This is a genomic window from Brachybacterium sp. AOP3-A1-3 (genome assembly GCF_052378285.1).
In the GTDB taxonomy this organism is placed as follows: domain Bacteria; phylum Actinomycetota; class Actinomycetes; order Actinomycetales; family Dermabacteraceae; genus Brachybacterium.
Window position 1 is genome coordinate 111,087 of the sequence record NZ_JBQSXM010000004.1, and the last position, 54,677, is coordinate 165,763.

A 54,677-nucleotide genomic window follows, 5' to 3' on the forward strand; every position below is an offset into this window, starting at 1 on the left:
GCCTCGCGACCGTCCAGTGCTGGGAACTCATGAGCCTCGCCCGCGCTGAGCGGCAGCAGGCGCTCGGTCGAGACCGCGGCGCCGTCCTCGCTGCTCTCGGCGAGCTGCGCGGCCGTCTCCGGCTCGGCGATCACGACCGCCTGCGCGCTCGCAGCCAGGACGTGGTCCAGCAGGCCGCGGTCGAGATGATCAGGATGCTGATGCGTGACGGCGACGGCGTCGACGCCCGCGAGCACCTCGGTGCCCAGCGTTCGCATGGCCTCGCCGCTGAAGATGCCGGGGTCCACGAGAACCCTCCGCCCGGCCATCTCGACGAGCAGGCAGGAATGGACGAGGTGACGGATCTTCATGGCTGCCTCCGGGGTCTGCGGAATCGGGTGCCCCCACCGTACGACCACGGGACCACCACGCCAATGCCCTGCAGATCCGGCTCGGTCTCCCTGCGGAACCGGTTCGAGTTTCCTGCGGAACCGGTTCGAACCCCCGGCGGATCCGGTTCGTGTGGGCACTGCCCCGCCGAAGGGCCACGGCTCGGTACGATGGGGGCGTCGGCACCGATCCGTCGGTGAGCCCGGGAGCCATTCCCGCCCCGCCCTGCAGATTCATCCCGTCCGGCCCGCCCCCGAGCGCGGCCGTCGTCCTCCAGGAGAACGCCCATGCCCCGCGTCGTGGTCCATGTCATGCCGAAGCCGGAGATCCTCGACCCCCAGGGCAAGGCCGTCGCCGCAGCCCTGCCCCGCCTGGGCTTCGAGGGCATCAGCTCCGTGCGCCAGGGCAAGCGGTTCGAGCTCGAGGTCGAGGGCGAGGTCACCGACGAGGTGCTCGCCTCCCTCCGCGAAGCCGCCACCACCTTGCTGTCCAACCCCGTGATCGAGGACGTCATCGCCCTCGAAGTCGAGGACCCTGCCGCGGAGGGCCAGGCCTGATGCGCGTCGGTGTGGTGACCTTCCCGGGCACGCTGGATGACCGCGATGCCCTGCGTGCCGTGCGGATCGCCGGCGCCGAGCCGGTCGCGCTGTGGCACGGCGACGACGGCCTCTCCGACGTCCAGGCGGTCGTGCTGCCCGGCGGCTTCTCCTACGGCGACTACCTGCGCGCCGGGGCGATCAGCCGCTTCGCGCCGGTGATGGGGAAGGTCGTCGATGCGGCCAACGGCGGCATGCCGGTGCTCGGCATCTGCAACGGCTTCCAGGTGCTCTGCGAGACGCACCTGCTCCCGGGCGCGATGATCAAGAACGCGCACCGCTCGTTCATCTGCCGCGACCAGCCGCTGCGGGTCGAGAACACGCGCACCGCGTGGACCTCCGACTACCAGCAGGACCAGGCCATCCGGGTCCCGCTGAAGAACCAGGACGGCCAGTACGTGGCCGACGAGCACACGCTCGCCCAGCTCGAGGACGAGGGCCGCGTGGTGTTCCGCTACGCCGCCGGTGCGACTCACGGGCCGGCCGGTTTCGAGTCCAACCCCAACGGTTCCCGCAACGACATCGCCGGCGTCACCAACGCCGCAGGCAATGTCGTGGGCCTCATGCCCCACCCCGAGCACGCCGTCGAGGCAGGCTACGGACCCGACGAACCCGGTGCGGGAACCCGTACCGGCACGGACGGCCTGGGCATGTTCACCTCGGTGCTGCGCAGCCTCGTCGCCTGAGGCGCCGCTCGTCCGGCACCGAGACCGGTCGATGGAGTCAGACGCGGCTGATGAAGTCTGACGCGGTCGGAGGCGTCAGACGCGGTCGGCGGAGAGCACCGTGAAGCGGCGGTCGCGGGCTCGCTGACGCACGGGACCGACGCGACGCTCCACCTCGGTGCGATAGCGCAGGTGGGAGTTGTGCACGAACCACAGCTGCCCGCCGGGTCGCAGCACCCGCGACGCGGCGTCGAGCAGACCGTCCACGAGCGTCGCATCGATCGCGGTGCCATCGTGGAAGGGCGGGTTCAGCAGCACCAGGTCCAGGCTGCGATCGGGAACCTGGGAGAATGCATCGTCCCAGGCCAGTTCTATGTTCTCGCGCTCGAGAGCATTCGCGGCGAGGGTTGCCCGGGTGGAGGCGACGGCGTCGGCATCCTCATCGCTGCCCAGCACCGAGGCCTCGGGCAGCGCGGCAGCGAGGTACGAGGTCATCAGCCCGTTCCCGCAGCCGAGATCCGCAGCGGATCGCACCGCGGACTCCTCGGTGGCGAGCTCCCCGGCGGCCACGGCCCGGTCCAGCGAGGACAGCAGCAGGAGGCTGCCCGCGTCTGCCCCGGCCCCTCCGAAGACAGTGCCGACACCGCGCAGCGACAGGGGCTGCTGCTGGCCGCGCACCGAGATCCGTGTGGTGCTCTCGGTGGGCGTCGGCCCGGCGGTCTGAGTCCGCAGGCCGGTGCCGATGAGCGCACGGGACTTCCCGATGCCGCAGCTGGCCCGGACCTCGGTGAAGAGCTTCGCGAGCACGTCGTTCTGGGAACGGGTCATGTGCTTGACCCGTCCACCGGCGATGAGCTCGAGGCCCCCGCCTCCCTGGCCCCGTGCCGCCTCGGCCAGCCGACGGGCCCGGTCCTCCAGGGCGTGCAGGGACTTCGGCAGCCGCATCAGCACCATCTGGTGCCCCTCGACCATCGCTGCGGCCTCGCCGAGCTCGACGGGCTCGGGTCCCGCCGGGAGCAGCAGGCGGCCAGCCTCGAGCTGCGCCGCGAAGCGCTCCTGCAGGGCCGCGGCCAGCACCCTCGACGAGGTCCAGCTGAGCACCTTCGCCTCCTCGTGCTCGGCGACGGCGGCGAGCGCGAACGCGGTCAGCTCGCCGGTCGCGTCGTCCACCACGATGATGTCGCAGGGGCGGCCGATGCCGGACTCCTCGGCCGCGGCGATGATCACGCGGTCGGTCTGGTCCGCGCCCCGAGGGGTCTGCGGTACATCCTGGCTCGTCGTGTCCAGGGACATCGCGTTCGGAGACATCCCGTTCGGGGACGTCGCGTTCGAGGACGACTTCGCGGGCTTCGTCGGCGTTGAGGGCGTCGCGGCGCTGTCGTCGGTGGCGGGGGTGTGGGGCACGGGATCAGTCCTTCGAGAGGCCGACGCGGCCGCGGGAGCGCAGCCGGCCGTTGGGGAGCATGGGGGCGGGCAGAGCCGCAGGAGTATGGGGAGCGAAGGGGCCGAACTGCTCGGCATCGGCCGCGAGGCCGCCTCTGTCGCGGGCCGCCGGGTGGATCGGGGCCTCGTCGAGCGTACCCTCCACCCCGATCTCCGCCTGGTAGCGGGCGCGGAACTGCGCGATCTCCTCATGGGTGCGACCCACGAAGTTCCACCACATGAGGATGTCCTCGCCCAGCGGCTCCCCGCCCAGGAGCATCACCCGCAGGTCCTCGCCGTCCTCGGCGTGCAGCTCGAGGTGGTCGGCGCCGTCGGGCAGCACGGCCAGCTCGGCACGACCCACCGGGCTCTCGAGGTCCGCGACGACAAGATGCGCCGCGCCTCGGTCCACCAGCACCCCGTGCTCGTGCGCCGGGTCCAGATCGATGCGCATCCGGCGCCCGGCCCGCAGCTCGATCTGCACCATGGTCAGCTCGGTGTCGGCGACCAGGGGGCTGGTGTCCTCGAGCACGGTCCCGTCCTCGTCGGCCGCCCGGAAGGTTCCCATCCCCACCCGCACGCGCAGCGTCGAGGTGGTCTGCTCGACCGGGGTGTGCACCGCGAACTCCTGCTCGCGGAAGCGCGCGCGGTCCGGCAGGGCGTACCAGAGCTGCACGCCGTGCAGCACGGTGGTGTCGAGGGTGGAGAACTCCGAATGGGAGATGCCGGAGCCGGCCACCATGAGGTCCACGTCGCCGGGTCGCACGAGGGCGTGGCTGCCGATCGAGTCGCGGTGCGTGATCGCGCCCTCAAACAGCCAGGAGACGGTGGCCAGGCCGGTATGGGGATGGCGTGCGACCTGCATGCCGTCGCTCGCGGAGACGTCGTCGGGGCCGAAATGGTCCACGAAGCACCAGGCGCCGATCAGCGAGGTCCGGCGGGCCGGCAGCGTGCGGTGCACCGTCATCCCGCGCGGTCCTCCGAGCGGCACCTCACGGGGCTCGAGCAGGGCGAAGTCCTCGAAGACGCTCATGGCTCGAGTCTAGATCGGGCCCTGGCCGGAGCCTGGCCCGTCGGAACCTGTCCGGAGCCGGGCCTGTCCGCATCACGGCCCACGGACTTACCCTGGCCGCATGTCGACGCCGACCCCAGGACCCGCCCGCCTGCTCGACCGCTTCGTCGCGGACGGCACGATCCCCGGCGGCGTGATCGCGCTCGGGCACGATCCCCAGCCCTACGCGACGGGAGCGATGGCGGTGGGCGGCCCGCCGCTGCGGGCCGACGCGATCTTCCGCATCCAGTCGATGACGAAGCTGATCACCGCCGTCGCCGCGCTGCGCCTCGTCGAGCAGGGCGAGCTCACACTCGAGTCCCCGGTGGCGACCTGGCTGCCCGAGCTCGCCGAGCCCGTGGTCCTCTCCCGACCCGACGCGGAGCTCACCGACACGGTGCCCGCCCGCACCCCGATCACGCTGCGACACCTGCTGACCAACACCTCCGGCTGCGGGATGATCCTCGACGACACACCGCTGCAGCGGGCCATGGCCGCCAACGGCACCGAGGCCGGTCCCCTGCCGCCGACGCTCGGGGCCGACGACTGGCTCGCGGCGCTCTCCTCCCTGCCCCTGGTCGGGCAGCCCGGGGAGGTCTGGCGATACCACCACTCCTTCGGCCTGCTCGGGATCCTACTGTCGAGGATCAGCGGCACGAGCACGGGAGAGCACCTCGAGAGCACCGTCCTCGCCCCGCTCGGGATGAGCGACACGGGATGCTCCGTCCCCCGGGAGAAGGCCCACCGGCTCCCGGCGGCCTACGGGGTCGAGGGCGACGAACTCGTCGAGCGCGAGCCCGCGGCGGGCGGGTTCCACGTCGGCCCGCCTCCCTACGACATGAGCCACAGCGAGCTGCTCTCGACGGCGCCGGACTATCTGCGGTTCCTGCGGGCGCTGCGTGACGGCGAGCTGATCGATGCGGAGCATCTGGCGATGCTGAGCCGGGACCAGGTGCCTGACGGCGCGAAGGATCCGAGCTCGTTCTTCCCGGGATTCTGGGAGCACACCGGCTGGGGCTTCGGCGTCTGCGTGGTGGCCGACGGGCCCCACCGAGGTCGCTTCGGCTGGTCCGGTGGGGCCGGCACCGACTTCTTCGTCGACCCCGACGGCACGATGGGCATCGTGCTCACGCAGGTGGAGATGGGCGGGCGGATCGCCCCGCTGCTCGAGGAGTACGGCGAGCTCACCGCGCCCGCGCAGGAGCCGCCCGTGGCACGATAGCGATCTGCAGTGATGCGCGTCACCGAGGTGACCGCTCCGCCCAGGAGCGACGGAGATCGGATCCCGTGGTCGCGGCCGCCATCTCCCCGAGGAGCCTCCTGATGCCGTCCCGTCCCTCCGCACGATCCGCCCTCGCCTCCGCCGTCGGTCTCGCCGGTGCCGCGCTCGGCGGCCTCGCCGCCTACGACCTCACGCAGAAACGTCACACCATCCTGCGCAACTACCCGGTGATCGGGCACATGCGCTACCTGCTCGAAGGCCTGCGGCCGGAGCTGCAGCAGTACTTCATCGAGCGCAACTGGGACGGCCGGCCGTACGACCGGGACATCCGCAGCATCATCTACGAGCGCTCCAAGGGCATCCACGGCGAGCAGCCCTTCGGCACGGAGCGCGACGTGAACGCCTCCGGCTACGAGTACCTCGTCCATTCCATCGCTCCGGTCCCCGAGCCCGCGAAGATGCCGCGCGTCCGGATCGGCGGGCCCGACTGCACCCAGCCGTACTCGATGGCGCTGATGAACGTCTCGGCGATGAGCTTCGGTGCACTGTCCGCCAATGCGATCCGCGCCCTGAACAAGGGGGCGCAGCTCGGGGGGTTCGCCCATGACACCGGGGAGGGCTCCCTGTCTCCGTACCACGAGGAGATGGGCGGCGACCTGGTCTGGGAGCTGGGCACGGGCTACTTCGGCTCCCGCACGGCGACCGGTCTGCTCGATGAGGACATCTTCCGCGAGAAATCCGCGAAGCACCAGGTCAAGTGCATCTCCGTCAAGCTCAGCCAAGGCGCGAAGCCGGGGATCGGCGGCGTGCTGCCCGGACCCAAGGTGACCGCGGAGATCGCCGACATCCGGGGCGTCCCCGAGGGCGAGAAGTGCGTCTCCCCGCCCTCGCACGCGATGTTCTCCACCCCGACGGAGCTGATCGAGTTCCTCGCCCGCCTGCGCGAGCTCTCCGGCGGGAAGCCCGTCGGGATGAAGCTGTGCGTGGGCAGCCGCGTCGAGGTCCTCTCGCTGTGCAAGGCGATGCTCGAGGTCGGCACCACCCCGGACTTCGTCATCGTCGACGGCTCCGAGGGTGGGACCGGGGCCGCCCCGCTCGAGTTCGAGGACCACATGGGCATGCCGCTCACCCAGGGCCTGATGACCGTGAACAATGCGCTGGTCGGGACGGGCCTGCGGCACCGGATCCGCATCGGCGCCTCCGGGAAGGTGGCCGCGGGGAACGACATCGTCAAGCGCATGATCCAGGGCGCCGACTACACCAATTCCGCCCGCGCAATGATGATGGCCATCGGATGCATCCAGGCGCAGCGCTGCCACACCGGCCGCTGCCCCACCGGGGTGACCACCCAGGATCCGCGTCGTCAGCGAGGACTCGTCGTCGAGGACAAGAGCGTGCGGGTCAAGCAGTACCAGGAGGGCACGGTGGCCGAAGCGGTGAAGCTGATGGCGGCGATGGGGGTCTCCGATCCGTCCGAGCTGCGGCCGTGGATGCTGCGCCGGAATCTCTCGGAGACCTCGAACATCTCCTACGCCACGCTCTACGAGTGGCTCGAGCCCGGCCAGCTGCTCGCCGAGCCGCCGGAGACCTGGGCCGAGGCCTGGAGCTCCGCGACCCCCGACGCCTTCGGCACGCACGTCTGACCGTGCCGGAAGCGCCGGAGCCCCACCGAGAACGACTCCTCCCGTTGAGAGCGGTCACTGCCAGACGGCGGTCTCCGGATCGACGCCGTGGCATCGGGCGTTCTCCTCGATCGCCCGGCGCAGCCAGACGGCGAGCCCCTCGGCGCGCTCGTCGTAGTGCGCGGCGAACCGCGGGTCCTCCGTGTACATCCGCGACAGGACCACCTGCATGGAGTGCGTGCAGTCGTAGTGGCGGGCGATCGTGTCTCGGTGGCGCTCGGCCAGCATGTTCGCCTCCTCGCTCCCCGGCGCGACGCCGCGGCCCAGCGCCTCGGCGAGCGCGGCTTCGACCTCGTCGGTCTCGTCCTTGACCCTCTGCCACTGCTCGGCGCCCCAGCCCTCGGTCCGGGCGGCGGACTGCTTCCAGGCGTCGGAGCCGCCCCACCGCTCGCGCGCCTCGTCCTCATAGGCGGGATCCCAGTCGGTGCCGAAGATGCGGGCCTGCTCCTCGGGACTCAGGCTCGTGCCCGTCGTGCCCGTCGTGCCCGTCGTGCCCGTCGCGTTCGTCGTGCTCTTCTCGTGCGTCATGTCGGTTCTCTCGATCATCTCGTCGACGGCGCGTGCCGTCTTCTCGAGCCGGCGTATCCGCTCCTGGAGCAGAGTCCGCTGGCGATGGAGGTGCTCGCGCGGATCGACGCTCGGATCATCGAGGATCCGGCCGATCTCCGCGAGCGCCAGACCGAGCTCCCGGTACACGAGGACACGGTGGATCCGTGCCACGTCGTCGGCGCCGTACAGGCGATACCCCGACCAGCTGCGTCCACCCGGACGCACCAGGCCCACACCGTCCCAGTGGTGCAGAGTGCGAACGCTGACGCCGACCAGGTCGGCGACGCGCCCCACGGTGAGGTCCTCGTGCTGTGTCGTCTCGGTCATGGGAACCACCTTCCAGGCTGACGTCGCGTGAGGGTCAAGCGCCCACGCCGAGCTCCTGCCCGGGCACGCCGGACCGGCATGATCATGACGCCGGGTCGTCGAGCTGCGCGATCAGGCGCCGCGGGGCCACCGTGCGGTAGGACTCCTCGATCAGCTCGGCGAGCTCGGACGCGTCGGTCCGCTCGTCCAGATCGAGGCCGATCCAGCCCGCGGGCGCGAGGTAGGCGGGCTCGAAGGACCGGGGGTCCTCACGGAGGGCGGCGGTCTCCGAAGGCGGCAGATGCAGGATCACCGCGTGCGGATGCTGCTCCCACTGCCCGTCGATCTTCCGCGCCCCGCCGTAGTAGCAGTGCACCTTCTGCGTGTGGAAGGCGGGACGGCCGTGGCTGACCTTCTCCAGCGCCCCGGGCAGGGCGAGGGCGGTCGACCGCACCCGCTCCAGCATCGGGTCGTCATCGTCGAACATCTGCGCGTGGGCCATGGAGAGATCCTGCCGTGATCGGCGGTCCCCCGCCATCCCTCCGGGAGGGGCTCTACGCTGACTCGATGACCCTTCCCGTGCTGATCGACTGCGACACCGGCATCGACGACGCGATCGCCCTGACCTATCTCGCCTGCCGGCCCGAGGTCGAGATCGTCGGCATCGTCTCCACCGGCGGCAACGTCCCGGCCCCCACCGTGCACCACAACAACCTCGCCCTGTCCGAGATGCTGGGCCTGCGTGCCCCGGTCTCGCTCGGTGCGGCGCGCCCGCTCGTGCAGGAGCCGATGTACGCCGACGACACCCACGGGCCGCAGGGCATCGGGTACGCCGTGCTCCCGCAGACCGAGCGCGCCGAGGATCCCCGCTCGGGAGCCCAGCTCTGGGTCGATGCGGCCCGTGCGCATCCCGGGGAGCTCATCGGTCTGGTGCTCGGCCCGCACACGAACCTCGCGCTCGCCCTGGAGATCGACGCCGAGCTGCCACGGCTGCTGAAGCGCCTGCACATCATGGGCGGGGCCATCAACCACCGCGGGAACACCGGCCCGACCAGCGAATGGAACATCGCCGTGGACCCCGAGGCCGCCCAGCAGGTGCTCACTGCGTTCACCGGCGCGCCCACCCGGCCCGTGCTCGGATCGCTCGAGGCCACCGAGACGGTGCGGTTCACCCAGGACACCCTGAGCCGCGTCGAGCGGCTCGGCGCGAGCACCGGGCATCCGGTCGCGACGGTCCTCGCCGACGCCCTGCGCTTCTACTTCGAGTTCCATGAGGCCGACGGCTTCGGCTGGATGGCGCACGTGCACGACCCTCTGGTCGCCGCCCATGCGGTGACCGGCGACTTCGCCGGGATGCGACCGCTCGCCGTGGAGGTGGAGCTCTCCGGCACCCTGACCCGCGGCCAGACCGTCGGCGACGAGCTGGGCCGCTGGGGCCGCGAGCCGAACGTCGACGTGCTCACCGACGTGCGGGCCGAGGCGTTCGTCGACCATCTGCTGGAGACCCTCGAGGTCGGGCTGGCGCGCCCGTCGGCCTCGGACCTCCCTCGAGAGAACCTCCCTCGATGGTCAACGGCGCGGGGTCACCCATCGAGTGGTGGGTGACCCCGTGCCGTCCCTGCTGATCCGTGCTCAGCCCAGGGTCGTGACCTCGACCTCGAAGCAGCGGCGCGGCCCCTTCTCCCCGGAGCCGGCCCGCCAGCCCACGCAGTGCACGCCGCCGGCCCGCGGATCGTCGTCGTACGCGACCAGGACCGTGCCCGGCAGCGACACCGGGGCGTCGAAGCTGACGTCCCAGCGAAGCGGGCGCGCGAGGTCCACCCCGGACTCCGTGAAGGCCCGTGAGGCCGTGTACATCCCATGGGCGATCGCCCGCGGGAAGCCGAAGACCTTCGCGCTCAGCGCGGAGAGATGGATCGGGTTCACGTCACCGGAGACCGCGGCATAGCGACGGCCGGTGTCGGCCGGAAGCTTCCAGCGGCCCGTCGGGCGCGGAGCCACGAAGTCCCGACGCCCTGCCCGCTCCGAACCGTCCGCATCTCCCTTGGCCAGGTAGGTCGAGACGTCGGTCGCGATGATCTCGCCGTCCTGGCCGAGGATCGTGGAGACCGCCTCGAAGGTGCGGCCCTTGCGGTGGGGCTGCAGATCCCGCACCCTGCACTCGACGTCCACGAGCTCCCCGACCCTCACGGGGCGATGCTGAAGGATCTGGTTGCGCAGATGCACCAGGCCCAGCAGGGCGAAGGGGACGTCGCGCCGGGCCAGGAGAGCGAGCGAGACCGGGAAGGCGAGCACGTGCAGCACGCCGGGATGGACGAGATCGGTGGCCGGGCCGCCCATCAGGTGATCGAAGTCGCGGGCACGCTCGGCGTCGACCCGCACCTTCCGCACCCGGTAGGCGATGCTCGGCAGCGTCGGCTCCCCCCGCGCGCCCCTGCGGGCCGAGCGCGGGTCCAGCGCCGCCGCATAGATGGCCGGGAACGACGGGACCTCGGAGAGGTCCTTGATCCGCTCGCCGATCTGAGGGGTCCCGGTGCCGGTCACGGCGCTCACCTCCCCACCATGTTCTGCCCGCACACGCGCACCGTCTCGCCGCGCAGGCCGCCGGCCTCGTCGGAGGCGAGGAAGGCGATCGTCTCGGCGACGTCCACCGGCAGGCCACCCTGCTGCAGGGAGTTCAGCCGCCGGGCGACCTCCCGGGTCAGGGCCGGCATCCTCGCGGTCATCTCGGTCTCGATGAACCCGGGCGCGACCGCGTTCGCCGTGCCCCCGATCGACTCCAGACGGGCGGCGAGCGCCTGCACGAAGGCCATCACGCCCGCCTTGGAGGCGGCGTAGTTCGTCTGCCCGCGGTTGCCGGCGATGCCGCTGGTGGAGGCCAGGGAGACGACACGGGGCTGGTCGCCGAGCACGTCCCCGGCCTCGATCAGTGCCTGCGTGAGGGTGATCTGGCTGGTGATGTTCACGGCGAGCACCGGGTCCCAGCGCTCCGGGGTCATATTGGCGAACAGCTTGTCGCGCGTGATGCCGGCGTTGAGCACGGCGATGTCCAGGCTCAGCCCCCGCTCGCGCAGGAAGGCCACCAGGCGGTCCCCCGCCCCGTCGGAGGTGACATCGAGCTGCACCGGTGCCGCGCGCAGGTCGTTGGCCAGGCGGGAGAGCTCGGTGCCCGCGCCGGGCACGTCGAGGACCACGAGGTGGGCGCCGTCGGCCGCGAGGGTGCGGGCGATCGCTGCGCCGATCCCCCGGGCGGCGCCGGTGACCAGGGCGGTGCGCCCCGCGAGCGGCTTCTCGAGGTCCTCGGTGCGCGCCCCGTCGGCGGTGGAGACCGTGAGGAACTGACCGGTGACGAAGGCGCTGCGGGCCGAGAGCAGGAAGCGCAGGGATCCGGTCACGCCGACGGCGTCGAGGTCCACGCCGTCGTGCACGAGGATGCCGTTGGCCGTCGCCCCGCCGCGCATCTCATGGGCGAGCGAGCGCAGGAATCCCTCGACGCCGCCCCGGGCCGCATCGCGTGCGGGATCCTCGCCGCGGGCGGGACGGGAGATCGTGACGACCCGGGCGCCGGGGGCCAGGGAGCGCATCGCTCCGGACAGCGGCAGCAGGATCCGTCCGAGATCCGCCGGGGTGCCGATCTCGTCGAGCACGGCGACGACCGAGCCGACGGAGCGCAGCTCCTCGAAGCGCCGGCGCACGTCGACGCCCTGACCGAGGAGGTCACGGGTGATCTGTTCAGCGCCCGCGGAGTCCCCGAGCACGACCACCGGCCCGAGCACCGGCTCGGGACGGTCCCCGCGCCGCGGAAGCTTCGAGGGACGGGGCAGGCCCACCTGCTTGGCGATGAGCTTGCCGGGGGCGGAGCGGACGAACTTCGTGTAGGTGTCTGTTCGTGCAGCGGTGTCGGTCATGGGGCTCTCCTTCACACGAGGGTGCGGCGTCGACGACGCGGAGTCTGGTCTGGACGGATCTGAAGTGGCCTGGACGGTGCCGAGCGGGTCAGTCGGTGACCGACTCGAGCAGCACGACGGCGCCCTGGCCGGCGGCGGCGCACACCGAGATCAGGCCGCGCTGGACACGACCGGTCTCGACCGCGCGCTGATGCAGCAGCTTGGACAGGGTCGCGACCAGGCGTCCGCCGGTCGCGGCGAAGGGGTGCCCCGCCGCGAGGGAGGAGCCGGTGACGTTGAGCTTGCTGCGGTCGATCGTGCCGAGCGGGCCGCCGCGTCCCAGCTTCTCCCGGCAGAACTCCTCGGACTCCCAGGCGGCGAGGGTCGACAGCACGGTGGAGGCGAACGCCTCGTGGATCTCGTAGAGGTCGAGGTCCTGCAGGGTCAGGTCGTTGTCGTCCAGCATCTCGGGCACGGCGTAGGCCGGCGCCATGAGCAGCCCTTCCTCGCCGTGCGCGAAGTCGACCGCGGCGCTGCGGGCGTCGACCACCCGGGCCAGCGGGGTGAGGCCGTGCTCATCGGCCCACTCCTGGCTGCCCATGAGCACCGCGGAGGCACCGTCACTGAGCGGCGTGGAGTTGCCTGCCGTCATCGTAGGTTCGCTGACCTGCGGCGACTTCACGCCGAACACGGGCTTGAGAGAGCTGAGCTTCTCGAGCGTGGAGTCCGCACGCAGGTTCTGGTCACGGGCGAGGCCCCGATAGCCGGTGACCAGGTCGTCGAAGAAGCCGGAGTCGTAGGCCGCCGCGAGCTTCTGGTGCGAGGCCAGCGCCAGCTCGTCCTGGGCCTGGCGGGTGATGCCCCACTGGGCGCCGGTGAGCGCCTGGTGCTCGCCCATGGACAGGCCCGTGCGCGGCTCGCCGTTGCGGGGCGGGACCGGGGTGAGATCCGCCGGACGGATCGCGCTGAGCGCCTTCACCCGCTGCATCGCGGTCTTCGCCGCGAAGGCCCGGTGCAGGATCCGACGCAGCCGCGGGGTGACCTCGATCGGGGAGTCGGAGGCGGAGTCCACGCCGCAGGCGATGCCGGAGTCGATCTGTCCGAGCTGGATCCGGTTGGACAGGTGGACCATGGTCTCCAGGCTCGTCGCGCAGGCCCGGGACATGTCCAGCGCCGGGGTGCGCGGGTCCAGCGGAGTGCTCAGGGCGCTCTCGCGGGTGAGGTTGAGGTCGCCGGCGAGCTTGAGGACGGCGCCACCGGCGATCTCGCCGAGCTTCTCTCCCTGCAGTCCGAAGCGGGCGACCAGTCCGTCCAACGCTGCGGTCAGCAGGTCCTGGTTGGAGATCCCGGCGTACGGGCCTCCGGAGCGGGCGAACGGGATGCGGTTGCCGCCGAGGATCAGGGCGTCGCGCGGGAAGTCAGTCACTGGGTGCACCTCTTCGTGGTCACTGCGTACGGGGGTCGGGTCGACCGGTCCGGAAGAGTCATGCCGTGGGATGGACTCTCGTGGGGTCCGCACGACGGCCGACGCGATCCGACGTCGATCGGATGATCGTCGTCGGAGCCGACTTTACATAGAACCGGCGGTACTTGATACCCTAGGTTCTGTGAACGCGACGACGCAAGCCCCCGTGGACGGCCGATCAGCCCGCTGGGCCCGCCACCGGGAGGAGAGGCGGGCCGAGCTGCTCGACATCGCCCGGCACCTCATCCACGAGAACGGTCCCGACGTGACGATGGAGGACATCGCCGCGGCCTCAGGGACCTCGAAATCGATCGTCTACCGGTACTTCGAGGACAAGGCGGCGCTGCAGCAGGCCCTCGGGCGCAGCATCCTGGCGGCTATGCACGCCAAGCTCCTGGAGGAGATGCGCGAGCTCGAGACGGCCGTCGGCCGTCAGCCGGATGCCGATGAGCGCATCCACGCCATGATCCGCGCCTACGTCGAGACCGCCCAGCGCTCCCCCGGCGTCTACCGCTTCGTCACCCGGCCCAGCGACGGGCTGAACCACTTCCTGCACTCCGTCTCCCGACTGGTCGCCACCTTCCTCCCGAGCGCCGTCCCCTCGCCCCAGATCTGGGCGCACGGGGCCGTCGGCTTCGTCGAGGGCGCGGTGGACACCTGGATGAACGAGATCGAGTCGCCGGACGATCCCGACCACCCCCCGCTCACCTCCGACCAGCTCGTCCTCCACCTCGTCACCTGGCTCATGAAGGGAATGCACGCATGACTGTCAACGCCGACCGCTCCACCGATCCCACCGGGACCACCCCCGAGGTCTCCGTCCCGCCCAGCCCTGCCTCACCCAGCTCCGCCTCACCCAGCCCCGCCTCGCCCAGCCCCACCCCGACCGGACCGATCCCGGTCCCCCCGGCCGGGACCGACCGGCTCGATGTGGGGGCGGTCTCCGAAGCCCTGATGGGCAAGTGGGCCGATGCGCGCCGCACAGCCCGGGACCGGGCCGCTCGCCCCGAGCTGCACCGACCGCTCGATGCCACCGTCGCCGAGCATCGAGAAGGCACCTTCGCGCAGATGGAGATCCTCGCGGAGGAGAACGTCTCGTGGCTGATGCTGCCCGAGCACCTCGGCGGTCCCAACGACAACGGGGGCAACGTCGCGAGCTTCGAGGAGCTCGTGGTCGCCGACCCCTCGCTGCAGATCAAGGCCGGCGTGCAGTGGGGCCTGTTCACCTCGGCCATCGTGCAGCTCGGCAGCGAGGAGCAGCAGAAGGCGTGGGTGCCCGACGCGATGAGCCTGGCCACCCCCGGCGCCTTCGCGATGACCGAGATCGGCCATGGCTCCGACGTCCAGTCGCTCGCGACCACCGCGACCTACGACCCGTCCACCGAGGAGTGGGTCCTGCACACGCCGTTCCGCGCCGCCTGGAAGGAGTTCCTCGGCAATGCCGCGCTCCATGCCAAGGCCGCGACGGTCTTCGCCCGGCTGATCACCCGCGGCGTGGACCACGGAGTGCACTGCTTCTACGTGCCCGTGCGCGACGCCGAGGGAGAGATGCTGCCGGGCGTGCTCAGCGAGGACGACGGCCCCAAGGGCGGGCTGAACGGCATCGACAACGGACGGCTCGCCTTCGAGCACGTCCGCGTGCCCCGCACCAACCTGCTCAACCGCTACGGGGACGTCGCCGCGGACGGCACGTACACCTCGCCCATCGAGTCCCCCGGGCGCCGCTTCTTCACCATGCTCGGCACCCTCGTGCAGGGACGCGTCTCGCTGGACGGCTCCGCGAACAGGGCGAGCCAGCTCGCCCTGCACATCGCGATCACCTATGCGACGCAGCGCCGACAGTTCACGGCGGCGGATCCCACCCGGGAGACGGTCCTGATGGACTACCAGGCGCACCTGCATCGCCTGCTGCCCAAGCTCGCCGCCACCTACGCCGGCACCTTCGCCCACGAGCAGCTGCTGCAGGCCTTCGATGACGTGTTCTCCGGTCGGTCCGACGACCCCGAGGCCCGCGAGGACCTCGAGACCCTCGCCGCCGCGCTCAAGCCCACCTCGACGAGGCTCGCCCTGGACACCATCCAGGAATGCCGCGAGGCCTGCGGAGGCGCAGGGTTCATCGCTGAGAACCAGCTCGTCGGCCTCCACCAGGACCTCGACGTGTACGCCACCTTCGAGGGCGACAACACCGTGCTGCTGCAGCTGGTGGCCAAGCGCCTGCTGAGCGACTACACCTCCGAGCTCAAGAGCGTGGACCGGGCCGGCATCGGTCGCTTCATCGCCCAGCGCGCGGAGGTGCTCGCCAAGCGCCACACCCCGTGGGCACGGCTCGCGCAGGATCTCAGCGACCGGGGCAACTCCCGTCGCGCCTTCGACTCGATGCGGCAGAGCGACTTCCAGGAGGAGATGCTCACGGCCCGCGCCCGGGTGAGAGTCGAGGAGGTCGCCCTCTCGCTGCGGTCCGCGGCCAAGATGAGCCCGGCCGACGCCGCTGCGGAGGTCAACAAGCATCAGGTCGAGATGCTGGAGGCCGCCCGCGCCCACGCGGACCTCGTGCGCTGGCGGGCCTTCACCACCGCGATCGAGAAGCTCGAGGACGAGGGCAGCCGCGCAGTCCTGACCGATGTGCGCGATCTGTTCGGGCTCACCGTCATCCAGGACGACCTGGCGTGGTTCCTGCTGGGCGGCATGATCTCCTCGCAGCGCGGACGCCAGATCGGCTCGGACGTGCGTCGCCTGCTGTGGCGTCTGCGTCCCCATGTCCTGGACCTCGTCGCCGCCTTCGACATCCGCCCGGGCCACGTGCGGGCGCCGATCGCCCTCGGCGGCGAGCAGGAGCGTCAGGACGAGGCCGCTGCCTACTTCCGAGCCCAGCGCGCCAGCTCGGACGCACCGATCAGCGAGAAGGTCCTGCGCGACGCGGAGAAGAAGGCCCGCCGCGCCGCGAAGAAGGGCTGACCGGGCCCTCCGGTCCGCCGGCCCCCCCCTGACCCGCCGGTCCTCTGATCCGCAGGGCCCTGACCCAGGGGTCTGCGGATCAGAGGACCGGCGAGTGGAGGGCACCCTGCGATCGTCACGGCGAGCGCAGGGTGCCCTCCACGTGGGCGCTCGCTCCCTCTGGTGCCCGGCGATCGTAGACTGTGGGGGCCGAGGCGGCTCGCCCGCTCTCCGGCGCCGGCAACCGCCGGTGCTCCTGTGCCCTCGTGATGAACGGACCCGATCCCGCGATGACCGCTGACGCCCTCCACCCTGAGACCGCCGCACCGGACAGCCGGTCCGGGGACGTCGACACCGTCGAGAATGCCGCCTCGACCCCTGATCAGGCTCAGCCGTTCGCCGAGCTCGGCCTCAAGGACGACGAGTACGCGAGCATCCGCGACATCCTGGGCCGCCGCCCCACCAACGCGGAGCTGGCCATGTACTCGGTGATGTGGTCGGAGCACTGCTCGTACAAGTCCTCCAAGAAGCACCTGAGCACCTTCGGCAAGCACACCACGGAGAAGATGCGCGAGAAGCTCCTGGTGGGGATGGGCGAGAACGCGGGCGTCGTCGACATCGGCGACGGCTGGGCGGTGACCTTCAAGGTCGAGTCCCACAACCACCCCTCCTATGTGGAGCCCTACCAGGGTGCCGCGACCGGAGTGGGCGGCATCGTGCGCGACATCATCGCTATGGGCGCCCGCCCCGTCGCCGTCATGGATCAGCTGCGCTTCGGCGCGATCGACCACCCCGACACCGCGCGCGTGGTCCATGGCGTGGTCTCCGGCGTGGGCGGCTACGGCAACTCCCTCGGCCTGCCCAATATCGGCGGCGAGACGGTCTTCGACGCCGCCTACCAGACCAATCCCCTGGTCAACGCCCTCGCCATCGGCGTCCTGCGTCACGAGGACATCCACCTCGCCTCCGCCACCGGCGCCGGGAACAAGGTGATCCTGTTCGGTGCGCGCACCGGCGGGGACGGCATCGGCGGCGCCTCGATCCTCGCCTCGGAGACGTTCGACGAGGACGGCCCCGTCAAGCGCCCCAGCGTCCAGGTGGGCGACCCCTTCATGGAGAAGGTCCTCATCGAGTGCTGCCTCGAGCTGTACGCGGCGCACACCGTCGAGGGCATCCAGGATCTCGGCGCGGCAGGCATCTCCTGCGCCACCAGCGAGCTGGCCGCCAACGGCAATTCCGGAATGCACATCCACCTCGAGAACGTGCTGCTGCGCGACCCCACCCTGAACGCCGGCGAGATCCTCATGAGCGAGTCGCAGGAGCGCATGATGGCCGTGGTCAGCCCCGAGAAGCTCGCCGAGTTCGAGGCGATCGTGGACAAGTGGGACGTCGAGGCCTCCGTGATCGGCGAGGTCACCGGGGACGGCCGCCTCACCATCGACCACGACGGGCACCGCATCGTCGACGTCGACCCCTCGACCGTCGCGATCGACGGCCCGGTCTACGACCGTCCCTACGCCCGGCCCGACTGGCAGGACGCCCTGCAGGCCGACCGCGCCGAGGCGCTCCCCCGGCCCGAGGGCGCCGAGGATCTCGCGCGCGCCCTGCGTGAGCTCATCGCCTCCCCGAACCTGGCCTCGAAGGGGTGGATCACCGACCAGTTCGACCGATACGTCGGCGGGAACACCGCGCTCGCGATGCCCGACGACGCCGGCGTGCTGCGGGTGGACGAGGAGACCGGCCGCGGGGTCGCCCTCGCGACGGACGCCAACGGCCGATACACCAAGCTCGACCCCCGCACCGGCGCCCAGCTCGCCCTGGCCGAGGCCTACCGCAACGTGGCCACCTCTGGCGCCGTGCCGCTGGCGATCTCCGACTGCCTGAACTTCGGCTCCCCGGAGGATCCGGGCCCGATGTGGCAGCTGGTCGAGGCGATCGGCGGTCTCGCCGAGGCCTGCGAGACCCTCGGGGTACCCGTCACCGGCGGCAACGTCTCCCTGTACAACTCCACCGGCGAGCCCGGGAAGATCGATTCGGCGATCCACCCCACCCCCGTGGTCGGCGTGCTGGGCGTCTTCGACGACGTCGCCTGCCGCGTCCCCTCGGGCTGGCAGGGCGAAGGCCTCTCGGTGGTCCTGCTGGGCACCACCCGCGAGGAGCTCTCCGGCTCCGCCTGGGCCGACGTGATCCACCGCCACCTCGGCGGAATGCCGCCCCAGGTGGACCTCGAGGCCGAGCGCTCCCTCGCCCGGGTGCTCATCGCCGCTGCCCAGGAGGGCGTGGCCGCGGCCGCGCACGACCTGTCCGAGGGCGGCCTCGCCCAGGCACTCGTCGAGTCGACCACCCGCTTCGGCACCGGCGCACAGGTCGACCTCGACCCGCTGCTCGAGCGCGACGGCGTGGACCTCGCCTCCGCCCTGTTCTCGGAGTCCCAGGCCCGAGCGCTCGTCGCCGTCCCGGCCGAGCAGGCCGCGCGCCTGGAGGCGCTGTGCACCGAGCACGGCGTGCCGCACCTGGTGATCGGCACCAGCGGCGCGGACACCCTGGACATCCAGGGAGTCGGCGCGTTCGCCGTCTCCGAGCTGCGCACGCTGCGCGAGGGCACCCTGCCCCGCTACTTCGCCTGAGCCCCTGCTCGGGCCGGCCCACAGCGGACCGGCCCGAGCCGTCCGGCTTCCGGCTTCCGGGTTCCGGGTTCCGGGTTCCGGGTTCCGGGTTCCGGGTTCCGGGTTCCGGGTTCCGGGTTCCGGGTTCCGGGTTCCGGGTTCCGGGTTCCGGGTTCCGGGTTCCGGGTTCCGAGGGAAGGATCCTCCGATGGCGCGCGACCGCTACGGGCTGACCCCGCGCGACCGCCTGTCCCTGGACGCCGCCAAGCTCTACCACGCCGGCGGCCTCTCCCAGCAGGAGATCGCGCAGACCCTCCACGTCTCCCGGCCGACGGTCTCCAAGCTCGTCGCCACGGCTCGAGAGCGCGGCTTCGTGCGCACCCACGTCGCCGATCCCCGGGAGTCCGACGCCCCGCTGATCTCCGAGCTGCAGGAGCATTTCCGCCTCGCGGAGCTGCGCCTGGTGGTCCCCGTGGGCCGCGGCCCGATGGACAACCGCTATGCGCTCGGTTCCGGAGCCGCCGAGATGCTCGGCGCCCATCTCGCCTCGGGCGAGGACGTGCTGGGGTTCTGGTGGTCGGATGCGATCCACGCCGTCACCGAGGCGATGAGCCGCCAGCGCCTGCGGCCTCGTGCGCTGGTGCAGCTCAACGGCACGGATCCCGGGGTCGAGGTGGAGGCGGCGCTGGCGGCCTTCGCCGCTCGCTCCACGGTCCCGGTGCACTCCTATCCGTTCCCGATCCTGCACGACAGCGTCGCCTCGCGGCTCGAGGCCGAGAACGACCCGGCCACGCGCCAGGTGCTCACGCTCCGCGCCGAGTGCGCCGCCGTCGTGTTCGGCGCGGAGACTCCCGCCGCGGCGGCGATGCACAGGTCGCCGCTGCTCTCCGAGGAGGATCGCCGACACATCGAGGACCACGCCGTGGGGCAGATCTGCGGCCGGTTCATCGATGCCGAGGGGCGGATCGTCGCCCCGTCGCTGAGCCAGCGCACGCTCGGCCCCACTCTCTCCGATCTCCGGCGCCTGCGACGCACGGTCCTCGTCACCAGCGGCCTCGAGATGCTGCCGCTGATCCGGGCAGCCCTGGAGAACCGGTACGCGAACCATCTGGTGACGGACCTCGAGACGGCGACCGCCCTCGCTGACGCCCTCTGAGCCATCGCTGCCGGTCTCGGGCCGTCGCCCGCGCCCACTCCCCCGTCGGTCCCACGCCTCGGCCGCCGTCGTCGGACTCTTCGCCCGCCGCGCCTCACCTCACCTCGCCCTCGATCAGTATCGGCACATATGTGCCATCTTGCCGTTGCGCCCCTTCCGCTCCGGGACCTTCACTAGGGGTATCCGAACAAAGGAGTTGGAATGGATATCGCATCGTTGATCGACCACACGCTGCTCGCCCCCGACGCGACGGCGCAGCAGGTCAGCACCCTGTGCCAGGAGGCCACCGAGAACGGTTTCCTCACCGTGTGCGTCAGCCCCACCCGCGTGGCGCAGGCCGCCCAGGAGCTCTCGGGCCACACCACCCTGGTGTGCACCGTGGTCGGGTTCCCCTCCGGGGCGCAGCTGCCCTCCGTGAAGGCCGCCGAGACTGCCGCCGCCGTGGCGGACGGCGCCGACGAGATCGACATGGTGATCTCCCTCGGCGCGGTGAAGGACGGGGACTGGGATCGTGTGCGCGAAGACATCGCCGCCGTCGTCGCGGCCAGCGGCGATGCCCTGGTCAAGGTCATCCTCGAGACCGCGCTGCTGAGCGACGCCGAGATCACGGCGGCGTGCGAGGTCTCCGAGCAGGCAGGGGCCGACTTCGTGAAGACCTCGACCGGGTTCGCCTCCGGTGGCGCGAGCGTCGAGGCGGTCGCCGTCATGCGCGCCGCCGTCGGCGACCGCCTCGGGGTGAAGGCCTCCGGCGGCATCCGCGATGCAGAGACCCTCCGCGCGATGGTCGACGCCGGTGCCTCCCGCATCGGGGCCTCCGCCGGCTCCGCTCTGCTGGGACGGTGACCGCCATGAACACGATGCGCGACAACTCCGGCACCACCGCCGCCACCACCGCCACGCCCGACGGGGAGGTCGGCCTCCCGAACACCTCCTGGGGCGTGATCAAGGACCGCTCCCGCCAGCTGCGCGACGGGTACCTCGACCGCACCCCGACGTTCCAGTTCATCCTGCTGTCGATCTGCTTCCCCATGTGGGGCATGGCCGCCAGCATGAACGACATCCTCATCACCCAGTTCAAGGCCGTCTTCGAGCTCTCTGACTTCGCCTCCGCCTTCGTGCAGTCCGCCTTCTACGGCGGCTACTTCCTGATCGCGATCCCGGCCAGCCGGGTCATCCGGCGCACCAGCTACAAGACGGGCCTGCTGATCGGGCTGAGCGTCTACGTGCTGGGCTGCGTGCTGTTCTTCCCCGCCTCGCAGGTCGCCACCTATGCGGTGTTCCTCGGATCGCTGTTCTCGATCGCGATCGGCCTGTCCTTCCTGGAGACGTCCGCGAACACGTACTCCTCGATGATCGGCGAGCGCAGGAAGGCCACGCTGCGCCTGAACATCTCGCAGACCTTCACCGCCGTCGGCTTCCTGGGCGGCGCCGTGCTCGGCAAGTACCTGGTCTTCACGGACGGCGACGCGCTGCACGCACAGATCGCGAACGCCGCGACCGAGGCGGAGCGCGCCGCGATCACCTCGGAGGCCCTGGGGCGAACCTTGGATCCGTACAAAGTGATCCTGGTGCTGCTGCTGGTGCTCGTGGTGCTCATCGCGATCACCCAGTACCCGCATGCGAAGCCGTTGCGGGAGGACGCCTCCGAGGCCAAGGCTTCGCTCGGGGAGACCCTCGCCCACCTGCTGAAGAACCGCATGTTCTGCGCGGGCATCCTCACCCAGTTCCTGTACGTCGGGATGCAGACCGCCCTGTGGTCCTTCACCATCCGCCTGGCCATGGACCTGGACCCCTCGATCAACGAGCGCTCCGCCGCCTCGTACCTGATCGCCGGATTCATCGCCTTCTTCGCGGGCAAGTTCATCGCGAACTTCCTCATGACGAAGATCGACGAGGACCTCGTGCTCATCGGCTACGCGGCCCTGGGCATGCTCACCATCGTGTACATCGTCGCGGTTCCGAACTTCACCTCCGTGTACGCGGCGATCGTCGCCTCAGCGCTGCTCGGGCCCTGCTGGGCCACGATCTTCGCCCGCAATCTCGACGTCATCGAGGACAAGCGGTTCACCGAGACCGGCGGCGCGATCATCGTCATGTCGATCATCGGCGGTGCCTTCATCCCCGCCGTGCAGGGCCTGCTCTCCGACTCGCTGGGCTCGATGCGGGTCAGCTTCCTCGTGAACTTCTTCTGCTTCGGCGCGGTGCTGCTGTTCTTCGTCGCCCTGCGTCGGCGCAGCCTCGCACGACGCACCGCTGCGCGGGCCGACGCCACGGCCGGGACCACTGGCGACGCCCGGACCGAGGTGCGCTGAGATGGCGTTCACCCTGGACCTGCCCCGCGAGCTGTTCGGTGAGACCCCGCGCGTGGTGTGCGAGAGCCCGGAATGGACCGTCACCGCACGCCGGTATCGCACCGGCGTGGAGTCGCTGAGCATCCGCAACTCCCGCGGCCACGTGGAGGTGCTGCCCTTCCTGGGACAGATCATCTGGGACGCGGAGTTCGACGGGCAGTCCCTGCGGATGACGAGCATGTTCGAGGAGCCACGGAAGGTGGCGCGGATCGCGGAGACCTACGGGTGCTTCGCCTTCCACTCCGGGCTGCTGGCCGCGGGCTGCCCCTCCCCCGAGGACGACCACGAGCTGCACGGCGAGTTCGCCTGCGCGGACATGGACAGCGCCCACCTGGTGCTCACCGAGGACGCCGTCACGATCCGCTCCGTGCACGAGTACGTCAGGGGCTTCGGCCACCACTACCGCGCGACCCCGTCCGTCACCCTGCGCGCCGGATCCGCGCTGCTGGACATCGACCTGGAGGTCACCAACCTCTCGGCGTATGCGCCGATGCCGCTGCAGTACATGTGTCATCTGAACTACCGCTTCCTCGAGGGGGCGCAGATGTCGCAGTCGTTGCCGGAGGGCACCTTCCGCCTGCGCGAGAGCGTGCCGGCGCATGTCACCCCGACCCCCGTCTGGGAGCAGATCACGCAGAGGATCCGCAGCGGCGAGCTCGACGCGGACAGCCTCGTGGGCGCGGAGCAGTTCGATCCCGAGATCGTCTATTTCGCCGATGACCTCCCGGCCCACGGCGGCCCGCTGCGCTTCTCCCTGGCGAACACCGACGAGTTCGAGTTCGTCACGGAGTTCGACACCTCGCAGTTCCCCACCGCCACCCGCTGGATCCTGTCGAACCCGGACCAGCAGGTCGCCGCCTTCGCCCTGCCCGCGACCAGCAGACCCGAGGGCTTCCTGGCCGCCGAGCGGGCGGGCACACTGGTTCAGCTGCCCGCGGGCCGGAGCACACGATTTTCGGTGACCACCGGGCTGGTGGCCGCCTCCGAGAAAGAGAGCCACTGATATGCCGATCGCCGTCATCGGGTCCAACATGGTCGACCTGATCTCCTACATCCACCGCATGCCTGCCGAAGGGGAGACGGTGGAGGCGCCGGAGTTCCGCATGGGCTGCGGCGGCAAGGGAGCCAATCAGGCTGTCGCCGCCGCCCGCCTGGGTTCCGAGGTCGTGATGGTCTCCCGGGTGGGCAACGACGTCTTCGCCGACACCACGCTGGCGAACTTCGAACACAACGGGATCCGCACGGATCATGTGCTGCGCACCGACGCCACGTCCGGTGTCGCCCCGATCTTCGTGGACCCCGACTCTCACAACTCGATCATCATCGTCAAGGGCGCCAACGCGCTCCTGACCCCGCAGGACGTCGAAGCGGCGCGGGAGGACATCGCCCGCTGCGGGCTGATCGTGCTGCAGCTGGAGATCCCGTTGGAGACGGTGTACGCGGCGGTCGATCTCGGCGAGGAGCTGGGCATCCCGGTGCTGCTGAACCCGGCGCCGGCCTCTCCCGAGCTGGACCTGGCCCGGATCACCGGCGTGGACTTCCTGGTCCCCAACGAGTCCGAGCTCGAGCTGCTCACCGGCATGCCCGTCTCGAGCCTCGAGGACATCACCAAGGCGACCGATGTGCTGCTGACCGCCGGGATCAGCAATGTGATCGTCACCCTCGGGTCCCGTGGCGCCCTGTGGGCCCACGCCGGCGGCCAGGAGATCGTCGAGGCCCCGGCCGTCCGGGCGATCGACACCACCGGGGCGGGCGATGCCTTCATCGGCTGCTTCAGCACCACGTGGGTCCGTTCGGGCGATGTGCTGGACGCGATCCGGGCCGGCAGCGCCTATGCCTCGGACTCGGTCACGCGACCGGGCACCCAGACCTCCTACGCGTGGGCCGACGGCCTCGGGCCCACCGACTCCGCCTCGCAGAACGACTGACAACGCACGGGAACGGTCCCCGCCCCGGGGACAGCACGACATCGCCCGGGCTCGCTCAGACCTCGTCCATCCAGCGGATGAGGAAGGCAGCCATCTCGTCTCGCGGGACCCGGTTCCGCGGACGGAACGTGCTGTTCCCGTAGCCCCGCGAGATGCCGGTCTTCGCGAGCCATCCGATCGCCGTGGCGTAGCCGCTGGTCGATGAGACATCCGTGAACCGAGCGGCGTCCTGGGGAGACGCCGGCGGTGACCCCGCTGCGTGGTAGAGGAGCGAGGCGAGTCCGTCGCGACGGATTCCCTCCGTCGGGCGGAACGTCCCGTCCGTATAGCCGATGGTGATCCCCTTCGCCCGCGCCCAGCACACCTCCTTGTAGTACGAGGACCCGGTGGAGACGTCCGAGAACGGCGATGTCCTCGGGGGCGTGTAGGCGGGGGACCCCATCGCCCGGTAGATGAAGACCACCATATGGTCGCGCCGAGTGAGCTCATCAGGGTGGTACGTGGACCCTCCGTAGCCGTGGACCACCCCCTTGTTCACGAGATCGCCGATCTCCATGAAGAAGGCACGCCCCGGGGGGACGTCGGAGAACTTCGTGGGCAGGAAGCGGACATAGCGACCGTTCAGGGCAGACATCCCGAAGGAGAACGACTGCATGGTCCGGGGACCGTCGGTGAACGTCCCCCCTCGGGGTCGCCCCCAGGAGGCCTCCCACTGCATCGACGTGGGGCACGCATAGGCCGTGGAGCCGCCGCTCTCGTTGATCACGAGCCCCTTCGTCAGCACCGTCACGTTGTACTTTCCCGCGGTGTGGGCACTCTTGGCGACGGTGCCGAGTGCCGAGGAGCCGCCTGCCTTCTCGAAGGCCGTCAGGTGCTTCTTCCATCCGGAGTCCGCATAGCCCTGCGCCTCCTTGCGGACGGTGCCGAACTGCTTGTACAGGTTCAGCCCGGGGCACTCGGTGAAGTTCACGTCGCGGTGCCCCATGATCCGAGGCAGCGAGACCTTCTTGCCAGCGGGGAACCGTGTGCCGGTGCCGGGGGTCCAAGACACCTTCGCGGTCACCGAGCGCTGGAAGGTGCTCAGCAGCTTCCAGCCGGCGACCTTGCCGATGGCCTTGCGCCCGGCAGAGGGCAGCGTGGTCGAGGAGTAGTCCCCCAGCACGGAGATGCCGAACGTCCCGGTGTTGAACCCGTAGGCATGCGCACCGACGATATTCCGGTGCAGGCCCCCTCCGCGGCCCTCGAAGATCTGGCCGTACTTGTCCACGAGCATGTTGTAGCCGATGTCCGCCCAGCCCAACGTGCCCACGTGATACGCCTGGATCCCTCGGATGATCTGGGCGGACTGGCTCTTGGAGTAGGTGTTGGTGCCCGCCGTATGGTGGATGACCACAGCCTTGAGGTGATCGGCGCTGCTCGTGCCGCGCACCGAGGACTCCTTCGAGCCCCACTTCGCGCGCGACACGTACGCCGGCGCGCCCGATCCGAGCTTCGGGGTGACCGGGTTCTTCGCCGCCGCCGTCGCCGTCGCGGACATGGTGCTCAGCTGCGTGTTCTGCGAGATCGTCGCCTCCGGGCCGGAGAGCAGGGCCGTCTCGTCATCGTCCGGTGCCGGCGAGGTCGTGACCGCATGCGCGATCAGAGCCTCTGTGGCATCCGCTCCGTCGACCTCTGCGCGGAGACGCAGGGCCGTGACCGGTCCGATCCATCCGACCTCGGTGCCCGCGGCCCCCTCCCCCGTCTCCGGGTCCTCTGCGGTATCCAGCGGGATCCACTCCGACCACTCCCCGTCCGGGTCCAGACCCTGCACCTGCACCTGCGGGACGTCGGCGTCGACAGGCCAGGTCACTCCGACCATCGTGGCGGGCTGATCGGGAATCTCCCGAGCAGCGGTGCCGTCGAGATCTATCAGATCCGCGTCCGCGAGCGGGATGTCCACCACGCGGGTCTCGCCATCGGCCACGGCGGGATCGGCAACGGCCGGCGCTGCGACCAGCACGGACCCGATCGTGGGGAGGGCGGCCGCGGCGGCGGAGGCTGCGAGCACGGCACGCCGCGACGGCCTTCGAGCGCGTTCGTGCGCCGGGAGACCGGACACGTCGTCCCCCGACGGCACGGTCGTGAGGCTCGGTGAGGTGGACGCGTCGGCGCCCGGTGCGGGATCGACTCTTCGCGTGGACATGGACTGCTCCGGTTCTCCGAGGACGGCTGAGGAGTCCGGGACAGAAGGGACAGCACCTGCCGAGGCACGCACTGCGCGCGAAGGGGCTTCGTCGCCCGATCGCCCGCCAGCGGGCTCCGGGCCCACCGTAACGCGCTCGCCGTGACCGCTTCGTGGGGTTCGGTCACGATCGAGCGACGGTCACGTCGCTGCACATGCCGCAACGCCGAGGGCGGGTTGCCGGGATCTCTCCCGGCAACCCGCCCTCGGCGTGGTGCTCGTGCTGCGGATCAGGTGCGGCAGCATCGTGTGCTGTCCCGGCCCGCGAGCAAGGCGTCGATCAGGCCTCGTCGGCCTCGTCGGCGGACGGCTTCGCATTGACGAAGCCGGCGGTCTCGGCGGCCTCGGCGGTGCGGAACCAGACCTCGGCGACCGTGCGGTCGTACCAGGGCGACTCGGGGGTGTGGAACTTCATCGAGTCCTCGTTGCCCTTGATGTCGAAGCCCTCGGGCGGGGTGTCGCCCTTGTAGGAATCCTCGCCGAAGGGAGCGGTGCTCTCCTCGGTCGCGGTCTCCGCTGCGGCGTCGGACGCCGAAGCACCCTTGGCGGCGCCCTCAGCCTCCTTCACCACGGACTGCTTCGCGGAGAACTCCTCCTGGACGAGCTCGATGACTGCCATGGGGGCGTTGTCGCCCTTGCGGGGAGCCACCTTGGTGATGCGGGTGTAGCCGCCGGGACGCTCCGAGAAGGTCGGGGCGATCTCCTCGAACAGCGAGTAGACGACGCCGCGGTCGCGGACGACGCGCATGACGCGACGACGCGAGGCGAGGTCACCCTTCTTCGCGAACGTGACGAGACGCTCCGCGTAGGGACGCAGGCGCTTGGCCTTGGTCTCCGTGGTGGTGATCGCCTTGTGGCGGAACAGCTCGGTGGCGAGGCCGGCGAGGATCATCCGCTCGTGCGCGGGGGATCCGCCGAGGCGCGCACCCTTGGTGGGGGTAGGCATGGTCGTTCTCCTAGTTAAAGATAAAGGTCAGTACTGGTCGCCGAAGTCGTCGGAGTAGGACTCCAGGGCGGACGGGTCGAACCCGGCCGGGGAATCCTTCAGCGACAGTCCGAGATCGGCGAGCTTCGCCTTGACCTCGTCGATGGACTTCTGCCCGAAGTTGCGGATGTCGAGCAGATCGGCCTCGGAACGGGCGGTCAGCTCACCGACGGTGTGCACACCCTCGCGCATGAGGCAGTTGTACGACCGCACCGTGAGGTTGAGGTCGTTGATCGGCAGCGCCAGATCGGCGGCGAGAGCCTGATCGGTCGGCGACGGGCCGATCTCGATGCCCTCCGCCTCCTGGTTCAGCTCGTGAGCCAGACCGAACAGCTCGACCAGCGTCTTGCCGGCCGACGCCATGGCGTCACGCGGGCTGATGGCCGGCTTGGCCTCGACGTCGACGATGAGCTTGTCGAAGTCGGTGCGCTGCTCGACACGAGTCGCCTCGACCTTGTAGGTCACCTTGAGGACCGGCGAGTAGATCGAGTCGATCGGGACACGACCGATCTCTCCGTCGAGGGCCTTGTTCTGCGAGGCCGAGACGTAGCCACGACCGCGCTCGACGATCAGCTCGATCTCCAGACGGCCCTTCTCGTTCAGGGTCGCGATGTGGAGGTCGGGGTTGTGGATCTCGACGCCGGCCGGCGGGGTGATGTCGGCGGCGGTCACGCGACCGGCTTCCTCACGGCGCAGGTACATCACGACGGGCTCGTCGTTCTCCGAGGAGACGACGAGGTTCTTGATGTTGAGGATGACCTCGGTGATGTCCTCCTTGACGCCGGGGACGGTGCTGAACTCGTGCAGCACGCCGTCGATGCGGATCGAGGTGACCGCAGCTCCGGGGATCGAGGACAGCAGGGTGCGACGCAGGGAGTTGCCGAGGGTGTAGCCGAAGCCCGGCTCGAGCGGCTCGATGACGAACCGGGAGCGGTTGTCCGACACGACCTCTTCGGTCAGCGTGGGGCGCTGTGCAATGAGCACTGTGGATCCTTTCTGCGAGCGTCCGCCATATGACGCTCAGAAGGGGGCGGTGGGCCTAGAGGATGGGTGATGTCCAGGGGCGCCGGGCACGGCCTGAGCCGGCCCGGCACCTGGGTCGGCCGTCCGGAGCAGGATCCGAGATCCCGAGACGGCCGACGACGATCAGACGCGGCGGCGCTTGGCCGGGCGGGTGCCGTTGTGCGGCTGCGGGGTGACGTCCTGGATCGAGCCGACCTCGAGGCCGGTCGCGGTCAGCGAGCGGATCGCGGTCTCGCGACCGGAGCCCGGGCCCTTGACGAAGACGTCGACCTTCTTCATGCCGTGCTCCTGCGCCTGACGCGCGGCCGACTCAGCGGCCATCTGCGCGGCGTACGGGGTCGACTTGCGCGAGCCCTTGAAGCCGACCTGCCCGGCCGAAGCCCAGGAGATGACGGCGCCGGTCGGGTCCGTGATGGACACGATCGTGTTGTTGAACGTGCTCTTGATGTGAGCCTGACCGTTGACGATGTTCTTCTTGTCCTTGCGGCGCGGCTTGCGCGCAGCGGCCTGACGGGTCTTGGTTGCCATACGGCGGAACTCCTCTGGTGGGTATCGGGTGCGCCGGATCCCTCAACGGCGCGAAGTGACTGCGGCCTCGGAAGGGCTCGCGGTCCGACGGCGGATGCCGTGGGTCAGCGAGTCTTCTTCTTGCCGGCGACGGTGCGCTTGGGGCCCTTACGGGTACGCGCGTTGGTCTTCGTGCGCTGTCCGTGGACCGGCAGGCCGCGGCGGTGACGCAGGCCCTGGTAGCTGCCGATCTCGACCTTGCGGCGGATGTCAGCGGCGACCTCACGACGCAGATCACCCTCGATCCGGTAGTTCTCCTCGATGTGGTCGCGGAGCTTGACGAGCTCGTCGTCCGTCAGCTCGCGCACGCGCGTGTCGCCGGAGACGCCGGTCGCAGCCAGCGTCTCGAGGGCGCGGGTGCGTCCCATGCCGAAGATGTACGTCAGGGCGACTTCGAGGCGCTTTTCGCGCGGAAGGTCTACTCCCACCAGACGTGCCATGTGCAGATTCTCCTACTGTCTCGGAGGCCTGATCCGATACCTCGTCCGGTTCTGTTGCCAGGACGCCGCAGCCTCCGCGCTGCGGGTGGCCGGCCCGAGGGCCGGTGGTGTCGGTTCTTCTGTTGTCTGTCCGAATGATCGGACGGTGCCCCAGTGGGGCTGCCACCTCGAGGGTGGCCGTCACGGCTGTTGCCGGGATGGGCGGAGTGCTCCGCTCAGCCCTGGCGCTGCTTGTGACGCGGGTTCGAGCAGATGACCATGACACGCGAGTGGCGACGAATCACCTTGCAGTTGTCACAGATCGGCTTGACGCTCGGCTTGACCTTCATAGCTTTCCTTCTCCCGGGACGATCACTTGTAGCGGTACACGATGCGGCCGCGGTCGAGGTCGTAGGGGCTCAGCTCGACGACCACTCGGTCCTCGGGAAGGATACGGATGTAGTGCTGGCGCATCTTCCCGGAGATGTGCGCGAGCACCTTGTGCCCGTTGTCGAGCTCCACGCGGAAACGCGCATTCGCGAGCGCCTCCGTGATGACGCCCTCGACTTCGATCACGCCGTCCTTCTTCGCCATGCCTCCCCAATCTCTCGCCTCCGGCGAGCCGGTGGCCGAGTTCCGCATTCGATGAATACTCAGTCCATGCACACCGACCGTCGGGTGACGGTACGGTGGTCGACGTGGGTGACGCCGGAGCGCGTCGTCCGCGCGACAGGACGGACCGGCGAAACCGGCCGACGCACTGCACGACGGGACTGCAGACTGCACACGACGAAGACGTCGCGCACGGAGCACACCCAGTCGTCGAGCTTACACGGACTCCCCGGGAACGGCCACGCTCCCCGGGATGACGCCGATCACGTCACCTGCACAGGGACGGCTGACCCTCCCGATCCGGCGCGACGGACTCAGCGGCCCGCGGCGTCCAGGGGATCCGGAGCGGCGGTGACCCCGCGCAGCGCGAGCTCGGCGGCGCCGCCGTCCCCCGCGGTCAGCACCAGCAGCCCGGCATCGGTCACGGCGACCGAGTGCTCGCTGTGGGCTGCCCTGCCGCCGGCCGTGGCGCGCACGGTCCAGTCGTCGTCCTCGAGCTCCCAGGCCCCGGGGCCCTGGATGAGCATCGGCTCGATCGCGAGGCACATGCCCGTACGGACCTTCGGCCCGCGGGAGCGCGTGCGGTAGTTCATGACGTCCGGGGCCTGGTGCATCGCGGTGCCGATGCCATGGCCCCCGAAGCCCTCGAGGTGCGAGAGGGACTCCCCCGCCGCTTCGGAGACGTAGTCCTCGATCGCCGCACCGACCTCGCCGACCCGCTGCGCGGTCGCGAGGGCGGCGATGCCGGCCCACATCGCCTCGCGCGTGGTGCGCACGAGGTCCTCGTCCGCCACGGAGCGCGGCGTTCCCACGATGTGGGTGCGCGCCGCGTCGGAGTGCCTTCCGTCGATGATCAGACCGCCGTCGATGGAGACGATGTCGCCCTCATGGAGCGGCTGGTCATCAGGGATGCCGTGGACCACGACGTCGTTGACGCTGATGCACACCGTGGCCGGGTACCCCTGGTAGCCCAGGAAGTTCGGCGTCGCGCCCTCGTCACGGATCATCTCGTGGGCGAGCCGATCCAGCTCGTTCGTGGTGATGCCGGGACGGATGCTCTGCTCGAGCAGGTCGTGCACGCGGTGCAGCAGGTACCCGCTGCGCCGCATCACCAGGATCTGCTCGGGCGTCTTCAGCTCCACCCGCTCCGAGAGGATGCTCATCGTGCTGCGAGCGCCTCCTGCAGCGCAGCGGTCACCTCGTCGATGGAGGCCATGCCGTCCACGCGGCGCACGAGGCCGCGGCCGTCGTAGACATCGATCAGCGGGGCGGTCTGCTCGGCGTAGACGTCGAGGCGGCGACGGATGGTCTCCTCGGTGTCGTCGCTGCGGCCCTGCTCCTCACCACGGGCGACGAGCCGTGCCACGACGGCCTCGGTCTCGACCTCGAGCAGGAGCACGGCGTCGAGCGTGGTCCCCAGCTCGGTCAGCACGCCGTCGAGAGCGTCCACCTGGTCCAGGGTGCGGGGGTAGCCATCCAGCAGGAAGCCGGCCTGGGCGTCGTCCTCGGCCAGGCGCGAGCGCACCATGTCGTTGGTGACCGAGTCGGGGACGTACTCCCCCTTGTCCATGTAGGACTTCGCGAGCACACCGAGCTCGGTCTCCTGGGACACGTTCGCGCGGAAGATGTCACCGGTCGAGATCGCCGGGATCGACAGCGACTCCGCGAGACGCACGGCCTGGGTGCCCTTGCCGGCGCCGGGAGGACCGACGATCAGCAGTCGGCGGGCAGAACCGGCCGGAGCCCGGGTGCTGGCGGAATCGGTCGAGAGGTCGGGGCTGGTCACCGAAGAATCCCTTCATAGTGGTGCTGCTGGAGCTTCGCATCGATCTGCTTCACGGTGTCGAGGCCGACGCCGATGATGATCAGCAGCGACACACCGCCCAACGGGAAGTTCTGCGAGGCGCCGAGGTAGGTCAGGGCGAGCAGGGGCATCAGCGAGATCACCGCGAGGTACATCGCGCCGGGGGTCTGGATCCGGTTGATCACGTAGCGCAGGTAGCGCTCGGTGGGCTTGCCCGCCCGCACGTTGGGCACGAACCCGCCGTACTTCTTCATGTTGTCGGCGATCTCCTCCGCGTTGAAGGTGATCGACACGTAGAAGAACGCGAAGAACACGATCAACGTGACGTAGACCAGGGCGTAGATCCAGGAGAAGGACGCACCGCCCATCACGAGGTGCTGGTTGACCCACTGCACCCACCCGGCCTCGGGGTCCCCGAAGGACGCGGCCATCTGCGGCAGCGAGAGGATCGAGGAGGCGAAGATGACGGGGATGACGCCGGCCTGGTTGACCTTGACCGGGATGTAGGTCGAGGTGCCGCCGTACATGCGGCGACCCACCATGCGCTTCGCGTACTGCACCGGGATCCGGCGCTGCGACTGCTCGACGAAGACGACACCGATCATGACCACGAGGGCCACGAGGATGACGAGGCCGAAGGTCATCCAGCCCTGGAGCTCGAAGACCTGACTCATGGCGCCCGGGAACGAGGCGGCGATCGACGTGAAGATCATCAGCGACATGCCGTTGCCGATGCCGCGTTCGGTGATCATCTCGCCCATGAACATGATCAGCACGGTGCCGACGGTCATGGCGAGCACCATCAGCAGGAGCGCGGGGATCGACTGATCCGGCACCAGCGTGAGGTTGCAGCCCACGAAGAACTGACCCGAGCGCACCAGCGTGATGATCGTGGTCGCCTGGAGCACGCCCAGACCGATCGTCAGGTAGCGCGTGTACTGGGTGAGCTTGGCCGTCCCCGAGGCGCCCTCCTTGTGGAGGGCCTCGAAGCGAGGGATCACGACGCGCAGCAGCTGCACGATGATCGAGGCGGTGATGTAGGGCATGACGCCCAATGAGAAGACGGAGAGCTGCAGCAGTGCGCCGCCGGAGAACATGTTGATCATGCCCATCGCGGAGGCGCCTTGTCCCGACATCGACTGCTCGGAGCACATCATCACGTTGGTGTAGTCGAATCCCGGGGTCGGGATGAAGACGCCAAGTCGATAGATGGCGAGCAGGCCGAGGGTGAAGAAGATCTTCGCCCTCAGCTCGGGGGTGCGCAGCGCGCGCACGAACGAGTTCACCAGTTTCCCTCCTGGAGGTCCGGGGACAGGACCGTAGGACGTCCCGGTCCGTCCGGCTGTCGCGGAAGTCCCGCGACGTGTCGGACCAGCCCCGGTATGACGACGGGGCACCGCAGCACAGATTATTCTGCGCCGCGGTGCCCCGTCAAAAGAGACTCACGCGGTGGTGACGGAACCGCCGGCCGCCGCGATCTTCTTCTCCGCCGAAGCGGAGAACTTCTGTGCAGTGATGTCGAGCTTGACGCTGACCTCACCGGTGCCCAGCACCTTGACGGGCTGGTTCTTGCGCACGGCGCCCTGGGCGACGAGATCCTCGACCGTGACAGTGCCACCCTCGGGGAACAGCTCCTGCAGGGCCGACAGGTTCACGACCTGGTACTCGACGCGGAAGGGATTGGTGAAACCGCGCAGCTTCGGGAGGCGCATATGCATAGGCATCTGCCCACCCTCGAAGCCGAGGCGCACCGTGTTGCGGGCCTTGGTGCCCTTGGTGCCACGTCCGGCGGTCTTGCCCTTGGAGGCCTCACCACGACCGACGCGGGTGCGCGCGGTCTTGGAACCCGGCGCGGGGCGCAGGTCGTGAAGCTTCAGGGGGTTCTGGTTGGAATCAGTCATGAGAGTCAGTCCACCTCTTCGAACGTCACCAGGTGCGTGACGGTGCGGACCATGCCGCGGATCTCAGGGCGATCTTCCTTCACCACCGTGTCACCGATGCGCTTGAGGCCGAGGCCTCGCAGGGTGGCGCGCTGGCTCTGGCTACCGCCGATGTCGGAACGAACCTGGGTCACCTTGATCTGCATCAGGCACCCACCTTCGCGGCCCGGGCAGCTGCGCGGCCCTCGGCCTGTGCCCGGAGCAGTGCCGCCGGGGCGACGTGCTCGACCGAGAGGCCACGACGTGCTGCCACGGCCTCCGGCTCCTCGAGCTGCTTCAGGGCATCGACGGTCGCCCGCACGATGTTGATCTGGTTCGTCGAGCCGAGCGACTTGGAGAGCACATCGTGCACTCCGGCGCACTCGAGCACGGCGCGAACCGGACCGCCGGCGATCACACCGGTACCCGGGGCGGCCGGACGGAGCAGGACGACGCCTGCTGCATCCTCACCCTGGACCGGGTGCACGACGGTGCCCTGGATGCGGGGAACGCGGAAGAAGTTCTTCTTCGCTTCCTCGACACCCTTGGCGATCGCCGCGGGCACCTCCTTGGCCTTGCCGTAGCCGACGCCCACGGTGCCGTCGCCGTCACCCACCACCACAAGGGCGGTGAAGGAGAAACGACGGCCGCCCTTGACGACCTTCGACACGCGGTTGATGCTCACGACGCGCTCGAGGAAGGCCGACTTCTCGGCTTCCTGTCCGCGCCCGCGGCCACCCTGACGGCCACCGCGGTCGTTGCCGCCCTGACGGGCGCCGCGATCGGTGTTGTTGGTGGTGGAATTGTCGTCCCGCCGGCCGGAGGCCGCGGGACCGTTGTTCCGCTGCTGTGCAGCCATATTCAGATCCTCTTCTCGTCCTGTGTCCGGGGGGCGGTCACAGCGCCAGGCCTGCTTCGCGAGCGCCATCTGCGATGGCGGCCACGCGACCGTGGTACTTGTTGCCGCCGCGATCGAACACGACGGAGTCGATCCCGGCCGCCTTGGCGCGCTCGGCGACAAGTGCACCGACGGTGCGAGCCTTGTCCGCCTTGGGCGCCTCGGAGCCGCGCAGGTCGGCCTCCATGGTCGATGCCGACGCGATGGTCTTGCCCAGCGCGTCGTCGACGACCTGGACGAAGACGTGACGCGACGAGCGGGTGACCACCAGGCGCGGACGCAGGGCGGTGCCGACGACGCGACGACGGACACGCAGGTGACGACGGCCGCGCGAGCGCAGCTTGCTGCCGCGGTTGCCCTTGGTGTGCTTGAGTGCGTAACCCATGATCACTTACCAGCCTTTCCGGCCTTGCGCACCACGACTTCGTCCGCGTACCGCACGCCCTTGCCCTTGTAGGGCTCCGGCTTACGGATCTTGCGGATGTTCGCGGCGACCTCGCCCACCTGCTGCTTGTCGATGCCGGCGACCGAGAACTTGGTCGGCGACTCGACGGAGAAGGTGATGCCCTGAGGCGCCTTCACCGAGACGGGGTGGGAGAAGCCGAGGGCGAACTCGAGGTCGGTGCCCTTCGCGGTCACACGGTAGCCCGTGCCCACGATCTCCAGCTTCTTGGTGTAGCCCTCGGTGACACCGAGGACCATGTTGTTGATGAGCGTGCGGGTCAGGCCGTGGAGCGACCTGCTCTCGCGCTCGTCGTCGGGGCGGCTGACCACGATGGAGCCGTCCTCACCGCGCTCGACGGTGATGGGCTCGGGCACGTGGTGCTTGAGCTCGCCCTTGGGACCGGTCACCTTGACGGTGCGATCCTCGATGGTGACGTTCTGGACAGTGGCCGGTACTGCAACCGGCAGGCGTCCGATGCGGGACATAGTAGTTAGTCTCCTCTCCCGCTCACCAGATGTAGGCGAGGACTTCCCCACCCACACCCTTCTTGGCTGCCTGCTTGTCGGTCAGAAGGCCGGAGGACGTGGACAGGATCGCCACGCCCAGTCCGCCGAGGACCTTGGGCAGGTTGGTGGACTTCGCGTACACACGCAGGCCCGGCTTCGAGATGCGACGAATCCCGGAGATGGCACGCTCACGGCTGTCCGCGTACTTGAGCTCGAGGACGAGCTTGCTGCCCACCTCGGCCTCTTCCTCGGTCCAGCCGAGGATGTAGCCCTCTGCCTTCAGGATGTCCGCAATGCGGGCCTTCAACTTCGAGTACGGCATGGACGCGGTCTCGTGGTACGCCCCTGAGGCGTTACGGATCCGCGTCAGCATGTCCGCGATCGGGTCGGTCATGGTCATGTCTGTTGCTTCTTCCTCACCTGGTTTCCCTCGGCATCATTGCTGTGCCTCGGGACCTCTGGCGGTAGTCCTTACCAGCTGCTCTTGGTCACGCCGGGGAGCTCACCGCGGTGAGCCATCTCGCGAAGGCAGACTCGGCAGAGTCCGAACTTGCGATACACGGAGTGCGGACGACCGCAGCGCTGGCACCGGGTGTAGCCGCGCACAGCGAACTTGGGCTTGCGCTCCGACTTCTTGATCAGGGCTGTCTTCGCCATATCAGTTCTCCTTGAAGGGGAAGCCGAGCAGCTTGAGCAGCGCGCGTCCCTCGTCGTCGGTCTTCGCCGTGGTCACGACCGTGATGTCCATACCGCGGACGCGATCGATCTTGTCCTGGTCGATCTCGTGGAACATGACCTGCTCCGTGAGACCGAAGGTGTAGTTGCCGTTGCCGTCGAAGTGCTTCGGCGACAGTCCACGGAAATCGCGGATACGCGGCAGCGCGGTCGACAGCAGACGGTCCAGGAACTCCCACATGCGAGCGTTGCGCAGTGTGACGTGCGCACCGATCGGCATGCCTTCACGCAGCTTGAACTGCGCGATGGACTTGCGAGCCTTGGTGACCTGCGGCTTCTGGCCGGTGATGGCTGCGAGGTCGCGGATGGCGCCGTCGATGACCTTGGAGTCGCGGGCGGCGTCGCCGACACCCATGTTCACGACGATCTTGGTCACTCCGGGCACCAGCATGACGTTCTCGTAACCGAACTGCTCGGTCAGCTCCGTCTTGATGGTGTCGTTGTACTTCGTCTTCAGACGCGGGGTGGGCGTCTGGGTAGCGGTCTCGCTCATCAGATGTCCTTCCCGGAGCGCTTCGCGAAGCGGACACGCACCTGCTTGGAGCGGCCGTTCTCGAGCTCGACGGTCTCGACGCGGTACCCGACCTTGGTCGGCTTGTTGTCCTCAGGATCGACCAGAGCCACGTTCGAGACGTGCAGGGAGGCCTCGCGCTGCTCGATGCCGCCCGCGCCCCCCGCCTGGTTCGGCTTGAGGTGGTGCGTGCGCCGGTTGATGCCCTCGACGAGGACGCGCCCCGTGTCGGGGAACACCTGGAGCACACGACCCTGCTTGCCCTTGTCGCCGGCCTCGAGCCCGCGCGCGGCGAGCTTGTCGCCGTCGCTCGAGCGACCGGTGATGACCTGGACGAGATCGCCCTTCTTGATCTTCATCTTTGCCATATCACAGCACCTCCGGTGCCAGCGAGATGATCTTCATGAAGCGCTTGTCGCGCAGCTCGCGACCGACAGGGCCGAAGATGCGCGTACCGCGCGGCTCGCCGTCGGCCTTGAGGATCACCGCTGCGTTCTCGTCGAAGCGGATGTAGGACCCGTCGGCACGCCGACGCTCCTTGGACGTGCGGACGACGACCGCCTTGATGACGTCGCCCTTCTTGACGTTGCCACCGGGGATGGCGTCCTTGACGGTCGCCACGATGGTGTCCCCGATGCTGGCGTAACGGCGACCGGAGCCACCGAGAACGCGGATGCACAGAATCTCCTTGGCACCCGTGTTGTCGGCGACCTTCAGTCGCGACTCCTGCTGAATCACTCGTTCTCCTATCGTCTCACCGGTTCTCTTCCGCCCCGCGGGAGCGGGACGACCGAGCCTTGCGGAACGGAATGTGGACCATGCCCGGCATCGTCCCTGGTCACAGCATGGACCGGGGGCGTCACCGACGACGGGCCCCGGGCACCAAAAAGCCCTCAGCCGGACTCACGCACTAGCATGGGGAACGCAGAACGTTCGCTTCTCGTGCAAGGTCTCCGACGAGGAGGGATCTGGTGGTACCGGATCCTGTCACGGACTCCAGCTCCCGGGCACCCAGGGGCGCTCAGGGACAGTCGTCCGGCAACTGCTCAAGACTACGCGCTACCACGTGGCGGTGTCACCCTGCGAGGGGCATCAACCTGGTGTGTGCTTGCTCTCGTGACGGCCGAGATGACACAGGAGGAGCGCCTTAGACTCTGTCCATGATCGACATCGACGTCGCACGGCGACTCAAGGACGCAGGCCTCCCCTGGGAGCCCGCGGACGGGGACCTCTTCATGATCGACACCGAGCAGATGCGCGACAAGGCGTTCATGCTCTCCTCCATGGTGATCGAGCGCGGGCCAGGACTGGCCGGCGGACAGGTGTTCCGGTTCAACGGCACCACGGAATGGGCGCTGGACTCGATCGAGCAGCACGAGGCGCTGTGGATTCCGCGGGAGGACCAACTGCGCGCAGCACTGGGCACCGCGTTCCGCGGGCTCCGGCGGGAGGAGGACGGGGTCTTCACCGTCGTCCTCTCCCCCGCTGGTGGCGCAGCGCTCCGTGAGATCCGTGCCCCGCAGGCGGAGGATGCCTACGCCAGGGCGCTGCTCGTGCACCTGACGCACCCCAGCTGAATCGTCCCGGTTCACGCACCTGCTGAGTCGTCCCGCCTCGCGCACCGTGGGCGAGAGATGCTCCGGGACGACCGAAGGGCCGGTCCTCCCCGTGGGGAGAACCGGCCCTTCGGACGATCCTGATGCGGTCACGAGGACCGCGGGATCACTTGGCTCGCTCGGTGACCTCGACCAGACGCCACCGCTTGGAGGCGGACATCGGGCGGGTCTCCATGAGGACGACACGGTCGCCGATACCGGCGGTGTTCTCCTCGTCGTGGGCCTTGAACTTGCTGGTCTTGGTCGTGACCTTGCCGTACCGAGCGTGCTTCACACGCTCCTCGACCTCGACGACGATCGTCTTCTCCATCTTGTCGGAGACCACGAAGCCGCGAACGGTCTTGCGGTAGGGACGCTCGCTGGAGGACGCGTGCGCGCCTTCCTTGTCGAGCTCCTCGACGGCCGGGGTCTCGGCCTGGGTGTTCTCAGTCATCTCTGTTCCTCGCTTCGCGGTCACTCGGCGCTGCCGGGCGCCTGACGGATGCCCAGCTCGCGCTCGCGCAGGATCGTGTAGATCCGTGCGATGTCCTTCTTGACGGACCGCAGGCGGCCGGAGCTCTCGAGCTGTCCGGTGGCCGACTGGAAACGAAGCTTGAACAGCTCGTCCTTGGCCTTCGCCAGCTCCTCGACCAGCTTCGGATCGTCCAGCTTGTCGATTTCTTCGGCGGTGAGCTTGGTCGCTGCCATCAGATGTCACCACCCTCTCGGCTCAGAATGCGGCACTTCATGGGGAGCTTGTGCATCGCCAGGCGCAGAGCCTCGCGAGCAACCTCCTCTTCGACGCCGGCGATCTCGAACATAACGCGTCCCGGCTTGATATTGGCGATCCACCACTCGACCGAACCCTTACCAGAGCCCATGCGGACCTCGGCAGGCTTCTTGGTGAGAGGACGATCGGGGTAGATGTTGATGAACACCTTGCCGCCACGCTTCATGTAGCGGGTCATGGCGATACGTGCAGCCTCGATCTGGCGGTTGGTGACGTAGGCAGGCGCGAGCGCCTGGATGCCGTAGTCGCCGAACGCGAGATCGGTGCCGCCCTTGGCCATGCCGCTGCGGGTCGGGTGGTGCTGCTTGCGGTGCTTGGTCCTGCGGGGGATCAGCATGTCGCTCAGGCCTCCGTTCCGGACTGCTGGACGGGAGCGGAAGCCGGCTGCTCGGCGGGAGCTGCGGCAGGAGCGGCAGTCTGTGCTGCGCCCTCCGTGCTGCCGTCCCGACGTGCGGTGGCGTTGCGCTCGTTACGACGGCCACGCGGGCGCTCTGCACGCGGGCCGCCCCGTCCGCCGGAGCGGGGACCCTGCGAGGCGGCCTGCTGGGCCGCGAGCTCCTTGGCGGTGACGTCGCCCTTGTAGATCCACACCTTCACGCCGATACGGCCGAAGGCGGTCTTGGCCTCGTAGAAGCCATAATCGATGTTCGCACGGAGGGTGTGCAGCGGCACGCGTCCCTCACGATAGAACTCGCTACGGCTCATCTCGGCGCCACCGAGGCGACCGGAGACGGCCACTCGGATGCCCTTCGCACCGGCGCGCTGCGCGGACTGCATGCCCTTGCGCATCGCACGGCGGAAGGAGACACGGGCGGCGAGCTGCTCGGCGATGCCCTGAGCGACCAGCTGGGAATCGGCCTCGGGGTTCTTGACCTCGAGGATGTTCAGCTGGATCTGCTTACCGGTGAGCTTCTCCAGCGCACCGCGCAGACGCTCGGCCTCCGCGCCACGACGCCCGATGACGATGCCCGGGCGGGCGGTGTGGAGGTCGACGCGCACACGATCACGGGTGCGCTCGATCTCGACCTTCGAGATACCGGCTCGCTCCATGCCCTTGGACATGAGCTCGCGGATCGCGACGTCTTCCTTCACGTAGTCGCGGTAGCGCTGACCCTCCTTGGAGGAATCAGCGAACCACCGGCTGCTGTGCTCCGTCGTGATCCCGAGACGGAACCCATTCGGATTGACCTTCTGGCCCATACGGGACTCCTTACTTCTTCACGGGAGCGACGACCACGGTGACGTGGCTGCTGCGCTTCTTGATCTGGAAGGCTCGACCCTGTGCACGCGGCTGGAACCGCTTCATGGTCGGGCCTTCGTCGACGAATGCGGCAGAGACGGCGAGTTCGCGCTCATCGAAGCGCTCCCCTGCCTGATCTGCCTTCACCCGCGCGTTGGCGATCGCGGACTCGACGAGCTTTCGGACGGGCTCACTGGCGGCCTGCGGGGCGAACCGCAGAATGTCCAGTGCCTCGGCCGTGCTCTTGCCACGAATCAGGTCCACAACGCGGCGAGCCTTCATGGGCGACATGCGGAGATGCCGCACCTGCGCCTTGGCTTCCATTGCTGTCCTGCTTTCTTCTGGGTGTCGGGACGTGCTGTCGTGCTGACCTCAGGTCAGCGGCGACGGCCCTTTCTGTCGTCCTTCTCGTGGCCCTTGAAAGTCCGCGTGGGAGCGAACTCGCCGAGCTTGTGGCCGACCATCGACTCGGTGATGAACACCGTGACGTGCTTGCGACCGTCGTGCACTGCGAAGGTGTGGCCGAGGAAGTCCGGTGTGACCACCGAACGACGCGACCAGGTCTTGATCAGATTCTTGGTGCCCTTCTCGTTCTGGACATCCACCTTCTTCTGAAGGTGGTCGTCCACGAAGGGGCCCTTGGCGATACTGCGAGGCATAGTTCCTGATTCTCCCTATCAGCGCTTCTTGCCGGACCGACGACGGCGCACGATGAGCTTGTCGCTCTCCTTGCCCGGTCGACGGGTACGGCCCTCGGGCTGACCCCAGGGCGACACCGGATGACGACCACCGGAGGTGCGGCCTTCGCCGCCACCATGGGGGTGATCCACGGGGTTCATGACGACGCCACGCACGTGAGGGCGCTTGCCCTTCCAGCGCATGCGGCCGGCCTTGCCCCAGTTGATGTTGGACTGCTCGGCGTTGCCGACCTCGCCGATGGTCGCGCGGCAGCGCGCATCGACGTTGCGGATCTCGCCGGACGGCATGCGCAGCTGCGCATACGGACCTTCCTTGGCGACCAGCTGCACGGAGCTGCCGGCGCTTCGGGCGATCTTCGCGCCGCCACCGGGGCGGAGCTCGATCGCGTGGAGGACGGTACCGAGCGGGATGTTGCGCAGCGGCAGGTTGTTGCCGGGCTTGATGTCCGACCCTGCGCCGTTCTCGATCCAGTCACCCTGACGCAGCTTGGCCGGGGCGAGGATGTACCGCTTCTCGCCGTCGACGTAGTGCAGCAGCGCGATGCGCGCGGTGCGGTTGGGGTCGTACTCGATGTGAGCGACCTTGGCGTTGACGCCGTCCTTGTCGTGGCGACGGAAGTCGATCACGCGGTAGGCACGCTTGTGGCCACCGCCCCGGTGACGGGAGGTGATGCGACCGTTGTTGTTACGGCCGCCTGACTTGGACAGCGGGCGGACCAGCGACTTCTCCGGCGTCGACCGGGTGACCTCGACGAAGTCGGCGCCACTCGAGAAACGACGACCGGGCGTGGTCGGCTTGCTCTTACGAATTGCCATGTGGGATTCCCTCAGACTCTCTTCGGCTCCTCGGATATCGGCCGCCTCAGGCGACCGACCCTCCGAAGATGTCGATGGCTCCGTCAGTCAGGGTGACGATGGCGCGCTTCGTGTCGTTGCGCTTGCCGGTCCCGAAGCGCGTACGGCGCGACTTGCCCTGACGGTTGATCGTGTTCACCGAGGAGACCTTGACGTCGAAAATCGATTCGACGGCGATCTTGATCTCGGTCTTGTTGGCGCGGGCGTCCACCAGGAAGGTGTACTTGCCGTTGTCCATCAGCCCGTAGCTCTTCTCGGAGACAACCGGGGCCAGCAGGACGTCGCGGGGATCCTTGTTCAGTGAGGTCACTTCGAGTCCTCCTCGTCCGTCGAGGACTCCTTGACCGCGTTCGCGAACCCGGCGGCCTTGGCGGCCTCCTCGGTCGCGAACCAGACCTCAGCCTTGGTACGTCCGTACCACGGGGAATCCTCGGTGTGGAACTTCATCGAGTCCTGGTTGCCCTTGATGGTGAAGCCCTCGGGAGCGGAGCCGTCGGCCACGGGGGCCGCCGAACCTGCACCGTAGGGAGCATCGTCCGCCGCAGCGGCCGGAGCGGCAGCAGCGGCCTTCGCCGTGGCGAAGGAGGAGGTGGGACGAGCCAGGGTTGCCTGGGCCACGAAGTCCTCGAGCGCACCGGAGGTGAAGACCACGTCGTCGGAACGCATGACGTCGTAGGTGTTCACCTGGTCCGCGTACAGGACGTGGGTGGCAGGCAGGTTGCGCGAGCTGAGCGCGCCCAGATCGTCGTCACGACGCACGACGACCAGCAGGTGCCGGCGGTCGGAGACGTAGGACAGGGTGACGCGCGCGGCCTTGGTGGACGCGACATCCCCGGTCAGCAGGGACGAGATCACGTGGATACGACCGTTGCGGGCCCGATCCGAGAGGGCTCCGCGCAGGGCGGCGGCCTTCATCTTCTTCGGGGTGCGCTGGCTGTAGTCGCGCGGCACGGGGCCGTGCACGACGCCACCACCGGCGAACTGCGGGGCGCGGAGGGAGCCCTGACGGGCACGACCGGTGCCCTTCTGCTTCCAGGGCTTCTTGCCGCCGCCACGCACCTCGGCGCGGGTCTTGGTCTTGTGGGTGCCCTGACGAGCGGCCGCCTGCTGGGCGACGACCACCTGGTGGATCAGGGGGACGCTGGTCTGCACGTCGAAGATCGACGCGGGCAGCTCGACGGTGCCGGACTTCTTACCGGCCGTATCGAGCACGTCGACAGTCAGATTCGCTGCCATCGGGCTCAGGCCTCCTTCGCGGGGCTCTTGACAGCCGAGCGGACGAGCACGAGGCCGCCCTTGGGGCCGGGAACGGCACCCTTGACGAGCACGAGGCCCTTCTCGACGTCGACCGCGTGAACGGTCAGGTTCTGGACACTGGTGCGGTCGCTGCCCATACGGCCAGCCATGCGCTGGCCCTTGAAGACGCGACCGGGGGTGGAGGCGCCACCGATGGAACCGGGCTTGCGGTGGTTGCGATGCGCACCATGGGAGGCGCCGACACCGGCGAACCCGTGGCGCTTCATGACGCCCGCGGTGCCCTTGCCCTTGGAGGTGCCGACGACGTCGACCTTCTGGCCGGACTCGAAGACCGACGCGTCGATCTCCTGTCCCAGCGAGTAGTCAGCGGCGTTGCCGGTGCGCAGCTCGACGAGGTGACGGCGAGGGGTCACGCCGGCCTTCTCGAAGTGGCCGCGGAGCGGGCCCGACACCTTGCGCGGATCGATCTGCCCGTAGGCGATCTGCACGGCGTCGTAGCCGTCGGTCTCGATGGACCGGATCTGGGTCACGACGTTGGCACCGGTCTGCACGACGGTCACGGGAACGAGCTTTCCGTTCTCGTCCCAGACCTGGGTCATGCCGAGCTTGGTGCCGAGCACGCCGGACACCGGACGGGCCTTCTGGCCGGTCAGTTCGTTGCTCATGTCCACCTGCCTCAGAGCTTGATCTCGATGTTGACATCCGCAGGCAGATCGAGGCGCATGAGCGAGTCCACAGCCTTGGGCGTGGGATCGACGATGTCGATCAGTCGCTTGTGCGTGCGCATCTCGAAATGCTCACGGGAGTCCTTGTACTTGTGGGGAGAACGGATCACACAGAACACGTTCTTCTCCGTCGGCAGCGGCACCGGGCCCACAACAGTCGCGCCCGCGCTGGTGACCGTGTCCACGATCTTGCGCGCAGAGGTGTCGATCACCTCGTGGTCGTACGACTTGAGCCGGATGCGGATCTTCTGTCCCGCCATGGCGTCCTGTCTCTCTTTCGTCTGGCATGGATACAACCGATCCCCGGTACCCGAGGACGGGCGTGTCGGCCTCTGCGGGGCACACGAGCCCAGCTTTCGGCCGCCGAGAATCGGCTGGTTCTGCAACTGTTCCCTCGTATCGATGCGCAATCTCTGCCAGAGGCAGAGTTCGCATCCTCGGGATGGACCTCATCCGGTGATCATTCGCCGCAGGTCGGAGACCTACGGAGAACGGAACCGGGCATGTCGGTCCGCGCAGACAACTCGTCTAGTCTGCCAGACGCCCCAGTACCCCACAAGAGGACCCCGGGTGCACCCGGTCACAGAACACGGTGAGACCGGTTGTCACCACTGCCCTTCCCTGTCCGCGCGGGAGCCCGCCCGGCCGGCCCGTGCGGGTCCGCACCGGCCGGCGCCGACCGGCACTGGCCCGCAGGGCCCAGCGCAGGCCCGCGCCGGCCCCTGGACGCCCCGGATCACTTGTTCGTGCTGGGACCGACCCCGCCCTGCAGCTGGCGCTGGAAGACCACGTACACCACGATCACCGGGATCACGGTGATCACCACCGAGGCGAACATCCCTCCCCAGTCGACCTTGTAGCCCTGCTGCGCCTGCAGGTTCACGAGCCCCTGGGCGAGCACGTAGTTGCGTCGGTCGGTGTTGAGGACCAAAGGCAGCAGGTATTGGTTCCACAAGCCCAGGAAGTTGAAGATGGCGAGCGAGGCGAGGCCCGGCTTCGCCATCGGCAGCATCACCTGGAAGAAGGTGCGGAAGTCGCCGGCGCCGTCGATGGCCGCCGCCTCGCCGATCTCCTCCGGCAGGCTCGCGAAGAACGAGTGCAGGAAGAACACCGTGAACGGCAGCGCGAAGGCGACATAGGACAGGGTCACCCCCACGAGCCCCATACGCCCCTCGAGCAGGCCCATGTTCCGCAGCACGAAGAACAGCGGGACCACCGCGAGGAAGATCGGGAACGTGAGGCCAGCGACCATTCCGAAGTAGATCACCCGGTTCCCGGGGAAGCGGTACCGGGCCAGGATGTACGCGCACATCGCGCCCAGCAGCATCACGATGATCAGCGCGGAGCCGACCACGATCAGCGTATTCGCGAAGTACTGGCCGATCTTGGCCTCGGTCCACGCCCGGGAGTAGTTCTCGAGCTGCGGCTCGGCCGGCAGGCCGAAGGGATCCGTGAGGATCTCCTGCGAGGTCTTGAACGAGGTGTAGACGGTCCACAGCAGGGGCAAGATCACCAGCAGCGCCCAGATGCTGAGGATGATGTGGTGGAGGGCCGAGTATCCCCGTCCCTCGCTGCTGCGGGGGCGGCTCGCGCGGCTCCCGCCGCGTCGTTGACCGGTGGCGGCGGCCTCGGCGGGCTGGTCCGCGTGCCCAGTGCCGGGACGCGTGGTGGTCGGGTTCATCGTTCGTCCTTCCGGGGTCGCCCGACGGTGATGACCAGGACGGCCACCAGCATCGTCACGATCGCCATGATCACGCCCATCGCGCTCGCCTCGCCGAAGCGGCCGTCGCGGAACGCGGTCTGGTACAGGTGCAGGGACACGACCTTCGTGCTGTTGCCGGTCCCTCCGTTGGGTGTCATCACAGAGATGAAGGTGAAGGCGTCCAGAGCGAAGATGCCGATGTAGACGACGGCGGTGGAGATGTTGTCCCGCACCATCGGGGCGACGACCTGGACAGCGGTGCGCAGCCGCCCGGCGCCGTCGATGCGAGCGGCCTCGAGGACCTCGGACGGGATCGACTTGATCGACGCGACGAACAGCACCATGTAGAAGCCGACGAAGGTCCAGATCATCGCGAAGGCCACCGCGGCCAGGGCGAAGCGCTGATCGCCGAGCCAGGCGTTGTGGATCTCAGGGACCGGCCCGAGCCCGAGCAGTCCGATGACCGCGTTGACGGCGCCCACCACGAGGTTGAGGAACCCGTTCAGCAGGCCACCACCGGGGTGGTAGATGAAGTTGAACAGGATGCCCGTGATGACGGCCGGAACGGCATAGGGGAAGAAGCTGATGACCCGATAGAACCCGGCGCCGCGGACACCACGCACTCCGCCCTGGGTGTTCCCGCCGATGGTCACCATGACCGCGAGCGCGAAGGAGAGCGTGATCGTGATCGTGGGCAGGATGACCAGGAGGATCAGGTTGTTGCGCAGCGACTTCCAGAAGACGGCGTCGCCGAAGATACGCTCGTAGTTGTCCAGTCCGATGAAGTCCATCGACGGGCTGAGGCCCGACCAGTTCGTCAGGGAGTAGTAGAACGACTGCAGGAACGGTGAGACGACGAACATCAGGTAGACGACGAGCGGAAGCCCCAGGAACACCAGGAAGAACAGCATCCGCTCCAGGGAGGGCCGACGACGGCGGCGGCGCACGACCGGAGTGGTCGTGGCCGCCGCCTCGTCGTGCCCGACGAAGGTATCGGGAGAGGTCATGAACCAGCCTTGAACTTCGTGATCGAGTCGTCCTCCCGAACGGCGTCGATCATGGCCTGCTGCTCCTCGGAGAGGGTTGCTGAATCGATGTCGCCCTTGAGGAACTTCGTCCAGCTGGTGATCGAGTCGGCGCCCAGGCCGTACCAATCGGAGAAGTTGTAGGTGAAGGTGTTGTCGCCTCCCGCAGTGATCATCGCGTTCACCGAGGCGAGCGCGGTGGAGCCGAAGCCGTCCTCGGGCACGGTGTCCTTGATGACTGAGGGGGCCTTGGTGAGCTCCGCGAAGTTCTTCGCCTGCTCCTTGGAGAGCATCACGCGCAGGAATTCGGCGCCGCCGGTGGGGTTCTCGCCACCGGAGGGGACGAAGTACTGCTCCGCCGCGGTGCCGTGGAAGGCCTCGTACGGCATCGTGCTGTCCGGGAGGGACGGGACCGGCGCGCCGGTCATGGCATAGCCCTCGGGCGTGACGTCGGCCTGCTCGTTCTCGATCCAGGAACCGGAGGGGTAGAACACCGATTTGCCCTGCACCCAGTTGGTCTGCGCATCGGTGTGCTTGATGCCTTCGCCGCCGGGCTCGAAGTAGCCGGCCTCGACGGCCGCGGCCACCGCATCGAACGCCTGGATGACGGCGTCCTGCTCAAACGCGCCCTCCTCGAGGTTGTCGATCTTCGTGAGCACCTCGGGGCCGCCCAGCTTGGCGGCCATGGACAGGGCCATCTCCTGGTAGTAGTTCGAGGCGTTCTGGCCGCCGTAGGAGAACAGGTAGCGTCCCTCCCCCTTGACCTCTTCTCCGAGGGTCATGAGGTCGTCCCAGGTCTCCGGGACCGTCCAGCCCTTCTCCTCGAACTCCTTGGCGGAGTACCAGAGTGCGAAGACCGTGTAGACGTAGTTCATCCCGAGGAACTTGCCGTCGAACATGCCTGGAGAGGTGACGCCGGGCAGCAGGTTCTCCTCGATCGTTCCCTCGCCGTCGACCATCGGGGCGGCGAGGAGATCGCCGAGGTCCGCGAGCTGGTCGATCAGCCCATCGATCGAGAGCTTCTGGGCGCCGGAGTTGTCGAAGACATCCGGCGGGGTGCCCCCGGCGAACTGGGGCTGGAGGTCGGGCTGGATGTTGACGGTCGCGTCGACGGTGACCTTGGACTCCGTGTAGATCTCCTCGTACTTCGTCCCAGCGTCCTCGGCATATTTGGTGCCATAGCCGCCATCGAAGATCACGGCCTTCACAGGCAGGGTCCCGTCCACACCCAGAGGGTTCTCCTCGGAGGTCTCCCCCTCGCCGGTGACGGAACCACCCCCCTCCTTCTCCTCCCCGCCACCGCCGCCACCGGCGCAGGCGGCGAGCATCGAGGCGCCGGCGCCTGCTCCCGCGATCGCCAGGAAGTGGCGGCGTGACGCACCGATCCGCTCGAGCGGAGTCATGTCATCAGCAGAAGTTCCCATCAGATTCCTCTTTCGTCTTCGTCGTCGAAAAGGCGGTGTCAACACTGACGTCGTCCCATCGGACGACTGCGTATTCACCCTACGTGGTGGACACTTCGAGTTCGGACACTTGACTGCCCCTCCCGGTCACGAGTCGATGACGAGTCGTAGGCGCAGAGGAGCCGGTCCGGGCCAGGCGACTCCCACGATTCGTCCGGCAGGCGCCCAGCAGGTTCCGGGTCTGCTGGATTACGGTGGGTCCATGACCCAGCCACGTCACCCCGCCTCGCCTCTGACCGCGCGCCTGTACGACTTGGAGTACCCGCGCTCACTCGGCGTCTACAGCACGTACCAAGAGGTGCAGGCTGTCGTCGACACCCTGGCGGACAACCACTTCCCCGTGCAGAGCACCTTGATCGTCGGCACGGACCTCAAGCTCATGGAGCGCGTCACCGGGCGGAAGACCTGGGGCCGCGTCGTCGGACAGGGCGCGCTCTCGGGCCTGTGGATGGGTTTGTTCCTGGGCCTGCTGCTGATGCTGATCACCCCGAGCAACCTCATGGTCGTGCTCACGAGCGTGCTGATGGGCATCGTGTTCTTCACGGTCTGGGCGCTCATCGGCTACGCCATGACCGGCGGCAAGCGCGACTTCACCTCGATGACCTCGACGATCCCGATGCAGTACGAGCTGCTGGTCGAGCACAAGCATGCCGACGAGGCGCGTCGCCTCCTCGTCGAGACCGGCGCCGCCCCGGCGGTCACGCCGCACTCCCCCAGCACCCAGCTGCCGGGCCACGGGGTCCCGAGCGGATATCCCGGCCCCTCACAGACCGGCCCGTCGCAGCCGAACGCCTCGTACGGGACACCGCCCGCCTACGGAGAGAACCAGTTCTCGCAGCACCGGCCGACGTCCGGCGCCCCCCAGGCTCCGTCCGCGCTGTCGAACTCACAGCGTCCGTCGCGTCCCACCTACGGGAAGCCGGTCGGCTCTGCGCCCCAGCCCGCCGCGAGCGACACGCCCTCCCGCAGCGGACGGCCCACCTTCGGTCGTCCCGCCGACGCAGCGCTCTACGAGGGCTCACCCACCCCGGGAGAGGCTCAGCGTCCTGAGCAGCGCGGGGACGACCAGAACACCGAGGGCAGAACCCGCTGAACGCTCCGCACAGGGCAACGGCCCCCGTCGGCATCGAAGGTGCCTGCCCTGTCGGCACCGGAGGTGCCTGACACCGACCGTGGCCGCCTCCGGCGCCTGGCCGGTCCCGAAAGGCCCCCGTCCGCTCGTTGAGCGGGCGGGGGCCTTTCGGGCACTGGGGCGTCGGCGCGCAGCAGCGTCACCGCCCTCCCTCACCGCATCCAGGCCGTGCGGCACAGACCTCTGTCGCACCAGACGGTCTGCAGGCGGTCTGCGGCACCGGGCGGTATGCGGGCGGAGCCCATGCCGGTCCCTGCACCTGTCTGTGCTGTCCGGGAACAGACGAAGGCCCCGACCCGGTGAACCCGGGTCGGGGCCTTCTGGCTGCTCAGCGTCCGCTCGGCGAACGCTTCACCGCTGCGGGGTCGCCCCCGCTGAGATCACTTGATGATCTTGGTGACGCGGCCTGAGCCCACGGTGCGGCCACCCTCACGGATGGCGAAGCCGAGGCCCTCCTCCATGGCGATCGGCTGGATCAGCTCGACCGTCATCTCGGTGTTGTCGCCGGGCATGACCATCTCGGTGCCCTCGGGCAGCTCGATGACGCCGGTGACGTCGGTGGTCCGGAAGTAGAACTGCGGACGGTAGTTCGAGTAGAACGGGTTGTGACGGCCACCCTCGTCCTTGGACAGGATGTAGACCTGGCCCTCGAAGTTCGTGTGCGGGGTGATGGTGCCGGGCTTGGCCACGACCTGGCCGCGCTCGACGTCCTCACGCTTGGTGCCACGAAGGAGGAGGCCGCAGTTCTCGCCGGCCCACGCCTCGTCCATCTGCTTGTGGAACATCTCGATGCCCGTGACGATCGTCTTCTGGGGCGCACGGATGCCGAGGATCTCGATCTCCGAGTTGATCGACAGCTTGCCGCGGTCGACCTTGCCGGTGACGACGGTGCCACGACCCTGGATCGTGAAGACGTCCTCGATCGGCATGAGGAAGGGCTGGTCGAGATCGCGGACGGGGTCCGGGATCTTCTCGTCCACAGCCTCCATGAGCTCTTCGATCTTCTTGACCCACTTCTCATCGCCCTCGAGGGCCTTGAGAGCGGAGACCTGGATGACGGGTGCATCCTCGTCGAAGCCCTGAGCGCCCAGCATCTCGCGGACCTCCATCTCGACGAGCTCGAGGATCTCCTCGTCGTCGACCATGTCGGACTTGTTGAGAGCTGCGAGCAGGTACGGAACGCCGACCTGCTTGGCGAGCAGGACGTGCTCACGGGTCTGAGCCATCGGGCCGTCGGTGGCGGCGACCACGAGGATCGCGCCGTCCATCTGCGCCGCGCCGGTGATCATGTTCTTGACGTAGTCGGCGTGACCGGGGGCATCGACGTGCGCGTAGTGGCGCTTGTCGGTCTCGTACTCGATGTGCGAGACGTTGATCGTGATGCCGCGCTGCTTCTCCTCGGGCGCGTTATCGATCGTGTCGAAGTCGCGCTTCTGGTTGATCTCGGGGAACTTGTCGTACAGAACCTTCGAGATCGCGGCGCTCAGCGTCGTCTTGCCATGGTCGACGTGACCGATGGTGCCGATGTTGACGTGCGGCTTGGTCCGCTCGAACTTGGCCTTGGCCATGATGGTGTCCTCCTAGGACTTCTAATCGTGGTACTTCTTGGATCGGGATCGGATCCCCTCCCGAGTGGGAAGGAGGCCGATGGAGAAGAGGGGGAACAGGAGAAGGATCCTACCTGCTCCCCCATGTCTCACTCGCCCCGGGTCTTGGCGACGATCTCCTCAGCAATGCTGGAGGGGACCTCCGCGTAGCTGTCGAACTGCATCGTGTACATCGCACGACCCTGGGTCTTGGACCGCAGGTCGCCGACGTATCCGAACATCTCGGACAGCGGGACGAGAGCACGGACGATCTTCGCTCCGCTCGCGTCCTCCATCGACTGGATCTGACCGCGCCGCGAGTTCAGATCGCCGATGACATCTCCCATGTACTCCTCCGGAGTGCGGACCTCGACGTCCATGAGCGGCTCGAGGATGACCGGCTGCGCCTTGCGCAGGGCTTCCTTGGCCGCCATGGAGCCGGCGATCTTGAACGCCATCTCCGAGGAGTCGACGTCATGGTAGGCGCCGTCAAGGAGCGAGGCCTTGACGTTGACCACCGGGTAACCGGCGAGGATGCCGGACTGCAGAGCAGTCTGGATGCCCGCGTCCACGCTCGGGATGTACTCGCGCGGGATGCGGCCGCCGGTGACCTTGTTCTCGAACTCGTAGAACACGCCGTCCTCGGCATCGGTCAGCGGACCGAAGGTGACCTGGATCTTCGCGAACTGGCCGGAGCCACCGGTCTGCTTCTTGTGGGTGAAGTCGTACTTCTCCACAGTCCGCTTGATCGTCTCGCGGTACGCCACCTGGGGCTTGCCGATGTTGGCCTCGACGTTGAACTCGCGACGCATGCGGTCGACGAGGATGTCGAGGTGCAGCTCGCCCATGCCCTTGATGACGGTCTGACCGGTCTCCTCGTCGAACTCGACCTGGAAGGTCGGGTCCTCCTTGGCGAGCTTCTGGATGGCGACGCCCAGCTTCTCCTGGTCACTCTTGGTCTTCGGCTCGATGGCCACCGAGATGACCGGCTCCGGGAAGCTCATGGACTCCAGCTGAACCGGGTTCGCCGGATCGGCGAGCGTGTCGCCCGTCGTGGTGTCCTTGAGACCGATGAAGGCGTAGATATGGCCCGCGAAGGCCTCCTCCACCGGGTTCTCCTTGTTGGAGTGCATCTGGAAGAGCTTGCCGACGCGCTCCTTCTTGCCGGTCGTGACGTTCAGGATCTGATCGCCCTGCTTCACCTGACCGGAGTAGACGCGCACGTAGGTCAGCGACCCGAAGAACGCATGCGCGGCGACCTTGAAGGCGAGCGCCGAGAAGGGCTCGTCCCAGTCGGGCTTACGGATGATCTCCGTGTCCTCGTCGCCCGGCTTGTGACCCACCATCGGGGGCACGTCGAGGGGCGAGGGAAGGTAGTCGACGACACCGTTGAGCATGAGCTGGACGCCCTTGTTCTTGAACGCGGTGCCGCAGAAGACCGGGTAGGCCTCCGAGTTGACGGTCAGTGCACGGATGCCGCTCTTGAGCTGCTCGAGGGTGAGGTCACCCTCCTCGAGGTATGCCTCCATGAGCTCCTCGGAGCTCTCGGCGACATCCTCGACCAGCTTGGCGCGGTACTCGTCGACCGTGTCCTGGAGGTCAGCGGGGATCGGGATCTCCCGCTGCCACTGGCCCAGGGACGGATCGCCCTTCTTCGAGTTGATCGCCGGCATGTCCTCTTCGAGGGTCTCGGGCCAGTCGAAGGCCTTCATCTCGACGAGGTCGACGATGCCGTTGAACTCGTGCTCTGCACCGATCGGGACCTGCATGACCAGCGGCTTCGCGCCGAGGCGGTCCTCGATCGTCTTCACGGTGAAGAAGAAGTCGGCGCCCAGCTTGTCCATCTTGTTGACGAAGCAGATGCGGGGCACGTCGTACTTGTCGGCCTGGCGCCAGACGGTCTCCGACTGGGGCTCCACGCCCTCCTTGCCGTCGAACACCGCGACAGCGCCATCGAGCACGCGCAGCGAGCGCTCCACCTCGACGGTGAAGTCGACGTGGCCGGGGGTGTCGATGATGTTGATCTGGCTGTCGTGCCAGTAGCAGGTCGTCGCGGCGGACGTGATGGTGATGCCGCGCTCCTTCTCCTGCTCCATCCAGTCCATCGTGCCGGCGCCGTCATGGGTCTCGCCCATCTTGTAGTTCACGCCGGTGTAGAAGAGGATGCGCTCGGTCGTCGTGGTTTTGCCGGCATCGATGTGAGCCATGATGCCGATATTGCGGACCTTGTTCAGATCGCTGAGCACTGCAAGTGCCACTGGCTTGTGCCTTTCTGGAGAACGGGAGCTGGTCGAGGTGCCGGAGGGCGGTCGGTGGGGCCTGCCCGGAGGGGAAGGCCCCACCGGAACTCACCAGCGGTAGTGCGCGAAGGCCCGGTTGGACTCGGCCATCTTGTGGGTGTCCTCGCGGCGCTTCACAGCGGCACCGAGGCCGTTGGACGCGTCGAGGATCTCGTTCATCAGACGCTCGGTCATCGTGTTCTCGCGACGGGCGCGCGAGTAGCTGACCAGCCAGCGCAGCGCCAGCGTGGTGGAGCGGCCCGGCTTGACCTCGATCGGGACCTGGTAGGTCGCGCCGCCGACTCGGCGGGAGCGGACCTCGAGGCTCGGACGGATGTTGTCCAGGGCCTTCTTCAGGGTGACGACCGGATCCTGGCCGTTCTTCTCACGGGCGCCCTCGAGCGCGCCGTAGACGATGCCCTCGGCGACGGTCTTCTTGCCGTCGAGGAGGATCTTGTTGATGAGCTGCGTGACGATCGGCGAACCGAAGACGGGGTCGACGGCCAGCGGGCGCTTGGGAGCGGGGCCCTTACGAGGCATTACTTCTTCTCCTTCTTGGCGCCGTAGAGCGAACGAGCCTGCTTGCGGCCCTTCACGGACTGGGTGTCGAGTGCGCCTCGGACGATCTTGTAGCGCACACCGGGGAGGTCCTTCACACGACCGCCGCGGACGAGCACGATGGAGTGCTCCTGGAGGTTGTGGCCCTCGCCGGGGATGTACGCGGTGACCTCGACGCCGGTGGAGAGGCGAACACGCGCGATCTTGCGCAGCGCGGAGTTCGGCTTCTTGGGGGTCTGGGTGTAGACGCGCGTGCAGACACCACGGCGCTGGGGCGAACCCTTGAGCGCGGGCGTCTTGGAGGAGGACGAACGAGCGTCCCGCCCCTTGCGCACCAACTGCTGAATAGTGGGCACAGCTTCTCTTCCTGTTCAGCCACCGGAGCTGTTGGCTCCGACGGATCAACTTCTTCGACCGCTCTCACGGCCGGCGACCCGATGCACCGTCCCCATGGCCCGGGAATATCGGCAGATCGACCCGCCCGTCAGGTGATGGCACCTGCCGGGCGTCCAGGAGGACCGTGATCGGTGCCCGTGGTCGGGGCCGGGCATGGCCGCCGGTTCCACATTCGGGCACACCGCGAGGATCCGCTCCTCGCGGGGGACGCCGTCCGCGGCCGCCCCGGAGGGCATTCGCGGATCTTGTCCCGGGTCACGACCAGAGGGCACTCCGGACGCACTCGCAGTCTACTGACGGCTGTGGTACGCGGTCAAAGCTTCTTCCACGTTCCGACGCAGATCACATGTCGGTCTGTGACGGCAGTCGCCCTGTCGTCGTGCTGCGAGCGCGGCCAGCGCCCTCCGCCCAGCACGACGCGAGCGCGCCGTGGAGATCCACGGCGCGCTCGACGCACTGGTCGGACGGGAGATCGACGCGCTGTGGAGCGCACCGCCGACGGGGAGATGAGCTCCGCTCAGCGGATGCCCAGCTGCGAGGTG

Annotated in this window: 62 protein-coding genes (2 of these 62 cut by a window edge); 15 read left to right on the forward strand and 47 right to left on the reverse strand. The window is 68.6% G+C overall.

What is annotated here, in order from left to right:
* On the reverse strand, positions 1–350 hold the 5' end (the start) of the coding sequence (locus ACT3T5_RS07705; RefSeq protein ID WP_444594083.1) for an MBL fold metallo-hydrolase. Its footprint begins 367 nt before the window's first position; 350 of the gene's 717 nt are visible here — the first part of the coding sequence; the start codon lies at positions 348–350; its stop codon lies off the left edge, out of view.
* Between the two features lie 306 nt (positions 351–656).
* Here ACT3T5_RS07705 and purS point away from each other — a divergent pair, with 306 nt between their 5' ends.
* Positions 657–926, forward strand: a complete 270-nt coding sequence (gene purS, locus ACT3T5_RS07710; protein WP_443353214.1) for a phosphoribosylformylglycinamidine synthase subunit PurS — start codon at positions 657–659, stop codon at positions 924–926.
* The gene (purQ, locus tag ACT3T5_RS07715) at positions 926–1,651 is read left to right on the forward strand and encodes a phosphoribosylformylglycinamidine synthase subunit PurQ (RefSeq protein WP_444594084.1); all 726 of its coding nucleotides are present in this window, start codon (positions 926–928) and stop codon (positions 1,649–1,651) included. The genes purS and purQ overlap by 1 nt, the downstream gene beginning before the upstream one ends.
* A 75-nt stretch (positions 1,652–1,726) precedes the next feature.
* Here the strand turns inward: purQ and ACT3T5_RS07720 are convergent, their stop codons facing one another.
* Together ACT3T5_RS07720 and ACT3T5_RS07725 are read right to left on the reverse strand one after the other, a co-directional pair.
* Positions 1,727–3,034 carry a class I SAM-dependent methyltransferase gene (locus tag ACT3T5_RS07720; protein WP_444594085.1) on the reverse strand — a complete coding sequence of 436 codons (1,308 nt, stop codon included), beginning with the start codon at positions 3,032–3,034 and terminating at the stop codon, positions 1,727–1,729.
* A gap of 4 nt (positions 3,035–3,038) precedes the next feature.
* Positions 3,039–4,085: a pirin family protein gene (locus tag ACT3T5_RS07725; protein WP_444578091.1), complete on the reverse strand. Its 1,047-nt coding sequence runs from the start codon at positions 4,083–4,085 to the stop codon at positions 3,039–3,041.
* A 100-nt stretch (positions 4,086–4,185) separates the two neighbouring features.
* Between ACT3T5_RS07725 and ACT3T5_RS07730 the strand changes: the two genes are divergently transcribed.
* Positions 4,186–5,325 carry a serine hydrolase domain-containing protein gene (locus ACT3T5_RS07730; RefSeq protein WP_444594086.1) on the forward strand — a complete coding sequence of 380 codons (1,140 nt, stop codon included), beginning with the start codon at positions 4,186–4,188 and terminating at the stop codon, positions 5,323–5,325.
* Positions 5,326–5,426: 101 nt separating this feature from the next.
* Entirely contained in the window at positions 5,427–6,968 is a 1,542-nt protein-coding gene (locus tag ACT3T5_RS07735; protein ID WP_444594087.1) for an FMN-binding glutamate synthase family protein, read from the forward strand.
* A 54-nt stretch (positions 6,969–7,022) separates the two neighbouring features.
* On the opposite strand, the gene ACT3T5_RS07740 is transcribed toward ACT3T5_RS07735, so the two are convergent.
* Both ACT3T5_RS07740 and ACT3T5_RS07745 read right to left on the reverse strand, forming a co-directional pair.
* Positions 7,023–7,883: a MerR family transcriptional regulator gene (locus tag ACT3T5_RS07740; protein ID WP_444594088.1), complete on the reverse strand. Its 861-nt coding sequence runs from the start codon at positions 7,881–7,883 to the stop codon at positions 7,023–7,025.
* Between the two features lie 82 nt (positions 7,884–7,965).
* Positions 7,966–8,364, reverse strand: coding sequence for an MmcQ/YjbR family DNA-binding protein (locus ACT3T5_RS07745; protein WP_444594089.1), 399 nt, complete (start codon positions 8,362–8,364; stop codon positions 7,966–7,968).
* Positions 8,365–8,429: 65 nt separating this feature from the next.
* On the opposite strand from ACT3T5_RS07745, the gene ACT3T5_RS07750 reads away from it, so the two are divergent.
* On the forward strand, positions 8,430–9,467 hold the full coding sequence (locus tag ACT3T5_RS07750) for a nucleoside hydrolase (RefSeq protein ID WP_444578086.1): 1,038 nt from the start codon (positions 8,430–8,432) through the stop codon (positions 9,465–9,467).
* Positions 9,468–9,494: 27 nt separating this feature from the next.
* On the opposite strand, the gene ACT3T5_RS07755 is transcribed toward ACT3T5_RS07750, so the two are convergent.
* The 3 genes from ACT3T5_RS07755 to ACT3T5_RS07765 form a co-directional block, all read right to left on the reverse strand.
* On the reverse strand, positions 9,495–10,415 hold the full coding sequence (locus tag ACT3T5_RS07755) for a MaoC/PaaZ C-terminal domain-containing protein (RefSeq protein ID WP_444578085.1): 921 nt from the start codon (positions 10,413–10,415) through the stop codon (positions 9,495–9,497).
* Positions 10,412–11,770: a 3-oxoacyl-ACP reductase gene (locus ACT3T5_RS07760; protein WP_444594090.1), complete on the reverse strand. Its 1,359-nt coding sequence runs from the start codon at positions 11,768–11,770 to the stop codon at positions 10,412–10,414. The genes ACT3T5_RS07755 and ACT3T5_RS07760 overlap by 4 nt, the downstream gene beginning before the upstream one ends.
* Before the next feature lie 88 nt (positions 11,771–11,858).
* Entirely contained in the window at positions 11,859–13,175 is a 1,317-nt protein-coding gene (locus tag ACT3T5_RS07765) for an acetyl-CoA C-acetyltransferase (protein ID WP_444578083.1), read from the reverse strand.
* Positions 13,176–13,356: 181 nt separating this feature from the next.
* On the opposite strand from ACT3T5_RS07765, the gene ACT3T5_RS07770 reads away from it, so the two are divergent.
* From ACT3T5_RS07770 to rbsK, 8 genes are all read left to right on the forward strand, one after another.
* Positions 13,357–13,980, forward strand: coding sequence for a TetR/AcrR family transcriptional regulator (locus ACT3T5_RS07770; protein WP_444578082.1), 624 nt, complete (start codon positions 13,357–13,359; stop codon positions 13,978–13,980).
* Positions 13,977–16,169, forward strand: a complete 2,193-nt coding sequence (locus ACT3T5_RS07775; RefSeq protein ID WP_444594091.1) for an acyl-CoA dehydrogenase family protein — start codon at positions 13,977–13,979, stop codon at positions 16,167–16,169. The genes ACT3T5_RS07770 and ACT3T5_RS07775 overlap by 4 nt, the downstream gene beginning before the upstream one ends.
* Positions 16,170–16,438: 269 nt before the next feature.
* The gene (gene purL / locus ACT3T5_RS07780) at positions 16,439–18,775 is read left to right on the forward strand and encodes a phosphoribosylformylglycinamidine synthase subunit PurL (RefSeq protein WP_444594092.1); all 2,337 of its coding nucleotides are present in this window, start codon (positions 16,439–16,441) and stop codon (positions 18,773–18,775) included.
* A gap of 187 nt (positions 18,776–18,962) precedes the next feature.
* Positions 18,963–19,910, forward strand: coding sequence for a sugar-binding transcriptional regulator (locus tag ACT3T5_RS07785; protein WP_444578079.1), 948 nt, complete (start codon positions 18,963–18,965; stop codon positions 19,908–19,910).
* Positions 19,911–20,111: 201 nt separating this feature from the next.
* Entirely contained in the window at positions 20,112–20,753 is a 642-nt protein-coding gene (gene deoC, locus ACT3T5_RS07790) for a deoxyribose-phosphate aldolase (protein ID WP_444594093.1), read from the forward strand.
* Between the two features lie 5 nt (positions 20,754–20,758).
* On the forward strand, positions 20,759–22,222 hold the full coding sequence (gene fucP, locus ACT3T5_RS07795) for an L-fucose:H+ symporter permease (protein ID WP_444578077.1): 1,464 nt from the start codon (positions 20,759–20,761) through the stop codon (positions 22,220–22,222).
* 1 nt (position 22,223) lies between these two features.
* A complete protein-coding gene (locus ACT3T5_RS07800) occupies positions 22,224–23,264 on the forward strand; it encodes an aldose 1-epimerase family protein (protein WP_444594094.1) in 1,041 nt (346 codons plus the stop codon).
* Position 23,265: 1 nt separating this feature from the next.
* Positions 23,266–24,189, forward strand: a complete 924-nt coding sequence (rbsK, locus tag ACT3T5_RS07805; protein ID WP_444594095.1) for a ribokinase — start codon at positions 23,266–23,268, stop codon at positions 24,187–24,189.
* Between the two features lie 55 nt (positions 24,190–24,244).
* Here the strand turns inward: rbsK and ACT3T5_RS07810 are convergent, their stop codons facing one another.
* The 20 genes from ACT3T5_RS07810 to rplN form a co-directional block, all read right to left on the reverse strand.
* The gene (locus tag ACT3T5_RS07810; RefSeq protein WP_444594096.1) at positions 24,245–26,371 is read right to left on the reverse strand and encodes an S-layer homology domain-containing protein; all 2,127 of its coding nucleotides are present in this window, start codon (positions 26,369–26,371) and stop codon (positions 24,245–24,247) included.
* A 319-nt stretch (positions 26,372–26,690) separates the two neighbouring features.
* Complete coding sequence (gene rplQ / locus ACT3T5_RS07815; protein WP_444578073.1) at positions 26,691–27,356, reverse strand: 50S ribosomal protein L17, sunset domain variant; 666 nt, start codon at positions 27,354–27,356, stop codon at positions 26,691–26,693.
* Between the two features lie 27 nt (positions 27,357–27,383).
* The gene (locus tag ACT3T5_RS07820) at positions 27,384–28,379 is read right to left on the reverse strand and encodes a DNA-directed RNA polymerase subunit alpha (protein WP_444578072.1); all 996 of its coding nucleotides are present in this window, start codon (positions 28,377–28,379) and stop codon (positions 27,384–27,386) included.
* 162 nt (positions 28,380–28,541) lie between these two features.
* Positions 28,542–28,946, reverse strand: coding sequence for a 30S ribosomal protein S11 (gene rpsK, locus ACT3T5_RS07825; protein ID WP_193116809.1), 405 nt, complete (start codon positions 28,944–28,946; stop codon positions 28,542–28,544).
* Positions 28,947–29,050: 104 nt separating this feature from the next.
* The gene (gene rpsM / locus ACT3T5_RS07830) at positions 29,051–29,425 is read right to left on the reverse strand and encodes a 30S ribosomal protein S13 (RefSeq protein ID WP_444578071.1); all 375 of its coding nucleotides are present in this window, start codon (positions 29,423–29,425) and stop codon (positions 29,051–29,053) included.
* Positions 29,426–29,640: 215 nt separating this feature from the next.
* Positions 29,641–29,754 carry a 50S ribosomal protein L36 gene (gene rpmJ / locus ACT3T5_RS07835; protein WP_010532506.1) on the reverse strand — a complete coding sequence of 38 codons (114 nt, stop codon included), beginning with the start codon at positions 29,752–29,754 and terminating at the stop codon, positions 29,641–29,643.
* 22 nt (positions 29,755–29,776) lie between these two features.
* Positions 29,777–29,998 (reverse strand): translation initiation factor IF-1, encoded by a 222-nt coding sequence (gene infA, locus ACT3T5_RS07840; RefSeq protein WP_193116807.1) that lies wholly within the window; start codon positions 29,996–29,998, stop codon positions 29,777–29,779.
* Positions 29,999–30,330: 332 nt separating this feature from the next.
* On the reverse strand, positions 30,331–31,179 hold the full coding sequence (gene map / locus ACT3T5_RS07845) for a type I methionyl aminopeptidase (protein WP_444594097.1): 849 nt from the start codon (positions 31,177–31,179) through the stop codon (positions 30,331–30,333).
* Positions 31,176–31,802, reverse strand: a complete 627-nt coding sequence (locus tag ACT3T5_RS07850) for an adenylate kinase (protein WP_444578069.1) — start codon at positions 31,800–31,802, stop codon at positions 31,176–31,178. The genes map and ACT3T5_RS07850 overlap by 4 nt, the downstream gene beginning before the upstream one ends.
* Positions 31,799–33,106 carry a preprotein translocase subunit SecY gene (gene secY, locus ACT3T5_RS07855; protein ID WP_444578068.1) on the reverse strand — a complete coding sequence of 436 codons (1,308 nt, stop codon included), beginning with the start codon at positions 33,104–33,106 and terminating at the stop codon, positions 31,799–31,801. The genes ACT3T5_RS07850 and secY overlap by 4 nt, the downstream gene beginning before the upstream one ends.
* A gap of 156 nt (positions 33,107–33,262) precedes the next feature.
* On the reverse strand, positions 33,263–33,721 hold the full coding sequence (gene rplO, locus ACT3T5_RS07860; protein WP_444578067.1) for a 50S ribosomal protein L15: 459 nt from the start codon (positions 33,719–33,721) through the stop codon (positions 33,263–33,265).
* 5 nt (positions 33,722–33,726) lie between these two features.
* On the reverse strand, positions 33,727–33,909 hold the full coding sequence (gene rpmD / locus ACT3T5_RS07865) for a 50S ribosomal protein L30 (RefSeq protein WP_158542032.1): 183 nt from the start codon (positions 33,907–33,909) through the stop codon (positions 33,727–33,729).
* The gene (gene rpsE / locus ACT3T5_RS07870) at positions 33,906–34,598 is read right to left on the reverse strand and encodes a 30S ribosomal protein S5 (protein ID WP_444578066.1); all 693 of its coding nucleotides are present in this window, start codon (positions 34,596–34,598) and stop codon (positions 33,906–33,908) included. The genes rpmD and rpsE overlap by 4 nt, the downstream gene beginning before the upstream one ends.
* A gap of 37 nt (positions 34,599–34,635) precedes the next feature.
* Complete coding sequence (rplR, locus tag ACT3T5_RS07875; protein ID WP_444578065.1) at positions 34,636–35,022, reverse strand: 50S ribosomal protein L18; 387 nt, start codon at positions 35,020–35,022, stop codon at positions 34,636–34,638.
* A gap of 2 nt (positions 35,023–35,024) precedes the next feature.
* The gene (gene rplF, locus ACT3T5_RS07880) at positions 35,025–35,567 is read right to left on the reverse strand and encodes a 50S ribosomal protein L6 (RefSeq protein WP_444578064.1); all 543 of its coding nucleotides are present in this window, start codon (positions 35,565–35,567) and stop codon (positions 35,025–35,027) included.
* A 22-nt stretch (positions 35,568–35,589) separates the two neighbouring features.
* Entirely contained in the window at positions 35,590–35,988 is a 399-nt protein-coding gene (rpsH, locus tag ACT3T5_RS07885) for a 30S ribosomal protein S8 (protein ID WP_444578063.1), read from the reverse strand.
* Between the two features lie 71 nt (positions 35,989–36,059).
* Positions 36,060–36,245, reverse strand: coding sequence for a type Z 30S ribosomal protein S14 (locus ACT3T5_RS07890; protein WP_193103395.1), 186 nt, complete (start codon positions 36,243–36,245; stop codon positions 36,060–36,062).
* Between the two features lies 1 nt (position 36,246).
* Positions 36,247–36,816, reverse strand: a complete 570-nt coding sequence (gene rplE, locus ACT3T5_RS07895; RefSeq protein ID WP_444578062.1) for a 50S ribosomal protein L5 — start codon at positions 36,814–36,816, stop codon at positions 36,247–36,249.
* The gene (gene rplX, locus ACT3T5_RS07900; RefSeq protein ID WP_343925877.1) at positions 36,816–37,202 is read right to left on the reverse strand and encodes a 50S ribosomal protein L24; all 387 of its coding nucleotides are present in this window, start codon (positions 37,200–37,202) and stop codon (positions 36,816–36,818) included. The genes rplE and rplX overlap by 1 nt, the downstream gene beginning before the upstream one ends.
* 1 nt (position 37,203) lies before the next feature.
* Positions 37,204–37,572 (reverse strand): 50S ribosomal protein L14, encoded by a 369-nt coding sequence (gene rplN / locus ACT3T5_RS07905; protein WP_193116799.1) that lies wholly within the window; start codon positions 37,570–37,572, stop codon positions 37,204–37,206.
* 422 nt (positions 37,573–37,994) lie between these two features.
* On the opposite strand from rplN, the gene ACT3T5_RS07910 reads away from it, so the two are divergent.
* Positions 37,995–38,411 carry a hypothetical protein gene (locus tag ACT3T5_RS07910; RefSeq protein WP_444594098.1) on the forward strand — a complete coding sequence of 139 codons (417 nt, stop codon included), beginning with the start codon at positions 37,995–37,997 and terminating at the stop codon, positions 38,409–38,411.
* A 145-nt stretch (positions 38,412–38,556) separates the two neighbouring features.
* On the opposite strand, the gene rpsQ is transcribed toward ACT3T5_RS07910, so the two are convergent.
* The 14 genes from rpsQ to ngcE form a co-directional block, all read right to left on the reverse strand.
* Positions 38,557–38,883: a 30S ribosomal protein S17 gene (gene rpsQ, locus ACT3T5_RS07915; protein WP_444578060.1), complete on the reverse strand. Its 327-nt coding sequence runs from the start codon at positions 38,881–38,883 to the stop codon at positions 38,557–38,559.
* 20 nt (positions 38,884–38,903) lie between these two features.
* Positions 38,904–39,137, reverse strand: coding sequence for a 50S ribosomal protein L29 (gene rpmC, locus ACT3T5_RS07920; RefSeq protein WP_193116796.1), 234 nt, complete (start codon positions 39,135–39,137; stop codon positions 38,904–38,906).
* Entirely contained in the window at positions 39,137–39,556 is a 420-nt protein-coding gene (rplP, locus tag ACT3T5_RS07925; RefSeq protein WP_444578059.1) for a 50S ribosomal protein L16, read from the reverse strand. Before rplP ends, rpmC begins: the two co-directional genes overlap by 1 nt.
* Before the next feature lie 5 nt (positions 39,557–39,561).
* Positions 39,562–40,419, reverse strand: a complete 858-nt coding sequence (rpsC, locus tag ACT3T5_RS07930; RefSeq protein WP_444578058.1) for a 30S ribosomal protein S3 — start codon at positions 40,417–40,419, stop codon at positions 39,562–39,564.
* A gap of 10 nt (positions 40,420–40,429) precedes the next feature.
* Positions 40,430–40,783 (reverse strand): 50S ribosomal protein L22, encoded by a 354-nt coding sequence (rplV, locus tag ACT3T5_RS07935; RefSeq protein ID WP_193116793.1) that lies wholly within the window; start codon positions 40,781–40,783, stop codon positions 40,430–40,432.
* A 53-nt stretch (positions 40,784–40,836) separates the two neighbouring features.
* Positions 40,837–41,118, reverse strand: coding sequence for a 30S ribosomal protein S19 (gene rpsS / locus ACT3T5_RS07940; RefSeq protein WP_096163286.1), 282 nt, complete (start codon positions 41,116–41,118; stop codon positions 40,837–40,839).
* A gap of 18 nt (positions 41,119–41,136) precedes the next feature.
* A complete protein-coding gene (gene rplB / locus ACT3T5_RS07945; protein ID WP_444578057.1) occupies positions 41,137–41,973 on the reverse strand; it encodes a 50S ribosomal protein L2 in 837 nt (278 codons plus the stop codon).
* A gap of 46 nt (positions 41,974–42,019) precedes the next feature.
* Positions 42,020–42,322 carry a 50S ribosomal protein L23 gene (rplW, locus tag ACT3T5_RS07950; protein ID WP_193116791.1) on the reverse strand — a complete coding sequence of 101 codons (303 nt, stop codon included), beginning with the start codon at positions 42,320–42,322 and terminating at the stop codon, positions 42,020–42,022.
* Entirely contained in the window at positions 42,319–43,248 is a 930-nt protein-coding gene (gene rplD, locus ACT3T5_RS07955) for a 50S ribosomal protein L4, sunset domain variant (protein WP_444594099.1), read from the reverse strand. The genes rplW and rplD overlap by 4 nt, the downstream gene beginning before the upstream one ends.
* 5 nt (positions 43,249–43,253) lie before the next feature.
* Positions 43,254–43,934 carry a 50S ribosomal protein L3 gene (gene rplC / locus ACT3T5_RS07960; RefSeq protein ID WP_193116789.1) on the reverse strand — a complete coding sequence of 227 codons (681 nt, stop codon included), beginning with the start codon at positions 43,932–43,934 and terminating at the stop codon, positions 43,254–43,256.
* 11 nt (positions 43,935–43,945) lie between these two features.
* On the reverse strand, positions 43,946–44,254 hold the full coding sequence (gene rpsJ, locus ACT3T5_RS07965; protein ID WP_087484116.1) for a 30S ribosomal protein S10: 309 nt from the start codon (positions 44,252–44,254) through the stop codon (positions 43,946–43,948).
* 476 nt (positions 44,255–44,730) lie between these two features.
* On the reverse strand, positions 44,731–45,675 hold the full coding sequence (locus ACT3T5_RS07970) for a carbohydrate ABC transporter permease (RefSeq protein WP_444578055.1): 945 nt from the start codon (positions 45,673–45,675) through the stop codon (positions 44,731–44,733).
* Complete coding sequence (locus ACT3T5_RS07975; protein ID WP_444578054.1) at positions 45,672–46,703, reverse strand: carbohydrate ABC transporter permease; 1,032 nt, start codon at positions 46,701–46,703, stop codon at positions 45,672–45,674. Before ACT3T5_RS07975 ends, ACT3T5_RS07970 begins: the two co-directional genes overlap by 4 nt.
* Positions 46,700–48,124, reverse strand: a complete 1,425-nt coding sequence (ngcE, locus tag ACT3T5_RS07980) for an N-acetylglucosamine/diacetylchitobiose ABC transporter substrate-binding protein (RefSeq protein ID WP_444578053.1) — start codon at positions 48,122–48,124, stop codon at positions 46,700–46,702. Before ngcE ends, ACT3T5_RS07975 begins: the two co-directional genes overlap by 4 nt.
* A gap of 262 nt (positions 48,125–48,386) precedes the next feature.
* Here ngcE and ACT3T5_RS07985 point away from each other — a divergent pair, with 262 nt between their 5' ends.
* Positions 48,387–49,277, forward strand: coding sequence for a general stress protein (locus ACT3T5_RS07985; protein ID WP_444594100.1), 891 nt, complete (start codon positions 48,387–48,389; stop codon positions 49,275–49,277).
* Positions 49,278–49,696: 419 nt separating this feature from the next.
* On the opposite strand, the gene tuf is transcribed toward ACT3T5_RS07985, so the two are convergent.
* The 5 genes from tuf to ACT3T5_RS08010 form a co-directional block, all read right to left on the reverse strand.
* A complete protein-coding gene (gene tuf / locus ACT3T5_RS07990) occupies positions 49,697–50,884 on the reverse strand; it encodes an elongation factor Tu (protein ID WP_444578051.1) in 1,188 nt (395 codons plus the stop codon).
* 128 nt (positions 50,885–51,012) lie between these two features.
* The gene (gene fusA / locus ACT3T5_RS07995; RefSeq protein WP_444578050.1) at positions 51,013–53,160 is read right to left on the reverse strand and encodes an elongation factor G; all 2,148 of its coding nucleotides are present in this window, start codon (positions 53,158–53,160) and stop codon (positions 51,013–51,015) included.
* Between the two features lie 90 nt (positions 53,161–53,250).
* Positions 53,251–53,721: a 30S ribosomal protein S7 gene (gene rpsG / locus ACT3T5_RS08000; protein WP_299298842.1), complete on the reverse strand. Its 471-nt coding sequence runs from the start codon at positions 53,719–53,721 to the stop codon at positions 53,251–53,253.
* Positions 53,721–54,095: a 30S ribosomal protein S12 gene (gene rpsL / locus ACT3T5_RS08005; RefSeq protein WP_193116783.1), complete on the reverse strand. Its 375-nt coding sequence runs from the start codon at positions 54,093–54,095 to the stop codon at positions 53,721–53,723. Before rpsL ends, rpsG begins: the two co-directional genes overlap by 1 nt.
* A gap of 557 nt (positions 54,096–54,652) precedes the next feature.
* Positions 54,653–54,677: the final stretch of a resuscitation-promoting factor gene (locus ACT3T5_RS08010; RefSeq protein WP_444578049.1), read on the reverse strand. 1,238 nt of this gene lie beyond the right edge of the window; the window shows 25 of its 1,263 coding nt (coding positions 1,239–1,263); its start codon lies beyond the right edge, outside the window; its stop codon occupies positions 54,653–54,655.

Bases quoted from the DNA above. Each gene is read 5' to 3' on its own strand.
- infA (WP_193116807.1), bottom strand. From the start codon at position 29,998: ATGGCGAAGAAGGACGGCGTGATCGAAGTCGAGGGCGTCATCACGGAG.
- rplR (WP_444578065.1), bottom strand. From the start codon at position 35,022: ATGGGTTACGCACTCAAGCACACCAAGGGCAACCGCGGCAGCAAGCTG.
- rplO (WP_444578067.1), bottom strand. From the start codon at position 33,721: ATGACTGATTCCAACCAGAACCCCCTGAAGCTTCACGACCTGCGCCCC.
- ngcE (WP_444578053.1), bottom strand. From the start codon at position 48,124: ATGACTCCGCTCGAGCGGATCGGTGCGTCACGCCGCCACTTCCTGGCG.
- ACT3T5_RS07745 (WP_444594089.1), bottom strand. From the start codon at position 8,364: ATGGCCCACGCGCAGATGTTCGACGATGACGACCCGATGCTGGAGCGG.
- rpmC (WP_193116796.1), bottom strand. From the start codon at position 39,137: ATGGCAGCGACCAAGCTCACCGCCGAAGAAATCGACAAGCTGGACGAT.
- ACT3T5_RS07740 (WP_444594088.1), bottom strand. From the start codon at position 7,883: ATGACCGAGACGACACAGCACGAGGACCTCACCGTGGGGCGCGTCGCC.
- rpsK (WP_193116809.1), bottom strand. From the start codon at position 28,946: ATGGCAACCAAGACCCGTCAGGCCGCTGCGCGCAAGCCGCGCCGCAAG.
- ACT3T5_RS07800 (WP_444594094.1), top strand. From the start codon at position 22,224: ATGGCGTTCACCCTGGACCTGCCCCGCGAGCTGTTCGGTGAGACCCCG.
- rplB (WP_444578057.1), bottom strand. From the start codon at position 41,973: ATGGCAATTCGTAAGAGCAAGCCGACCACGCCCGGTCGTCGTTTCTCG.
- rplP (WP_444578059.1), bottom strand. From the start codon at position 39,556: ATGCTGATCCCCCGCAGGACCAAGCACCGCAAGCAGCACCACCCGACC.
- rpmJ (WP_010532506.1), bottom strand. From the start codon at position 29,754: ATGAAGGTCAAGCCGAGCGTCAAGCCGATCTGTGACAACTGCAAGGTG.
- rplX (WP_343925877.1), bottom strand. From the start codon at position 37,202: ATGGCAAAGATGAAGATCAAGAAGGGCGATCTCGTCCAGGTCATCACC.
- rplD (WP_444594099.1), bottom strand. From the start codon at position 43,248: ATGGCAGCGAATCTGACTGTCGACGTGCTCGATACGGCCGGTAAGAAG.
- ACT3T5_RS07975 (WP_444578054.1), bottom strand. From the start codon at position 46,703: ATGACCTCTCCCGATACCTTCGTCGGGCACGACGAGGCGGCGGCCACG.
- rplQ (WP_444578073.1), bottom strand. From the start codon at position 27,356: ATGCCTACCCCCACCAAGGGTGCGCGCCTCGGCGGATCCCCCGCGCAC.
- rpsS (WP_096163286.1), bottom strand. From the start codon at position 41,118: ATGCCTCGCAGTATCGCCAAGGGCCCCTTCGTGGACGACCACCTTCAG.
- map (WP_444594097.1), bottom strand. From the start codon at position 31,179: ATGAGCATCCTCTCGGAGCGGGTGGAGCTGAAGACGCCCGAGCAGATC.
- ACT3T5_RS07750 (WP_444578086.1), top strand. From the start codon at position 8,430: ATGACCCTTCCCGTGCTGATCGACTGCGACACCGGCATCGACGACGCG.
- tuf (WP_444578051.1), bottom strand. From the start codon at position 50,884: ATGGCCAAGGCCAAGTTCGAGCGGACCAAGCCGCACGTCAACATCGGC.
- purL (WP_444594092.1), top strand. From the start codon at position 16,439: ATGACCGCTGACGCCCTCCACCCTGAGACCGCCGCACCGGACAGCCGG.
- ACT3T5_RS07725 (WP_444578091.1), bottom strand. From the start codon at position 4,085: ATGAGCGTCTTCGAGGACTTCGCCCTGCTCGAGCCCCGTGAGGTGCCG.
- ACT3T5_RS07970 (WP_444578055.1), bottom strand. From the start codon at position 45,675: ATGAACCCGACCACCACGCGTCCCGGCACTGGGCACGCGGACCAGCCC.
- deoC (WP_444594093.1), top strand. From the start codon at position 20,112: ATGGATATCGCATCGTTGATCGACCACACGCTGCTCGCCCCCGACGCG.
- fucP (WP_444578077.1), top strand. From the start codon at position 20,759: ATGAACACGATGCGCGACAACTCCGGCACCACCGCCGCCACCACCGCC.
- rbsK (WP_444594095.1), top strand. From the start codon at position 23,266: ATGCCGATCGCCGTCATCGGGTCCAACATGGTCGACCTGATCTCCTAC.
- rplF (WP_444578064.1), bottom strand. From the start codon at position 35,567: ATGTCCCGCATCGGACGCCTGCCGGTTGCAGTACCGGCCACTGTCCAG.
- ACT3T5_RS07775 (WP_444594091.1), top strand. From the start codon at position 13,977: ATGACTGTCAACGCCGACCGCTCCACCGATCCCACCGGGACCACCCCC.
- rpsE (WP_444578066.1), bottom strand. From the start codon at position 34,598: ATGGCTGCACAGCAGCGGAACAACGGTCCCGCGGCCTCCGGCCGGCGG.
- ACT3T5_RS07810 (WP_444594096.1), bottom strand. From the start codon at position 26,371: ATGTCCACGCGAAGAGTCGATCCCGCACCGGGCGCCGACGCGTCCACC.
- ACT3T5_RS07985 (WP_444594100.1), top strand. From the start codon at position 48,387: ATGACCCAGCCACGTCACCCCGCCTCGCCTCTGACCGCGCGCCTGTAC.
- rpsM (WP_444578071.1), bottom strand. From the start codon at position 29,425: ATGGCACGTCTGGTGGGAGTAGACCTTCCGCGCGAAAAGCGCCTCGAA.
- rpsJ (WP_087484116.1), bottom strand. From the start codon at position 44,254: ATGGCGGGACAGAAGATCCGCATCCGGCTCAAGTCGTACGACCACGAG.
- rplE (WP_444578062.1), bottom strand. From the start codon at position 36,816: ATGAGCGAGACCGCTACCCAGACGCCCACCCCGCGTCTGAAGACGAAG.
- ACT3T5_RS07910 (WP_444594098.1), top strand. From the start codon at position 37,995: ATGATCGACATCGACGTCGCACGGCGACTCAAGGACGCAGGCCTCCCC.
- purS (WP_443353214.1), top strand. From the start codon at position 657: ATGCCCCGCGTCGTGGTCCATGTCATGCCGAAGCCGGAGATCCTCGAC.
- purQ (WP_444594084.1), top strand. From the start codon at position 926: ATGCGCGTCGGTGTGGTGACCTTCCCGGGCACGCTGGATGACCGCGAT.
- ACT3T5_RS07785 (WP_444578079.1), top strand. From the start codon at position 18,963: ATGGCGCGCGACCGCTACGGGCTGACCCCGCGCGACCGCCTGTCCCTG.
- rplV (WP_193116793.1), bottom strand. From the start codon at position 40,783: ATGGAAGCCAAGGCGCAGGTGCGGCATCTCCGCATGTCGCCCATGAAG.
- rpsG (WP_299298842.1), bottom strand. From the start codon at position 53,721: ATGCCTCGTAAGGGCCCCGCTCCCAAGCGCCCGCTGGCCGTCGACCCC.
- ACT3T5_RS07735 (WP_444594087.1), top strand. From the start codon at position 5,427: ATGCCGTCCCGTCCCTCCGCACGATCCGCCCTCGCCTCCGCCGTCGGT.
- ACT3T5_RS07730 (WP_444594086.1), top strand. From the start codon at position 4,186: ATGTCGACGCCGACCCCAGGACCCGCCCGCCTGCTCGACCGCTTCGTC.
- rpsQ (WP_444578060.1), bottom strand. From the start codon at position 38,883: ATGACTGAGAACACCCAGGCCGAGACCCCGGCCGTCGAGGAGCTCGAC.
- rpsH (WP_444578063.1), bottom strand. From the start codon at position 35,988: ATGACCATGACCGACCCGATCGCGGACATGCTGACGCGGATCCGTAAC.
- rplC (WP_193116789.1), bottom strand. From the start codon at position 43,934: ATGAGCAACGAACTGACCGGCCAGAAGGCCCGTCCGGTGTCCGGCGTG.
- ACT3T5_RS07890 (WP_193103395.1), bottom strand. From the start codon at position 36,245: ATGGCGAAGACAGCCCTGATCAAGAAGTCGGAGCGCAAGCCCAAGTTC.
- rpsC (WP_444578058.1), bottom strand. From the start codon at position 40,419: ATGGGCCAGAAGGTCAATCCGAATGGGTTCCGTCTCGGGATCACGACG.
- ACT3T5_RS07760 (WP_444594090.1), bottom strand. From the start codon at position 11,770: ATGACCGACACCGCTGCACGAACAGACACCTACACGAAGTTCGTCCGC.